Annotated in this window: 48 protein-coding genes (1 of these 48 running past the window's edge); 27 read left to right on the top strand and 21 right to left on the bottom strand. The window is 43.2% G+C overall.

The genetic code is table 11. The features are described from left to right. The 10 genes from fabB to purF all read left to right on the top strand — a co-directional run. On the top strand, positions 1 to 768 hold the 3' portion of the coding sequence (gene fabB, locus ACHUFI_RS18295) for a beta-ketoacyl-ACP synthase I (protein WP_394251736.1). The gene continues 444 nt to the left of window position 1, outside the view; 768 of the gene's 1,212 nt are visible here — the last part of the coding sequence; its start codon lies beyond the left edge, outside the window; it ends in the stop codon at positions 766 to 768. A gap of 256 nt (positions 769 to 1,024) precedes the next feature. Then, a complete protein-coding gene (locus ACHUFI_RS18290) occupies positions 1,025 to 2,158 on the top strand; it encodes a 4-phosphoerythronate dehydrogenase (protein ID WP_394251734.1) in 1,134 nt (377 codons plus the stop codon). 12 nt (positions 2,159 to 2,170) lie between these two features. Further along, positions 2,171 to 3,184: an aspartate-semialdehyde dehydrogenase gene (locus ACHUFI_RS18285; RefSeq protein WP_137357661.1), complete on the top strand. Its 1,014-nt coding sequence runs from the start codon at positions 2,171 to 2,173 to the stop codon at positions 3,182 to 3,184. Between the two features lie 210 nt (positions 3,185 to 3,394). After that, positions 3,395 to 9,466, top strand: a complete 6,072-nt coding sequence (locus tag ACHUFI_RS18280; RefSeq protein WP_394251731.1) for a FimV/HubP family polar landmark protein — start codon at positions 3,395 to 3,397, stop codon at positions 9,464 to 9,466. 104 nt (positions 9,467 to 9,570) lie between these two features. Then, positions 9,571 to 10,365, top strand: a complete 795-nt coding sequence (truA, locus tag ACHUFI_RS18275; protein WP_394251729.1) for a tRNA pseudouridine(38-40) synthase TruA — start codon at positions 9,571 to 9,573, stop codon at positions 10,363 to 10,365. 173 nt (positions 10,366 to 10,538) lie between these two features. Continuing rightward, complete coding sequence (gene accD, locus ACHUFI_RS18270; RefSeq protein WP_394251727.1) at positions 10,539 to 11,465, top strand: acetyl-CoA carboxylase, carboxyltransferase subunit beta; 927 nt, start codon at positions 10,539 to 10,541, stop codon at positions 11,463 to 11,465. Positions 11,466 to 11,507: 42 nt separating this feature from the next. Continuing rightward, a complete protein-coding gene (folC, locus tag ACHUFI_RS18265; RefSeq protein WP_394251725.1) occupies positions 11,508 to 12,770 on the top strand; it encodes a bifunctional tetrahydrofolate synthase/dihydrofolate synthase in 1,263 nt (420 codons plus the stop codon). Further along, positions 12,771 to 13,319 carry an SPOR domain-containing protein gene (locus ACHUFI_RS18260; protein WP_394251723.1) on the top strand — a complete coding sequence of 183 codons (549 nt, stop codon included), beginning with the start codon at positions 12,771 to 12,773 and terminating at the stop codon, positions 13,317 to 13,319. 61 nt (positions 13,320 to 13,380) lie between these two features. Continuing rightward, complete coding sequence (locus tag ACHUFI_RS18255; protein WP_394251721.1) at positions 13,381 to 13,872, top strand: CvpA family protein; 492 nt, start codon at positions 13,381 to 13,383, stop codon at positions 13,870 to 13,872. Positions 13,873 to 13,905: 33 nt separating this feature from the next. Further along, positions 13,906 to 15,420, top strand: a complete 1,515-nt coding sequence (gene purF, locus ACHUFI_RS18250; protein WP_394251719.1) for an amidophosphoribosyltransferase — start codon at positions 13,906 to 13,908, stop codon at positions 15,418 to 15,420. Between the two features lie 81 nt (positions 15,421 to 15,501). On the opposite strand, the gene ACHUFI_RS18245 is transcribed toward purF, so the two are convergent. Further along, a complete protein-coding gene (locus tag ACHUFI_RS18245) occupies positions 15,502 to 16,377 on the bottom strand; it encodes a LysR family transcriptional regulator (protein WP_394251717.1) in 876 nt (291 codons plus the stop codon). Positions 16,378 to 16,608: 231 nt separating this feature from the next. On the opposite strand from ACHUFI_RS18245, the gene ACHUFI_RS18240 reads away from it, so the two are divergent. The 7 genes from ACHUFI_RS18240 to recR all read left to right on the top strand — a co-directional run bounded on the left by ACHUFI_RS18240 (position 16,609) and on the right by recR (position 22,297). Continuing rightward, the gene (locus ACHUFI_RS18240) at positions 16,609 to 17,712 is read left to right on the top strand and encodes a response regulator (RefSeq protein WP_394251715.1); all 1,104 of its coding nucleotides are present in this window, start codon (positions 16,609 to 16,611) and stop codon (positions 17,710 to 17,712) included. Positions 17,713 to 17,853: 141 nt separating this feature from the next. Then, on the top strand, positions 17,854 to 17,991 hold the full coding sequence (locus tag ACHUFI_RS18235) for a hypothetical protein (protein WP_394251713.1): 138 nt from the start codon (positions 17,854 to 17,856) through the stop codon (positions 17,989 to 17,991). A 15-nt stretch (positions 17,992 to 18,006) separates the two neighbouring features. Beyond that, a complete protein-coding gene (locus ACHUFI_RS18230) occupies positions 18,007 to 18,402 on the top strand; it encodes a YbaN family protein (RefSeq protein WP_394251851.1) in 396 nt (131 codons plus the stop codon). A gap of 150 nt (positions 18,403 to 18,552) precedes the next feature. Further along, positions 18,553 to 19,098 carry an adenine phosphoribosyltransferase gene (gene apt / locus ACHUFI_RS18225; protein WP_394251711.1) on the top strand — a complete coding sequence of 182 codons (546 nt, stop codon included), beginning with the start codon at positions 18,553 to 18,555 and terminating at the stop codon, positions 19,096 to 19,098. Between the two features lie 18 nt (positions 19,099 to 19,116). Then, entirely contained in the window at positions 19,117 to 21,237 is a 2,121-nt protein-coding gene (gene dnaX / locus ACHUFI_RS18220) for a DNA polymerase III subunit gamma/tau (RefSeq protein ID WP_394251709.1), read from the top strand. Between the two features lie 92 nt (positions 21,238 to 21,329). Then, entirely contained in the window at positions 21,330 to 21,659 is a 330-nt protein-coding gene (locus tag ACHUFI_RS18215; protein ID WP_137357674.1) for a YbaB/EbfC family nucleoid-associated protein, read from the top strand. Between the two features lie 35 nt (positions 21,660 to 21,694). Then, positions 21,695 to 22,297: a recombination mediator RecR gene (gene recR / locus ACHUFI_RS18210; protein ID WP_394251707.1), complete on the top strand. Its 603-nt coding sequence runs from the start codon at positions 21,695 to 21,697 to the stop codon at positions 22,295 to 22,297. A 152-nt stretch (positions 22,298 to 22,449) separates the two neighbouring features. On the opposite strand, the gene ACHUFI_RS18205 is transcribed toward recR, so the two are convergent. Next, positions 22,450 to 22,701 carry a YkgJ family cysteine cluster protein gene (locus tag ACHUFI_RS18205; RefSeq protein WP_394251705.1) on the bottom strand — a complete coding sequence of 84 codons (252 nt, stop codon included), beginning with the start codon at positions 22,699 to 22,701 and terminating at the stop codon, positions 22,450 to 22,452. Positions 22,702 to 22,846: 145 nt separating this feature from the next. Between ACHUFI_RS18205 and ACHUFI_RS18200 the strand changes: the two genes are divergently transcribed. Continuing rightward, positions 22,847 to 23,284 carry a YcgN family cysteine cluster protein gene (locus ACHUFI_RS18200; protein WP_394251703.1) on the top strand — a complete coding sequence of 146 codons (438 nt, stop codon included), beginning with the start codon at positions 22,847 to 22,849 and terminating at the stop codon, positions 23,282 to 23,284. A 69-nt stretch (positions 23,285 to 23,353) separates the two neighbouring features. Here ACHUFI_RS18200 and ACHUFI_RS18195 read toward each other — a convergent pair whose 3' ends face one another. The 8 genes from ACHUFI_RS18195 to gap form a co-directional block, all read right to left on the bottom strand. Further along, positions 23,354 to 24,931 carry an alkaline phosphatase gene (locus tag ACHUFI_RS18195; protein ID WP_394251701.1) on the bottom strand — a complete coding sequence of 526 codons (1,578 nt, stop codon included), beginning with the start codon at positions 24,929 to 24,931 and terminating at the stop codon, positions 23,354 to 23,356. A 159-nt stretch (positions 24,932 to 25,090) separates the two neighbouring features. Next, the gene (locus ACHUFI_RS18190; protein ID WP_394251699.1) at positions 25,091 to 26,995 is read right to left on the bottom strand and encodes a BCCT family transporter; all 1,905 of its coding nucleotides are present in this window, start codon (positions 26,993 to 26,995) and stop codon (positions 25,091 to 25,093) included. 126 nt (positions 26,996 to 27,121) lie between these two features. Beyond that, the gene (locus ACHUFI_RS18185) at positions 27,122 to 27,478 is read right to left on the bottom strand and encodes a hypothetical protein (protein ID WP_394251697.1); all 357 of its coding nucleotides are present in this window, start codon (positions 27,476 to 27,478) and stop codon (positions 27,122 to 27,124) included. Positions 27,479 to 27,615: 137 nt separating this feature from the next. Continuing rightward, positions 27,616 to 28,551, bottom strand: a complete 936-nt coding sequence (locus ACHUFI_RS18180) for a ChaN family lipoprotein (RefSeq protein WP_394251695.1) — start codon at positions 28,549 to 28,551, stop codon at positions 27,616 to 27,618. Positions 28,552 to 28,639: 88 nt separating this feature from the next. Beyond that, positions 28,640 to 29,452 (bottom strand): 23S rRNA (guanine(745)-N(1))-methyltransferase, encoded by an 813-nt coding sequence (rlmA, locus tag ACHUFI_RS18175; RefSeq protein ID WP_394251693.1) that lies wholly within the window; start codon positions 29,450 to 29,452, stop codon positions 28,640 to 28,642. Between the two features lie 131 nt (positions 29,453 to 29,583). After that, on the bottom strand, positions 29,584 to 31,620 hold the full coding sequence (locus tag ACHUFI_RS18170; RefSeq protein WP_394251691.1) for a methyl-accepting chemotaxis protein: 2,037 nt from the start codon (positions 31,618 to 31,620) through the stop codon (positions 29,584 to 29,586). 278 nt (positions 31,621 to 31,898) lie between these two features. Continuing rightward, on the bottom strand, positions 31,899 to 32,783 hold the full coding sequence (locus tag ACHUFI_RS18165; RefSeq protein ID WP_394251689.1) for a D-hexose-6-phosphate mutarotase: 885 nt from the start codon (positions 32,781 to 32,783) through the stop codon (positions 31,899 to 31,901). A 203-nt stretch (positions 32,784 to 32,986) separates the two neighbouring features. Continuing rightward, positions 32,987 to 33,982, bottom strand: a complete 996-nt coding sequence (gene gap, locus ACHUFI_RS18160; RefSeq protein ID WP_049846785.1) for a type I glyceraldehyde-3-phosphate dehydrogenase — start codon at positions 33,980 to 33,982, stop codon at positions 32,987 to 32,989. A gap of 320 nt (positions 33,983 to 34,302) precedes the next feature. Between gap and msrB the strand changes: the two genes are divergently transcribed. Continuing rightward, positions 34,303 to 34,740 (top strand): peptide-methionine (R)-S-oxide reductase MsrB, encoded by a 438-nt coding sequence (gene msrB / locus ACHUFI_RS18155; RefSeq protein WP_394251849.1) that lies wholly within the window; start codon positions 34,303 to 34,305, stop codon positions 34,738 to 34,740. Positions 34,741 to 34,782: 42 nt separating this feature from the next. Here the strand turns inward: msrB and ACHUFI_RS18150 are convergent, their stop codons facing one another. Further along, the gene (locus ACHUFI_RS18150; RefSeq protein WP_394251688.1) at positions 34,783 to 35,607 is read right to left on the bottom strand and encodes a DUF2989 domain-containing protein; all 825 of its coding nucleotides are present in this window, start codon (positions 35,605 to 35,607) and stop codon (positions 34,783 to 34,785) included. Positions 35,608 to 35,709: 102 nt separating this feature from the next. Between ACHUFI_RS18150 and ACHUFI_RS18145 the strand changes: the two genes are divergently transcribed. Further along, complete coding sequence (locus tag ACHUFI_RS18145; protein WP_394251686.1) at positions 35,710 to 35,991, top strand: YeaC family protein; 282 nt, start codon at positions 35,710 to 35,712, stop codon at positions 35,989 to 35,991. Between the two features lie 82 nt (positions 35,992 to 36,073). On the opposite strand, the gene ansA is transcribed toward ACHUFI_RS18145, so the two are convergent. Next, entirely contained in the window at positions 36,074 to 37,090 is a 1,017-nt protein-coding gene (ansA, locus tag ACHUFI_RS18140) for an asparaginase (protein ID WP_394251684.1), read from the bottom strand. Between the two features lie 228 nt (positions 37,091 to 37,318). After that, positions 37,319 to 39,169 carry a signal peptide peptidase SppA gene (sppA, locus tag ACHUFI_RS18135; protein WP_394251682.1) on the bottom strand — a complete coding sequence of 617 codons (1,851 nt, stop codon included), beginning with the start codon at positions 39,167 to 39,169 and terminating at the stop codon, positions 37,319 to 37,321. A 288-nt stretch (positions 39,170 to 39,457) separates the two neighbouring features. On the opposite strand from sppA, the gene ACHUFI_RS18130 reads away from it, so the two are divergent. The 3 genes from ACHUFI_RS18130 to ACHUFI_RS18120 all read left to right on the top strand — a co-directional run bounded on the left by ACHUFI_RS18130 (position 39,458) and on the right by ACHUFI_RS18120 (position 44,206). Continuing rightward, positions 39,458 to 41,470 carry an FAD-dependent oxidoreductase gene (locus ACHUFI_RS18130; protein WP_394251847.1) on the top strand — a complete coding sequence of 671 codons (2,013 nt, stop codon included), beginning with the start codon at positions 39,458 to 39,460 and terminating at the stop codon, positions 41,468 to 41,470. A 115-nt stretch (positions 41,471 to 41,585) separates the two neighbouring features. Further along, positions 41,586 to 42,134 carry an NAD(P)H nitroreductase gene (locus tag ACHUFI_RS18125; RefSeq protein WP_394251680.1) on the top strand — a complete coding sequence of 183 codons (549 nt, stop codon included), beginning with the start codon at positions 41,586 to 41,588 and terminating at the stop codon, positions 42,132 to 42,134. A gap of 92 nt (positions 42,135 to 42,226) precedes the next feature. Further along, positions 42,227 to 44,206, top strand: coding sequence for a DNA topoisomerase III (locus ACHUFI_RS18120; RefSeq protein WP_394251678.1), 1,980 nt, complete (start codon positions 42,227 to 42,229; stop codon positions 44,204 to 44,206). 17 nt (positions 44,207 to 44,223) lie between these two features. On the opposite strand, the gene ACHUFI_RS18115 is transcribed toward ACHUFI_RS18120, so the two are convergent. Both ACHUFI_RS18115 and ACHUFI_RS18110 read right to left on the bottom strand, forming a co-directional pair. After that, positions 44,224 to 45,225 carry a DUF3080 domain-containing protein gene (locus ACHUFI_RS18115; RefSeq protein ID WP_394251676.1) on the bottom strand — a complete coding sequence of 334 codons (1,002 nt, stop codon included), beginning with the start codon at positions 45,223 to 45,225 and terminating at the stop codon, positions 44,224 to 44,226. A gap of 6 nt (positions 45,226 to 45,231) precedes the next feature. Next, positions 45,232 to 45,918 (bottom strand): SDR family oxidoreductase, encoded by a 687-nt coding sequence (locus tag ACHUFI_RS18110; protein WP_394251674.1) that lies wholly within the window; start codon positions 45,916 to 45,918, stop codon positions 45,232 to 45,234. Positions 45,919 to 46,182: 264 nt separating this feature from the next. Between ACHUFI_RS18110 and ACHUFI_RS18105 the strand changes: the two genes are divergently transcribed. Then, entirely contained in the window at positions 46,183 to 47,100 is a 918-nt protein-coding gene (locus ACHUFI_RS18105) for a histone deacetylase family protein (protein WP_394251672.1), read from the top strand. A 542-nt stretch (positions 47,101 to 47,642) separates the two neighbouring features. On the opposite strand, the gene ACHUFI_RS18100 is transcribed toward ACHUFI_RS18105, so the two are convergent. The 6 genes from ACHUFI_RS18100 to ACHUFI_RS18075 all read right to left on the bottom strand — a co-directional run bounded on the left by ACHUFI_RS18100 (position 47,643) and on the right by ACHUFI_RS18075 (position 53,535). Continuing rightward, on the bottom strand, positions 47,643 to 48,047 hold the full coding sequence (locus ACHUFI_RS18100; protein WP_394251670.1) for a hypothetical protein: 405 nt from the start codon (positions 48,045 to 48,047) through the stop codon (positions 47,643 to 47,645). Positions 48,048 to 48,456: 409 nt separating this feature from the next. Continuing rightward, on the bottom strand, positions 48,457 to 49,026 hold the full coding sequence (locus ACHUFI_RS18095) for an AAA family ATPase (RefSeq protein ID WP_394251668.1): 570 nt from the start codon (positions 49,024 to 49,026) through the stop codon (positions 48,457 to 48,459). Beyond that, complete coding sequence (locus tag ACHUFI_RS18090; RefSeq protein ID WP_394251666.1) at positions 49,026 to 49,628, bottom strand: 3'-5' exonuclease; 603 nt, start codon at positions 49,626 to 49,628, stop codon at positions 49,026 to 49,028. Before ACHUFI_RS18090 ends, ACHUFI_RS18095 begins: the two co-directional genes overlap by 1 nt. Beyond that, positions 49,625 to 51,007, bottom strand: coding sequence for a radical SAM protein (locus ACHUFI_RS18085; protein ID WP_394251664.1), 1,383 nt, complete (start codon positions 51,005 to 51,007; stop codon positions 49,625 to 49,627). The genes ACHUFI_RS18090 and ACHUFI_RS18085 overlap by 4 nt, the downstream gene beginning before the upstream one ends. Positions 51,008 to 51,597: 590 nt before the next feature. After that, complete coding sequence (locus ACHUFI_RS18080; protein WP_394251662.1) at positions 51,598 to 52,302, bottom strand: deoxycytidylate deaminase; 705 nt, start codon at positions 52,300 to 52,302, stop codon at positions 51,598 to 51,600. Between the two features lie 423 nt (positions 52,303 to 52,725). Further along, positions 52,726 to 53,535: a hypothetical protein gene (locus ACHUFI_RS18075; RefSeq protein ID WP_050643177.1), complete on the bottom strand. Its 810-nt coding sequence runs from the start codon at positions 53,533 to 53,535 to the stop codon at positions 52,726 to 52,728. Between the two features lie 754 nt (positions 53,536 to 54,289). Between ACHUFI_RS18075 and ACHUFI_RS18070 the strand changes: the two genes are divergently transcribed. The 3 genes from ACHUFI_RS18070 (at position 54,290) to ACHUFI_RS18060 (ending at position 57,432) form a co-directional block, all read left to right on the top strand. Further along, positions 54,290 to 54,691 (top strand): hypothetical protein, encoded by a 402-nt coding sequence (locus tag ACHUFI_RS18070; RefSeq protein ID WP_394251660.1) that lies wholly within the window; start codon positions 54,290 to 54,292, stop codon positions 54,689 to 54,691. A gap of 627 nt (positions 54,692 to 55,318) precedes the next feature. Beyond that, on the top strand, positions 55,319 to 56,194 hold the full coding sequence (locus ACHUFI_RS18065) for a hypothetical protein (RefSeq protein WP_394251658.1): 876 nt from the start codon (positions 55,319 to 55,321) through the stop codon (positions 56,192 to 56,194). A 5-nt stretch (positions 56,195 to 56,199) separates the two neighbouring features. Then, on the top strand, positions 56,200 to 57,432 hold the full coding sequence (locus ACHUFI_RS18060; protein WP_394251656.1) for a hypothetical protein: 1,233 nt from the start codon (positions 56,200 to 56,202) through the stop codon (positions 57,430 to 57,432). Positions 57,433 to 57,671: the final 239 nt, after the last annotated feature.

Genomic DNA, 57,671 nt, shown 5'->3' with positions numbered 1-57,671 from the left:
AAAATCCGCGGCGTAAACTACTCAATGAGTTCTGCATGTGCAACTTCTGCACACTGTATTGGCCACGCGATGGAGCTTATCCAACTAGGTAAACAAGACGTTGTATTCGCTGGCGGTGGTGAAGAACTAGATTGGTCACTGACTATGATGTTCGACGCAATGGGCGCTCTATCTACTAAGTACAACGACACTCCAGATCAAGCATCTCGTACTTATGATGCTGACCGTGACGGTTTCGTAATCTCTGGAGGCGGCGGCATGCTAGTTATCGAAGAACTTGAGCACGCTAAAGCACGTGGCGCGAAAATTTACGGTGAAATCGTAGGTTACGGTGCGACTTCAGATGGTTACGACATGGTAGCTCCATCAGGTGAAGGCGCAGTTCGTTGTATGAAGATGGCGATGCAAAACGTTGAAGGCGTGGACTACGTGAACACTCACGGTACTTCTACTCCAGTAGGTGATGTAAAAGAGCTTGGCGCGATTCAAGAAGTATTCGGTGGCAACAGCCCTGCAATTTCTGCAACGAAAGCAATGACAGGTCACGCACTAGGTGCAGCTGGCGTTCATGAAGCTATTTATTCAACGCTAATGCTAGACAATGGTTTCATTGCACCAAGCATTAACGTTGCTAACCTTGACGAAGCTGCTGCTGGTCTTGATATCGTGACTGAAGCACGTGAGCAAGAGTTAACCACGGTTATGTCTAACAGCTTTGGTTTCGGTGGTACGAACGCAACTTTGGTTATCAAGAAGTACCAAGACTAAACCTCGATTTAAATTGAAGGTTTCCAGAGCTTGATCGGCGCTCGTTTTTATTAACGGCTGATCGAACAGACGCAGACTCTGTCTCCTGGAGAGCGAGACAGGATCCTTTTGTTCTGGATATTTGCCCGGTTGTGTATTCAACCGGGCATTTTTCTATCTAAAGCTTTCTAAGTGCAATGGATTAGCACTCGACACGCCTAGTCATTTTCTGCACAATCATTTCAACGCTAAAACTAGCCCCTCTATTGAAAGCATTATGAAAATTCTTATTGATGAAAACATGCCTTACGCTGAGCAATTGTTTAGCCAGTTAGGTGAAGTAGAACTGAAGTCAGGGCGCACTCTGACCGCTGATGACCTTGTTGATGTTGATGCATTGATGATTCGTTCAGTCACTAAAGTGAATGAACAGCTGATTAGTAAAGCGAATAAACTTAAGTTTGTTGGTACAGCCACAGCGGGTATTGACCATGTGGATCAGGCGCTGCTTAAAGAACGCGGGATTTTTTTTACTGCCGCTCCAGGTTGTAACAAGGTCGGCGTCGCTGAATATGCGTTCAGCGCGATGATGATTTTAGCTCAACAACACGGCTTCTCGGTATTTGATAAGACCATCGGTATTGTTGGCGCAGGCCAAGTTGGCAGCTACTTAGCGAAGTGTTTAGAAGGCATCGGCATCAAAGTATTGCTGAATGATCCATTAAAGCAAGCTGAAGGGGACACTCGCGAGTTCACCGAGTTACCGGTACTTTTGAAAGAAGCCGATATCATCACGCTTCACACCCCAATCACCAAAGATGGCGAGCACCCAACTCATCATTTGATTAATGCGGATGTTTTAGAAAGCTTACGTTCTGAGCAAATTCTGATTAACGCCGCCCGTGGACCTATCGTTGATAATGAAGCCTTGAAGCAGCGTTTATTGAAAGATGACGGTTTTATCGCTGCACTTGATGTTTTTGAATTTGAGCCAGAAGTGGATATGGAACTGCTGCCATTACTTGCCTTCGCTACACCGCACGTTGCGGGTTACGGTCTTGAAGGTAAAGCTCGTGGCACCACCATGATTTTTAACAGCTATTGTGAATTTTTAGGTGACGATAAGCGTGCGCAAGCAAGTGAATTATTGCCTATCGCGCCTGTGCCTCAAGTGAAATTAGATAGAGCTTGGGACGAAGCAACACTGCACAATTTGACTCAGTTGATCTATGATGTGCGCAAAGACGATGCGTTGTTCCGCCGTAATATCGCGACTCCGGGTTCATTTGACAAGATGCGCAAAGAATACTGGGATCGTCGTGAGTACAGCGCTATCGAGTTATCAGGCGATGAAAGCTGTAATTTAGCGCCATTAGCTAAACTCGGTTTTATGGTAAAGCCAACTTTATAAAAGAGAGAAACAATGAGCCAAGAATTTAATATTGCTATTTTGGGTGCGACTGGTGCGGTTGGTGAAACCATTATCGAAGTACTTGAAGAGCGTAAATTCCCTGTCGGTGAACTGCACTTACTAGCAAGTGAACGTAGTGAAGGTAAAACGTACCGCTTCAATGGTAAGACGGTAAAAGTGCAGAATGTTGAAGACTTCGATTGGTCTCAAGTACATATTGCTCTTTTCTCTGCTGGTGGCGACCTTTCAGAGCGTTGGGCACCAATTGCAGCTGATGAAGGTGTAGTGGTAATCGATAACACTTCTAAATTCCGCTACGAGTACGATATTCCTTTGGTCGTACCGGAAGTAAACCCAGAAGCGATTGCTGAGTTCCGTAACCGCAATATCATTGCAAACCCAAATTGCTCAACAATCCAAATGCTTGTCGCACTTAAGCCTATTCATGATGAAGTTGGCCTAGAGCGTATTAATGTATCCACTTACCAGTCTGTATCAGGTGCAGGAAAATCTGGTATTGATGAGTTAGCGGGTCAAACGGCAAAATTGCTTAATGGTACTCCAGCTGAACCATCAGCATTTTCAAAGCAAATCGCATTCAACTGTATCCCTCAAATTGATGAATTTGCAGAAAATGGCTACACGCGTGAAGAAATGAAGATGGTTTGGGAAACTCAGAAAATCTTTAATGATTCATCTATTACAGTGAACCCAACGTGTGTTCGTGTACCTGTCTTTTACGGTCATGCTGAATCATTACATGTTGAAACTCGCTCTCCAATTGGTGCAGAGCAAGTGGCTCAATTACTCGAAAATACGGATGGTATTGAAGTCTTCCACGGTCAGGATTTCCCAACGCAAGTGGGCGATGCTGGTGGAAAAGACCACGTAATGGTCGGTCGTATTCGCAACGATATTAGTCACCATAGCGGTATCAATATGTGGGTTGTCGCAGACAATGTGCGTAAAGGTGCTGCAACGAATGCGGTTCAAATTGCCGAAGTATTGATTCGCGACTACTTTTAATTCGCGAAGTTTATAAAAATAAAGCCTCACATATATGTGAGGCTTTTTTAATCATCCTTTCAAAATCACAGCGATATAAGGGCTCATTGCCTGTAATAATGGTTGCTGTGACACATTTTTTGTCTTCATTCCTATAGTTTTGCGTCATTTATCCGATATATTTAATAGATCGTCACTTTTATTCGTACCAAGCACTTAACTGAGCCTTTTATGCGTCAAATTTTCAAGCGTTTGTTAATGCCATTAGCGTTAGTAGCCGCGACTCAGATTTCCATTGTTCGTGCAGATACCATTCGCGTTGTTGGACCGAATGGTCAGATTCAGACGTCTCCTACATTTTCTGAACCTGTTCAAAGAGCACCCCAACAAGAAGTAGCCACCACCGAACCTCAAACAACGCCCCAAACGGTTGTACAGCAAACTGAGCCGTCTCGCTTTTATGGGCCAACTAGAGGTGATGAAACATTATGGTCGATTGCTACCAAGTTAAGACCGTCGAACAATGTGTCAGTTCAGCAAACCTTGTTTGCTATCTATCGTTTAAATCCTCAAGCGTTCGAAAACCAAAATATTCATAGCTTACTACCTTCAAGTAATTTGCGAGTGCCTTCATTGGCGCAGGTAAGAAGCACTTCTACTGAACAGGCAGTAGCAGTTATGAATTCTCACTTGGCTAAGCTTAATACTCCTTCTGTTACGCGTCCTTCTGCGGCTCAGCCTCAACCTGTTCAACCTAAGCCAGCAACGACCAAGCCGCCAGTGGTGTCAACGGCTGAAAGTAAAACAAGCTCTGCTGTTCAACCCACTCCTAAGCCGATGATGCCTAAGCAAGGCGAAATGAATGCGTTAGAGGCCCAATTAGAAGTTTCTGAAACAGAATTGTTAGCACTTGAAGAGAAAAACCATCAGTTACGTTTGATGCTTTCAAATGTCCAGTCAGAAGTGGACGTGCTAAAAGATGAGCTTGGTGATCAAGATAGAATTCGGATCGAGGTCGAAAAACTTCTAGCTGAAGAGCGAGAGAAAAAAGCTGAAATTCAGCGAATGGCTCCAAGCCAGATGGATAGCCTGCTCTCAAATGGGTGGGTTGTTGCTGCGTTGGCAATCATTCCAGGGCTACTAATTGGCTTGATCGTCGTACTTCTATTGGGTCGTAAGTCGAACAACGAAGACGAAGTTGAGCAAACTCAACCACAAACCAAGCCGGAAACCGCAGATGATATGCCGCCTATCACACTCGATGGTGATATGGATGGTATTGATGATGATCTATCGCTCGATGATGAGCTATTCGGCGATGATACAGACGCAGAAGCGCTGTTTAGTGATGACTCTGAAAATGCAGAAGATGATGTTTTTGCAGGGCTAGATGATGCGGATCTTGACTTCAACCTTGATGGTGATGACGGCGAAGACCCATTTGCAGGTATAGGGGACGATGGTGATCTCGATGCGGGCTTCGAAGACTTAGATAGCGCAAATGGCATTAGCGTTAACGGTGACGATAAAGCACTCGGGCTTGAGGAAATGGAGCGCGCGCTTGATGAAACTGCTGCAGATTCATCTGACTCCGGAGACGGCGACTTTGATCTATCTGATGACAGTGCGATGTCGGCTGACGATATTGAAGCTCTACTTTCCGAAGATGCGCCATCCGAAGACCTTGGTGCCGATGCATTAGACCAATCTTTCTTGGATGACTTGCTTTCTGAAGGTGATGACGATGATGATGAATTTGATATTGATTCACTGATTTCAGAGGAACAAGAGCCGAAGTCAGAAGAAGCTTCAACGGATGACATTGACGATATCTTTGCTGAAGTCGCTGAAAATTTAGTAACGGGTGCCGAAGAGGATGAGCTTGATACTGATTTTGACTTGAGTAGTGAAACCTTCGATTCAGGAATGGCGTCTGATGACGATATTGACAGCATTCTTTCTCAGTTCGATGAAGCGTCGGACGAAGAAGAGGTCGATTATGTCGATGAAGCAGAACCCCCAGTAACGCCTGAAAGTACGGACTTACTTGACGAATTGCTAGAAGATGAGTCCATTGACTTAGCCGAGTCGACGGATCTTCTGGAGGACGTGGTCGATGAAGCTTCATCAGTTTCAGAAGAGGAACATGAAGAATTCGATCCATTGGCAGAGCTAGAAGAGATAGCAGGCTTAACTTCTGAAGACGATATTGAGATTGAAGAAGACAGCACGGCAACACTTGATGAGCTACTTAATGGTGATGAAAGTGAAGACCTTACATTAGCTGAAAGCAGTACCGATCTGTTGGATGAATTGTTACTTGATGAGACTAGTGACAACGATAAGCTCGACATCTCTTTGGACAGTGATGAAACATTAGATGAACTATTGGGTGAAGAACTGTCAGGTGACACTGACGTTTCAGAAAGTTTGGACCCATTTGATGAACTCTTAACTGAAGGCATTGAAGACGTTGGTTCGTTTGATGAGCAGCTAGAGTCGGCAATTGACTCTAATGAAAGCGTAGAACCCTCACTGGCACTTGAAGAAGAGGCGATTGAAGAGCTGTTGCAAGAGAGCGAGCCTCAAGAGCAAGCCTTCGATTTAGAAAGGGATTCTCGAGATCCCGAAGATTCTGAATTAGCTGAACAGCAGCCGGTTGAAGAAGAGGTAGAGTTTAACAGCGAAGACTTTATCGATGATTTGTTTGAGGTTGCCCCTGAAACTGATGCGCTCTTAGATGACGTTCTTGGAGAACCGGAAGGCATCGATACTGCTGTTCAGGATGTTCAGGATGTTCAGGATGTTCAGGATGTTCAGGATGTTCAGGATGTTCAGGATGTTCAGGATGTTCAGGATACGAGTGACCAAAGTTCTTCAGACATTACTAATGAGGCTTCACAGCCAGAATTCGCGCCTTCTGAGGAAACCGAAGAAACGCCTGTATTCGAAGATGCACAGGTTGGTGATCTTACGGAACAAAGCGTTGAAGAGCCCGAAGATGAATCTGTGGAGGACTGGCTGTCCGAAGCAATTGATGACGTTGAATCAACTCCAGACTTCTCTGCAGATTTTGACTTCACTCCTGAAATAGAGGGCTCAGAGAATATTGAGCTTGATGAAGAAGAATTAGAGCCTGTTGTAGATGTTACAGCAGAGCCAGAAGAGGTAACTGTAGAGCAGGAAGAGGTCGAAGAAGCACAGCAGCCTGAATTACAAGAAGATAAACCTGAGCCTGTTGCCAATGAGTTTGGGGTTCCTCAAGATGATGATTGGCTGATAGATGATGAACCTTCTGCAGAGCAAGAAGTGGGTTCGGACAATATAGCGTCTGAAATTGAAGAACCTGAAGTAGCGGAAGCTGCAGTTGAAGAAGCCCCTCATACTGAAGACGACTTCGCAATTGACGATTTAGAGCTCCCAGAGTTTAACGAAGAAGACGCTTTAGCTGAGTTTGACGCTCAACCAGAAGCGGTGGAAGAGCCTCCAGTTTCACAAGAACTTGAGAGTGAAACACTAGACGCTGACGAGTTAGCACCTGAAGTTGAAGTGCCAGAGGTTGATACTCCAGAAGTAGCGGAAGCTGCAGTTGAAGAAGCCCCTCAGGCAGAAGACGACTTCGCGATTGACGATTTAGAGCTTCCTGAGTTTAACGAAGAAGACGCATTAGCTGAGTTTGACGCTCAACCTGAAGCGGTAGAAGAGCCTCCTGTTTCACAAGAACTGGAGAGCGAAACACTAGAAGCTGAAGAGTTAGCTCCTGAAGTTGAAGTTCCAGAAATTGAAGCGCCAGAAGTAGCGGAAGCATTAGTTGAAGAAGCCCCTCAGGCTGAAGACGACTTCGCGATTGACTATTTAGAACTTCCTGAATTTAACGAAGAAGACGCTTTGGCTGAGTTTGACGCTCAACCTGAAGCGGTGGAAGAGCTTCCAGTCTCACAAGAGCTTGAGAGTGAACCACTAGAAGCTGAAGATTTAGCTCCTGAAGTTGAAGAAGCCCCTCAGGCAAAAGATGACTTTGCGATTGATGATTTAGAACTTCCAGAATTCAACGAAGAAGACGCATTAGCTGAGTTTGACGCTCAACCTGAAGCGGTAGAAGAGCCTCTGGTTTCACAAGAGCTTGAGAACGAAACGCTAGAAGCTGAAGAAGCCCCTCAGGCAGAAGGTGGCTTTGCGATAGATGATTTAGAACTTCCAGAATTCAACGAAGAAGACGCATTGGCTGAGTTTGACGCTCAACCAGAAGCGATGGAAGAGCCTCCTGTTTCACAAGAACTTGATAACGAAGCACTAGACGCTGAAGAGTTAGCTCCTGAAGTTGAAGTACCAGAAATTGACGCGCCAGAAGTAGCGGAAGCAGCAGTTGAAGAAGCCCTTCAGGCTGAAGACGACTTCGCGATTGACGACTTAGAACTTCCAGAGTTCAACGAAGAAGACGCTTTGGCGGAGTTTGACGTTCAACCTGAAGCGGTGGAAGAGCCTCCAGTTTCACAACAGCTTGAGAGCGAAACAGTAGACGCTGAAGATTTAGCACCTGAAGTTGAAGTGCCTGAAGTAGCGGAAGCTGCAGTTGAAGAAGTCCCTCAGGCTGAAGACGACTTCGCGATTGATGATTTAGAGCTTCCTGAGTTTAACGAAAAAGACGCTTTGGCGGACTTTGACGTTCAACCTGAAGCGGTGGAAGAACCTCCAGTTTCACAAGAGCTTGAGAGCGAAGCACTAGACGCTGAAGAGTTAGCTCCTGACGTTGAAGTACCAGAAATTGAGGTTCCAGAAGTAGCGGAAGCGGCAGCAGAAGAAGCCCCTCAGGCAGAAGGTGGCTTTGCGATAGATGATTTAGAACTTCCAGAATTCAACGAAGAAGACGCATTGGCTGAGTTTGACGCTCAACCAGAAGCGATGGAAGAGCCTCCTGTTTCACAAGAACTTGATAACGAAGCACTAGACGCTGAAGAGTTAGCTCCTGAAGTTGAAGTACCAGAAATTGACGCGCCAGAAGTAGCGGAAGCAGCAGTTGAAGAAGCCCCTCAGGCTGAAGAAGAATTCTCGATTGATGATTTAGAACTTCCTGAATTTAACGAAGAAGACGCTTTGGCTGAGTTTGACGCTCAACCAGAAGCAGTGGAAGAGCCTCCAGTTTCACAAGAGCTTGAGAGCGAAACACTAGACGTTGAAGAGTTAGCTCCTGAAGTTGAAGTGCCAGAAATTGAGGTTCTAGAAGTAACGGAAGCTGCAGTTGAAGAAGCTCCTCAGGCAGAAGATGACTTTGCGATAGATGATTTAGAACTTCCCGAGTTCAACGAAGAAGACGCATTGGCTGAAGTAGCCGAAGATGTTGATTTAGATTCATTGGAGCAAGATTTACCTGAAGAATCAGCGTCTATAGATTTCGATGAAATTGAGTTGCCGGAGTATAGCGAGGAGGATGCGTTAGCTGACTCGTCTTCATCAGAATTTATTGGGGACTCTGAAGAGCCTATTGCAGAAGAACCTAATGTAGAACTGACAGAAGATGAGTTGCCTGAGTATGGTGAAGAAGAAGCGCTATCTGACGCGTTTTCTGAACCAGAAAGCTCTGTAGAGCAGCCTGAAACGGAACAATCCGATCAGGATGCACTACATGACTTATTCGCTAGTTCAGAAGATATACTTGATGATCCTGAATCAGAAGAGTTCGGTAACTTTGATGAAGCAGCGCTAGCGGAGCTTTTATCTGAAGATGTTCAAGAGAATATAGATTCTATGTTTGAACAGCCTCTTGATAATACTTCAATCGATAGTGCTGGGCTTGATATAGAAGCCATGCTTGAGGTGGGTGGTGAAGATTGGAATGGCTTTAGTTTATCACCTGAACAGCAGTCAAGTGTTGGTCACGATGTGCCTGCTGAAGAGCAAGAAGTCTGGGAATCAGCTAAACAACAAACCGAGCCAAAGCTCCAGGATGAAAACTGGAGTCATCAAGAAAACTTAACCGAACCAACTCCGAAAGAGAATCAATTCATGACTATTGATGAATTAATGGCTCAGGTGGAAGGAGAAGGCGAGGAATTAAATCTGGATGATGAGGCTCTGCAGCTAGATGTTGGATTAAATGAATTTCCGGATGTGATTGGCGACATTGGTGAAGTTGATGTTGATAGCAATGCAGAAGCGGCCGGAAAACTTGATTTGGCCAAGATTTACATCGAAATGAGCGATCCTAAAGGTGCGATCAAATTGCTAGAGGAAGCAATTGTTGATGGCAGTGATGAAATTAGGCGAGAAGCCAAAAACCTCATTGATACTTTGAATGGTCGATAAATATAAAAGGGTAGCATTTGCTACCCTTTATTTTTTCGGTGAGCTAGCTCAATTAAGGCGTTTAAGTATATACTTCGAGCCCCATTTTCAAAGAGAACAGAAACATGAAAATCGCTTTAGGTATTGAATACAACGGTACCCACTATTTTGGTTGGCAGCGCCAGCGAGATGTAAAAAGTGTCCAAGAAGAATTGGAAAAGGCTTTGTCAGTTGTTGCGAACCACCCTGTTGAAGTGCAGTGTGCGGGAAGAACGGATGCTGGCGTTCATGGCACAGGTCAAGTTGTTCACTTTGAAACGAATGTAACCCGAAAAATGGTCGCTTGGACGATGGGTGCGAATGCGAATATGCCAAAAGATATTGCGGTGAGATGGGCGAAAGAAGTCCCAGAAGAGTTTCATGCTCGATTCACTGCGACGGCTCGTCGTTATCGTTATGTCATTTTTAATCACGCACTTCGCCCAGGAATTCTGAATTCTGGCGTCAGTCATTACCACGGAGAGCTTGATGAGAAAAAAATGCATGAAGCTGGTCAATATCTATTAGGTGAAAAAGATTTCACCTCTTTCAGAGCGGCGCATTGCCAGTCGAGAAGCCCTTGGCGAAATATTATGCATCTAAACGTGACTCGCCATGGTCATTACATCGTGATTGATATTAAAGCCAATGCGTTTGTCCACCATATGGTTCGTAACATAACAGGGAGCCTTATCGCGGTCGGTAAGGGCGAAAAAGATCCAAGTTGGATAGAGTGGTTACTAGACGCAAAAAATCGAAAATTAGCCGGAGCAACAGCGAAAGCAGAAGGTTTGTACCTTGTAGATGTCGATTATCCCGAACATTTTGAACTGCCAAGAGAGCCAATTGGCCCACTGTTCCTACCTGATAATTTGAACTAAATGTGGGACTTAGGTTCAAAAAAAATACTAGTTAGGCAAGTAATATAGGTAAAGAAAATAGGTACAACCAGTTTTTTATCTACACTCGCTGTTTTATGTGGTTTAATCCCCACGCATAATCCCAAATTTTATCTTTCGCAATCAAGCGGAAGAGTATAGAGAAAAGGTCTTCCATGAGTTGGCTTGAAAAGATTTTAGAAAAAAGCAACATCGTAACTTCACGCAAAGCTTCTATCCCAGAAGGCGTATGGACTAAATGTACTTCATGTGAGCAAGTGCTTTACCATGCTGAACTAGAGCGTAACCTAGAAGTATGTCCGAAATGTGACCATCACATGCGTATGAAAGCGCGTCGCCGTTTGGAAACATTTTTGGATGCTGGTGAGCGTGAAGAATTAGGCTCGGATCTTGAGCCAAAAGATAAACTGAAGTTTAAAGATTCAAAGCGTTACAAAGAGCGTATTTCTGCTGCACAAAAGAACAGTGGTGAAACAGACGCATTAGTCGTAATGAAAGGTGAACTATTAGGTCTTCCTATCGTTGCATGTGCTTTTGAATTTTCATTCATGGGCGGTTCAATGGGCTCTGTTGTAGGTGCTCGTTTCGTTCGTGCTGTGGATGCAGCAATTGAGAATAACTGTGGTTTAGTTTGTTTCTCTGCAAGTGGTGGTGCACGTATGCAAGAGGCTTTGATGTCTCTAATGCAAATGGCGAAAACCAGTGCTGCACTTGAGCGTTTATCTGCAAAAGGTTTACCGTTTATTTCTGTTATGACTGACCCAACAATGGGCGGTGTTTCAGCAAGTTTAGCGATGTTAGGTGATATCAATATTGGTGAGCCAAAAGCGTTAATCGGTTTCGCAGGTCGTCGTGTAATTGAGCAAACTGTTCGCGAAGATCTACCGGAAGGCTTCCAACGTAGTGAGTTCTTACTGGACCATGGTGCGATCGATATGATTGTCGACCGTCGTGAGATGCGTCAACGTGTTGCTAGCTTAGTAGCAAAAATGACCAATCAAAAATCTCCATTAGTAGTTTCTGTGAACGATTCACCAAATGAAGCTACTTATGAAGTACCAGAAGCGTCCGAAAAAGGGTAAAGTACTTTCTAACAAACCAACTTAATTATGGTTATTAGTTAGATGAGTCAACAACCTATTCCTCAAGCCACATCGTCACTAGAGATGTGGCTTGATTATTTAACCAACATCCACACAAGCGCAATTGATCTTGGGTTAGACCGTGTTCAAGCTGTCGCAACCAAAGCAAACCTAACCAAGCCTGCCAAGCATATTATTACCGTCGCCGGAACCAACGGCAAAGGGTCAACCTGTGCTTTAATGGAAGCTATCCTTCTAGATGCTGGCTACTCTGTAGGTGTTTATAGCTCTCCTCATTTAATTCGTTATAACGAACGTGTCCGTATCAATGGACAAGATCTCCCAGATGTAAAACACACTCAAGCTTTCGACTTCATCGAAAAAGAGCGTGGCGACATTAGCCTGAGTTTCTTTGAGTATGGAACACTAGCGGCTCTGCGTTTATTCCAAACTGAACAGGTTGACGTAGTTTTGCTTGAAGTCGGGTTGGGTGGACGCTTAGACGCGACCAATATCGTTGATCATGATGTTTCGGTTATCACTAGCTTAGCGGTCGACCATGTCGATTGGTTAGGAGATGACATTAATGTCATTGGTTTTGAGAAAGCAGGTATCTACCGCAGCGGTAAGCCAGCAATTTGTGGCCAGCCTAAGCCGCCTGCAACGGTCGCGGCGCATGCAGACGATATCAAAGCGGAATTCTATCAAGTTGGTATTCAATACACCTATGAAGTGACTGGTTCGAAATGGAATTGGAACAGTGGGGCATTTCAGCTCACTGATTTACCGTTACCTAACCTACCACTGCCAAACGCAGCGACTGCTTTAATGGCACTTGGGACTTCGGAACTGGATATCAGTGATGTGAATGTGGTTAATGGGCTTAAGAATGCATTCTTACCCGGTCGTATGCAGAAAATTAGTGAACGTCCAACCATAATTCTAGATGTTGCTCATAATCCTCATTCTGCTGAATACTTTGTAGAGCAGATTTCTGAGAAGTATTCAGGAAAAAGCGTTCACATGGTAATGGCGATGCTCCACGACAAAGACATTCCTGCGACTTTAGATGTACTGTTTCCGATTGCGACTCAGTGCTACCCAGCCTCACTAAGTGGCCCTAGAGCCGCTTCTGCTGAAGAATTAGTGAAGAGTTTGCCTGCAGACACTGAAAAGTATGCTAATCCAGTAGAGGCTTTTGAAGCTGCGTTAACAAATGCAAGTGATGAAGATGTCATTCTAGTGGTTGGCTCTTTCCATACGGTAGGGGAAGTGCTTGATCACTGGGAAGAGAAAGGAAAGTAGATGGCAAGTAAATTTCAAAGTAGGTTAGTTGGTACCATTATTTTGGTGGCTGTTGGGGTTATTGTTCTTCCTGATGTGTTGGATGGTAAGAAGCTGCACTACAAAGAAGAATTTGCCAGCATTCCCATTAAGCCTGAGCTAGAGAGCGAAGTTGAAGTCTTTGAAGTGCTTGAGCCTGTCGAAGATGATATTGCTCTACCTGATGCTCCGGTAGAACAAACTATCGGTAATGATGAAATCAACACGTCGAACACGCAGTCTGACGCTGTGCAAGTAGCCGTTAAAGAAGTCGAAGAAAAAAATCAGTACCAAGATAGCGCATGGATCATTCAATTGATGGCCCTTAAAAACGCGGACAATGCGAAGAATGTGGTTAAGGATCTACAGAAACGTGGATACCAAGCACATACCAAGCAAGAAAAGTCATTTACGCGAGTCATTATTGGCCCTGATGTATCCAAATCTAAACTTGAGCGACAGATTAAGGAATTGGAAAAAATTACCGGTTCAAAAGGTCAATTGCTCAAATTTAAACCACTAAACCCATAAGAAAACGTTTGCGTCAGCATTTTTTCTGTTAAAATGCGCGCCAACTTAAGATGAAGAATTCATGAATTGGTTAGATTTTGTCATTTTAGGAGTGATCAGCTTTTCAGCTTTGATCAGTTTAGTTCGCGGTTTTGCTAAAGAAGCATTGTCGTTAGTCATTTGGTTTGGCGCATTTTTTATTGCTAGCCAGTACTACGCGAAATTAGCAGTGTACTTCACCAATATTGAAGACGACATGTTCCGAAACGGAGCCGCCATTGCAGCATTATTTGTTGCAACACTTGTTGTCGGGGCATTAGTGAATTATGTCATTGGGCAACTGGTTCAAAAAACAGGGTTATCTGGAACGGACAGAATTCTTGGAGTCGTCTTTGGCGGTTTACGTGGTGTTCTCGTGGTTTCAGCGGTACTGTTTTTTATGGATGCGTTTACTGCATTCCCAAGTTCAGAATGGTGGAAGAGCTCGCAATTGGTTCCTGAATTTAGCCGAATCATTGCGCCGTTCTTTGAGCATTTACAAGCAACATCTAGTTTCTTATCTGGCGCAATTTAGCGCCAGTTACTGTCGCAAATCGAGGATTAGGACATGTGTGGTATTGTTGGAATCGTGGGTTCAACGCCTGTAAACCAGTCTATTTATGACGCATTAACGGTATTACAGCATCGTGGCCAAGATGCCGCTGGTATTTGTACCATTGAAAGCAATCGTTTTCGTCTGCGTAAGGCGAATGGTTTAGTTAAAGATGTCTTTGAAGCAAAGCATATGCAACGCTTGCAAGGTAACGTGGGTATTGGCCATGTTCGTTACCCAACTGCAGGTAGTTCTAGCGCTTCAGAAGCACAACCTTTTTACGTGAACTCACCATTTGGTATCACACTTGCTCATAATGGTAACTTAACGAATGCAAACGAAGTTCGTGAGAAGCTATTCGAGAAAGACCGCCGTCATGTCAACACTACTTCAGATTCAGAAGTACTACTTAACGTATTGGCTCATGAGATTGATACGGTTAAAGGTAACGTAACTTCTGAAGATGTTTTCCGTGCGGTCGCAAATGTACACCGCACTATTCGTGGTGCTTACGCAGTTGTTGCGATGATCATTGGCCACGGTATGATTGCTTTTCGTGACCCACATGGTATTCGCCCACTTTGCTTAGGTAAGCGTGAAATTAATGGTCGCACTGAGTACATGGTTGCTTCTGAATCAGTTGCACTTGACGCGGTAGGCTTTGATTTTGTTCGTGATGTTGCACCAGGTGAAGCGGTTTACGCTACATTTGATGGTGAGTTATACACTAAACAGTGCGCCGATAACCCACAACTAAACCCTTGTATCTTCGAATTCGTTTACTTTGCTCGTCCTGATTCATTCATCGATAAGATTTCGGTATACAGCGCACGCGTTGAAATGGGTGAAATGCTTGGTAAACGTATTAAAGAAGAGTATGCCGATTTAGATATTGATGTGGTTATTCCAATCCCTGAAACTTCGAACGATATTGCACTTCGCATCGCACAAGCGATTGATAAGCCATACCGCCAAGGTTTCGTGAAGAACCGCTACGTTGGCCGTACGTTCATCATGCCAGGTCAACAGCAACGTAAAAAATCTGTTCGTCGTAAGCTAAATGCTATTCGCTCTGAGTTTAAAGGCAAGAACGTTCTTCTGGTTGATGACTCTATTGTTCGTGGTACTACGTCAGAACAAATCATTGAGATGGCAAGAGACTCTGGCGCGAAGAAAGTCTTCATGGTTTCAGCGGCTCCAGAAGTGCGTTTCCCGAACGTTTATGGTATCGACATGCCAAGTGCCACAGAACTGATTGCTCACGGTCGTGATAACGAAACTATCTGTAAACAGATTGGTGCTGACGCTCTTATCTTCCAGAAGTTGGATGATCTTATTAGCGCTGTTGGTTTAGGTAATCAAGATATCGCTCGCTTTGATACTTCGGTATTCAATGGCGAATACGTAACTGGCGATATCGATCAGAAGTACTTAGACTTCTTGGATGCATTGCGTAATGACGACTCAAAAACTGAACGTGAAATTGCACAAGATCTAGCAAACTTAGAGATACATAACGAAGGCGCTTAATCGCGATTTGTATAAAGTAAAAAACCAGAGCTTAGGCTCTGGTTTTTTTATATGTCGGTAATCTACTTCACATCGTGGCTTTTAATGGATGTGATAAGCAATGACGAAGTCGATGAACAAGCGAACTTTCTCAGGAAGATGATCTTTGTGGTTGTAAAGCATATAGATATCACGTGGGTTCGCGCTCCAGTCTTCTAATACCTGAACTAAGCTACCATCTTCAATGTACTCGCGGATCATGACGTCAGGCATCAAAGTAATGCCTAACCCCTCAGAGCATGCCTGACGAACTACATTCAGTGCATTAGCATTAAAGCGTCCTTTTTCAGTATTGATGACCGACTCGTCGTTAGAGTTTGTCAGCTGCCACTTGATTAACGGTGCACCTTTAAGTAGATGATGGTTGGCCAGCTCCTCAGCATGGCAAGGGGCAGGGTGCTTATCTAAATAGTTAGGACTAGCCACGAGTATATCTTTGACCGAACTGATCTTACGAGCGATTAGGCTAGAGTCTCGTTGAGGCCCTACGCGGAAAATGACGTCCCACTCGGTTGGATCAAGCTGGTCAGCTTGGTTGTTCATTGTGAGCTCGATATTGATATCGGGGTAAAGGTTCATAAACTCACTGAACATCGGCATCATCATGCGCTTGGTTAAGTTAGATGGCGCTGAAATTTTAATTTTACCTGAGGCACCTTTGCACTCATCTGTTAGTTCTTCGGCAGTTGAAGCAAGCCTTTGCAATAGAGGAGAGCATTCGTTGAAAAAACGCTCACCGGCTTCTGTCAACGAAAGTTTACGAGCATGACGATTCAATAACCTTAGGTTTAGAGAGTCCTCCAAGGCTTGTATGCGTCTGGTAATTGTTGCAACGGGGATCATCGTCTTGCGTGAAGTTGCGGTGTAGCTCCCATTTTCAACAACCAATCTAAACAGGTTTAAATCATCTAATTTCATACTTCTGGACACATTTTCTTACTAATTTGGTTAATTTATACGTAACTCTGCGATCAAAGCTTGCGTCACATCAACATGTTGCATTATTTACAGGAATCCCACATCTAGTACGCAATCCCGTTTACAAGCGGATCATTTGTATAAATAGCATTTTATTACTAAGTTTTATATTAATGTCCGTAAACTGATAATAATAATAATTCTTTTAAATGCTTTGTGAGGCGCAAGCTTATGTATAAAACTCACAGTCAGCCAGCAACTACCTCGGCGCAAGAAATGTTGGCTCAAAAGCTGATTATGCTGGTTGATGACGATCCGATATTTCGTCGTATTACTGGTGCATACCTCGATGCTCAAGGGTATGACGTTATTGAAGCCGAAAACGGTTTAGACGCGCTGCGTAAGTTACGTACCGCTGAACCTGATTTAGTCATCTGTGACCTGTCAATGCCGGTGCTTGATGGAATCGAACTTGTCGAAGAACTGAGTTTGGAATACCCATCGTTGCCCCTAATCGTTGTTTCTGCAACCGATGAAATGTCTGATGTCGCGAAAGCGCTAAGGTTTGGTATTAAAGACTTTTTACCTAAGCCGATAGAAAACCACAGCTTTTTGTCGAGTGCGATAGAAAATACCTTGAAAGACTCTTTCGATCATTTAACTGACCAACGAGACTTCTCTAGTCAATGGTTTTGTGTAGATGGAGGAGGGGATATCCCTGAAGACCAAGAGTTACATTGGCATCTTGATTACTTAGAAGACAACCCAAGTGCCGCTAAGGACTTATTGCATGCTCTGCTCCCAGACAAAGATACTTCTCAGGGGAGTTGGAAATGTTCATATCGACTTTTGCAGTCAACCGATGTGATGCCATTGGTTTTTGATTATGCTTGGTTGATGAATGGCCAATTTGCGTTCTATTTAGTGGACTCATCGTCAACCGAAGAAGGTGGTGCTGCGACGACTTTGCTAGTGAGAGCATTGTTCCATGACTATTTAAGAAACTTGAAAAACTACAGTGCAGATCTAAAAGATATGGCTGAGATTTTGGAAAAAGGCATCAATTGCTCCAAATGTGCAGCTCCCGTTAATGCCTTTTTTGGAGTGGCGGACCTATCTGAAGGGACACTGTCGATACTCCCTGCAGGGTTAGATGCTCAATGGTCTAACGGATATGTGAATAAACATGTTGCGGCCGGTGAACAGCTGGGTAATAACTGCATTAAGAATTTCATTACGCAGGATCTAGAGGTTCGATCGGGTTGCCAAGTGTCTCTAAGTCGACTTGGGGCTTCGAGTTTTAGTCTTGATATACATCAAGGTTCAAGCAATTAACCTTGTTTTTCATCGGTTTTTGTTAACCTTTCTGTCAGGTATAGTTACCGAAAAGTGGTGGCTATACCGTCAATTTCACGTTTTGTTAACGTGAGATGGCTTGGTAGCCAGCAACAAACTACCAATAATGAGAAAGAGCAAATGTCATCTAGCAAAGACTTTAAAGACCCATTTAATATTTTTTACCTTCTTGGTTTTATTGCCGTATTATTAGCAGTGCCGCTTTTACCTGCGACGCTAACGGTAATCCGTGTTTTGAACGGGTATGCCACTTTTTAGAAAATCACGGAGGCTATCATCAGTATTCGTCAACTTTCCCTGAATTTTGTTGGTGGCCTTAGTCTAATTCTTGCCTTTCTAGGTATTGTTTTACCACTTCTTCCTACAACACCGTTTTTACTCTTATCTAGTGCCTGCTTTATGCGTAGTAGCCCTCGGTTTCATCGATGGATGCACGAACATAAAACATTGGGCCCCTTGCTTACGAACTGGCATGAAAATGGTGCGGTCACAAAACAAGTAAAAAACCGTGGTTTGTTTTTTATCCTATTGAGCTTTTCCTTTTCAATTTATTTTGCTCCAGTCCTTTGGGTTAAAGGCTTTTTAATCTTGGTCTTAGTCATTTTGTTGTCATGGTTTCTACGCTTACCCACTCATGAGTTAGTTGCTGAGAGCGAAGAAAATCACTAACATTGGTAGATGTGTGCCTGCTTTTGAAGTGGGCGTTTATTTTTTCAGCATTGCAACGCTCAAGCATGTAATGCGGAAAGTCATCAGCCCCTTTCCCTACTAATAACGATAACGACATAGGGCAAGCTGCCAATTTAAGTAATAAGTATTATGACTACAGCAACTATTTCTCAGATCAAAGCAAGTATTAAAAGTATTCCAGATTACCCTAAGCCAGGTATTTTATTCCGTGATGTCACAAGTTTGATGGAAGACGCTTCGGCTTACCAAGCAACGATTCGCGTTCTGGTTGAGAAGTATAAAGAGATGGGTTTTACCAAGATTGTGGGCACTGAAGCTCGCGGTTTTCTTTTTGGCGCTCCTTTAGCACTAGAGCTAGGCGTTGGCTTTGTCCCAGTTCGTAAGCCTGGCAAACTGCCACGTAACACGATTGCTCAATCTTATGAGTTAGAGTACGGCACAGATACATTAGAGATTCACACAGACGCTATTGTTGAAGGTGACAAAGTACTGATGGTTGACGATCTTCTCGCGACAGGCGGAACGATTGAAGCAACGACTAAGCTTATTCGTCAACTTGGCGGTAATGTTGAGCACGCTGCGTTTGTGATTAACCTACCTGAAATTGGTGGTGACAAGCGTCTAGAAGGTCTAGGCCTTGAAGTATTCAGCATCTGTGAATTTGACGGTCATTAATCCTTTTCGGAATTATCCATGAGTTATCTTGCGTTAGCGCGAAAATGGCGACCAACTAAGTTTAATGAAGTAGTTGGTCAAGCCCATGTCTTAACGGCTCTCGAAAACGCCTTAAGTCAGAACCGATTGCATCATGCTTATCTCTTTAGCGGAACTCGCGGTGTTGGTAAAACAACGATTGGTCGCTTGTTTGCTAAAGGGCTGAACTGTGAAACCGGTATTACCTCTACGCCCTGTGGTGAATGTTCTACCTGTAAAGAAATTGATGAAGGTCGCTTCGTTGATCTATTAGAAATTGATGCGGCGTCACGAACCAAAGTTGAAGATACTCGTGACCTTCTTGATAACGTTCAGTATAAACCTGCTCGCGGTCGGTTTAAGGTTTATTTAATCGATGAAGTGCACATGTTGTCTAGGCACAGTTTCAATGCGTTGTTAAAAACGCTAGAGGAACCGCCTGAATACGTGAAGTTCTTGCTCGCGACAACAGATCCACAAAAATTACCAGTGACCATTTTGTCACGCTGTTTACAGTTTCATTTGAAGCCTATCAGTGTTGATAATATCCATGAGCAACTTGATACGATCTTAGCGGAAGAGCAAGTGTCTTCCGAAGCTAGAGCCTTGGGAATGATCTCTCATGCTGCAGATGGTAGTATGCGTGATGCGTTGAGTCTTACTGATCAGGCAATTGCACTAGGGAATGGCACAATTGCATCCGACATGGTTGCTCATATGCTCGGTACTTTAGATACTGATCAAGCTATCCATTTGTTAGAAGCGATTAGTCAGAAACAGCCACAGGTTGCGATGGATACGATTCAACAACTTGCGGAAAATGGCATTGAGTGGGATGGCTTATTAAACCAACTTGCTACTCAATTGCACCGTTTAGCCATGTATCAAGCGCTTCCATCTAGCTTGGATAAAGCTCAGCCGGATGCTGAAAAAATTGAGTTGTTGAGCAAAGCTTTATCACCTCAAGATGTGCAGTTGTACTATCAAATCGTACTAAAAGGTCGTGAGGATTTGCCTCTAGCTCCTGCTGCAAAAGTTGGTGTCGAAATGGTTGTGCTAAGAATGCTGGCATTTAGGCCTAGCACTCAGCCCCAACCAAGTGCAATTAGTACAGACGCGGTCGCTCAGCCTGTTGTGCAAGCTCCTAGCACTCCAGTTTCACAGCCGGCACCCCAAGCTCCGGTTGCTCAGGCTCCAAGGCAGTCAGTGGCCCCAATCAATCAGGCTCCTGTGCCGCCACAAAGTATGGCGCCACCACCTAATTATAATGAGCCGGAATATACGCCGGATCAGTATGATTCTGCTCCGATGTATGATGATCGCCCGAGCTATGCTCCACCGGCGATGAACGAGCCTCCTGCTCAGCAGCCAAGTCGTACTCAGCCAACTCCGCCTCCGGCACAGCCTAGCGCTGCAACACCGGTTAGTGGTTTACGTCATCAGCTTCGCTCTCAGCGTCGCGGTAACCAACCTACGGATAAAGGCTCAGCGCCAAAAAAGGCTAAAGCGGCACCGACAAAATCATCAGTACTTGAACGTGTTGCGCAGCAACATGGTGGGTCTGAGTGGGTGTCGCCAGCTTCTCAAACACAAGCAGATACAGCGTCGGACAACGAGCCCTATCGATGGAAGCCGTCAAAGCCTGTAGTGAAAGAGAAGACGACAGAGCTAAGCCCGACTCAGATAAAAAAAGCCCTAGAGCATATAAAAACACCTGAAATGGTCGAAAAACTGTTGAAGGAGTCGATTGCTCAAGATGATTGGTCTGCAACAATCAACAAACTTGAAACTGCGAAATTAGTGGAACAATTGGCCCTAAACTCTGTCTTTAAAAAAGATGGAGCGTCTATTTCCTTAACGCTGCGTGCAAGCCAAGCGCACTTGAATACAGATCGTGCTCAAAGTGAACTGCTGCAAGCATTAAATAATGTGCTTGGTGAAGAGTGTCATTTGAATGTGGAAATCGGCGAGGGTGGAGAAACTCCACTAGAGTTAAGGGAAAGACTGTATCAGGCTAAATTGACACAAGCTTTTTCTAGTCTAGAGAATGACGCGCATGTTCAATTTATAGAGAGGCGCTTCGCGGCGGAAATTGACCGAGATAGCGTTCGCCCAATATAACGAGATTCATCCAATAAACGATAGGATAGGGTTGAATAGTTGACTATTGACCCCATCTAAAACTAATAACCAATTAAACCAGAGAGACTAACATGTTTGGTAAAGGCGGTATGGGTAACCTAATGAAGCAAGCCCAGCAAATGCAAGATCGCATGCAAAAGCTTCAAGAAGAAATCGCAAATATGGAAATTACAGGTGAGTCTGGTGCTGGCCTTGTTAAAGTTACGATTACTGGTAGTCACAGTGTACGTCGTGTAGAAATCGATGAAAGCCTAATGGAAGACGATAAAGAGATGCTTGAAGATCTTATCGCTGCTGCTTTTAACGATGCTGCACGTCGCGTAGAAGAAACTCAAAAAGAAAAAATGGCTGGCGTAACTGGCGGTATGCAATTACCACCAGGTATGAAAATGCCATTCTAAATCGCTTGTGATTTAACAATTAGAGCGATTTATTAATGCGTACCAGTCATATGCTGGAGCATTTGATGGAGGCCTTACGTTGTCTACCTGGGGTTGGTCCCAAGTCGGCACAGCGTATGGCCTTTCATTTGTTACAGCGGGATAGAAAAGGTGGTCTGCAGTTAGCAGAAGCACTGAGTCAGGCCATGACAGAAATTGGCCATTGTAATGAGTGTCGTACTTTTACGGAAGAAGACACTTGTCATATTTGTACTAACCCGAAGAGACAAGAGAACGGTCAAATCTGTGTTGTGGAAAGCCCTGCAGATATTGCAGCGGTTGAAGCAACAGGACAATACTCTGGACGCTACTTTGTTCTAATGGGACATTTGTCACCACTGGATGGTATTGGTCCCAGTGATATTGGTTTAGATGTTTTAGACTACCGACTCCGTCGAGGTGATATTACAGAAGTCATATTGGCGACAAACCCAACGGTAGAGGGTGAAGCAACGGCGCACTACATTGCTGAGTTGTGTCATGCTCATGAAGTAAGCGCGAGTCGCATTGCTCATGGTGTCCCGGTTGGGGGAGAGTTAGAGCTTGTTGATGGTACGACTTTGTCGCATTCCTTGTTGGGACGGCAAAAGTTAGGCTAGACAAATGTTGAAAAGCGGTGCCTTTAAGGCATCGCTTTTTTATTGGCACGTTTGAATAACCAACAGCTATCGTATTATTGGAAGCGGCGGTTTGACGGCATAGCTACCAAAGTCATGTTCGTGCAGCGATAAGTATTCTGGAAGCATGCTACTCATTGTGTGCAAGTTTCCAAGTCAGTAATGATATTGATCGCTTCCTGTGAAGAACTTCCGCAAACCCAAGCAGCCGCTTTGAAATCGTGGCACACAGCCGGGCGCTCTGGTTTACCAAAAAGTTTGCAAAGGTTATCGGTGTTCAGTTGTTTGCAGCGTTCACCTGCCTGCTTTCCATTTGGGTGTAAAGGAAAACTACTACTAATGCTTGGGGCGATACAACACGCGCCACAACCTAGACGACAATCCATCAAATTGACTCATTTGTTAACAAAGGGGCGCGATAGTAGCAAATAATTGCCAACCTGACAGTAGTCACGAGCAATTTTTATCCTTGAACTTTATATGGTCTAGCGGTATAACACGCTCCCAAGAAATCGACTAAGAAGTAATCCTATGAGTGCACCATTTTGGCAATCAAAAACATTAGAGCAAATGACAGAGAGCGAGTGGGAGTCTCTTTGTGATGGCTGCGGTAAATGTTGCCTACACAAATTAATGGATGAAGATTCTGATGAGGTTTACTATACCAACGTGGCGTGCAGTTGGCTCAATAGCAAAACGTGCTCTTGCAAAGATTACCCAAACCGTTTTACTTCAGGTGAAGAGTGTTTGAAGCTAACTCGCGATAAAATTGATGAGTTTCATTGGCTTCCAGATACTTGCGCTTATCGTTTATTGTCTGAAGATAAATCGATTCCTGAGTGGCATCCTTTGGTTACAGGAAGCAAGTCAGCCATGCATGCTGCCGGTGAAAGTGTTCGCAATAAAGTTGTGTATGAAATTGATGTTGTTGACTGGGAAGACCACATCATTAATCATCCGAACCGCTAGATTCGAATGTAAAGAGGCACTCATTGAGTGCCTCTTTCATTTTAAGCCATTTTTAATCGGTCCTTCCTACTAATTTACCTGCTGTTTTAAGAATTCCCCTAGTTCTGAATGATGCATAATTTTGGAAACAGGTAAGATAGTTTCCGCTGGTCCCCAAGCGAAGATATTGACTGGCGTATGAGTATGGGTACCTGTGCCCCAAACGGTATTTTGGCCAGTCGCGTGCTCTCTGGCGAGTAAGTTACCTCTATCGTTATATGGATAGAAAGCATCAAAGTCGTTAATGGCAGGTACCTCTTTTTCATCGAGGTATTTGTGTCCTGCTAAGCGATACGGATTAGGTTTACTCGCGAGCACATTAGCCGCTTGCCCTGACGTAATTGGGAATTCGCTGTTTTTATTGACGATTTCGGCAAATTTCGCAGCGGTTTGCTGATTTTCTTCTAGTTTTTGAAATTCACTGATCATGCCGTAATAGCTTTTCTTCTGGTTGTATAAGCCATCAAGAATATCGAATTTTCCAAAATTAAAGTTTGGTGCATAGTCACGATCATTGAACGCTTCGCCCGAACGAGGTTCAGGCTTTGGTAGGCTATCTGAAGAGTAGCTAAATCCGAACGAACCCGTTTCGTGGTCTGCGGTTACAATGATCAGAGTGTCGTCACGGCCTTGTGCCCATTCATAAACAGAATTCACGGCTTCATCAAATTTGATCATTTCATGCAGCATAGTGCCTGCGTCGTTACTGTGGCCCGCCCAATCAATCTGCCCGCCTTCAACCATTAGGAAAAAGCCGTCTTTGTCTTTGGATAATACCGAGAGTGCTTTGTCGGTCATTTCTTTCAAGGTTGGCTGGGTGCGTTTAGGGTCAAGCTTGCTTTGGCTATAGGCGATGCCATCATTCATGCCTGAATAAGAAAACAGCCCAAGTATTTTGTCTGATTGAGTGTCTGTCAGAGTTGCTTTGTTGAAAGCGAGCTCATAACCCTTGTTTTGAGCTTCTTCTAACAGGTTGCGATTGTCTTTTCGTTTTGATTTCAGATACACGTCCCCCTGAGTAAGCGACTTCAGCTCTTGGTAGGCTTTACCTTTGTCATTGGTCGATTTTGGAATCCAGTGACGCAACCCTCCGGAGAGCATGACATCGACATCGTTGTTCAGCATATCTACCGCAATGTCATTTTCGAGCGAGCGATGAGGCTGATGCGCCGCAAAAGAAGCTGGGGTGGCGTGTGTCAGTCGCGTGTCAGAAACCAAGCCCGTCGCTTTACCCATACGTTTGGCTTTTTCCAGTACGGTTTCGACATGGTTACCTTGTGAGTCGACGCCGATCACTTCCGAAGCGGTATAGATACCGGTGGCAAGCATCGTTGCCGAACAGGCAGAATCCACGACAATAGCGTCTTCTGGGTGAGTTAGAGAAGAACCTATCACGCCTTGTTGAGCCAATTTATATAAAGCAGTCGGCTCACCTTTGTAAATCGAGTTGGGTGCATTGTTGGCGTAGGTCTCTAACAGTCCGACTTGTTGTGGACCCATGCCATCACCAATCATCAAAATGACGTTTTTGATTTCTGTAGATAATACGTTGAAAGAGAGCGTTGAAGTCACTACTGCGGTCGCAATAGGTTTAATTAAGTGCTTCATAGTATATTCCTTTTTTATAAAAAGCGGCGAAATTAAAACACTGACTTATGACACTTTTGTTGCTGAAATATAATCTTCATAGAAGTGTCATCAGATGGAGGGAACTAGAAATAATAAAGCCCACCGAAGTGGGCTTGGTCGTAGCTGAGATGGAGAATCTCATGAGTTTACAGGTATGGCGGTGCTTTCAATGACAGCTTGGTTAAACTCGGTTCGCGCAAGTTGAGCCGCATCAGACATCGCCAATTTGTGTTCTTTGGTTTTTTGGACGGTCTCTAATCGCTCTTTAAGTGCGTTTTGTAATTCTTCAGGTAGTTGGTGATCGTCAAACTCCCCATCGTTACTATGTTCGAGGGCAAAGGCTCTAATTTGTTTACGTATCGTCATTAAATCGGATAACGCTTCGCGCTCTTGTTCGGCGGCTTCCTGAGCGGTGTCTCGGCTGCGTTCGAATCTCGCTAACGCCATGCCTTCATTAGACCAAGGATCCATTTCAGGTAAGTCTTCAATATTAATGGTCGGTTCGACGTAGTCTTCTTGATGGCGCAAGTCTAAGCTTGTTGCTCGAACTGCCGACACCATCAACATGATCGAGATACCAAGAAGGGGTAAGCCACCAACAATCGCTGCAGTTTGCAGTGTGCTTAATCCACCTAAGAACATGAGAACTGTTGGAAGGAAAGATAGAGTGAAAGCCCAGAACATGCGATTCCAGCGCATCGGTTCTTCGGTCACATTATTTTGCACAACAGACGCCAATATGTACGAGATAGAGTCAAACGTGGTAGCGGTAAAAATGACACAAAGCAAAGTGAAGACAGCAATGACTATCGTGTTGAATGGCAACTGTTCGAGCATTGAGAAAATAGCTTTGGTGGCGCCTTCCGTGTTTAAGATCGTGACGATATCAAGTTGTCCGGACAGCTGTAGGGACAGCCCGTAGTTACCCAAAATCATGAAGAACAAAAAACAGCCTAATGAGCCAAAGAAAATAGACCCTGAGACCATTTGCTTGATGGTTCGGCCTCTCGAAATTCTAGCGACAAACAAGCCCATACTCGGTGCAAAAACAAGCCACCATGCCCAATAAAAAATCGTCCAGTCTTGTGGGAAGTGGGTGTCGTCAAACGTGCCGTAACCACCAAAAGGTTCAGCCCACGTCGCCATGACAAAGAAATTGGAGAGCATTCGGCCGATCGAGTCTAAGCCTGTCTCAAGCATGAAAATTGTCGGGCCGGCGATTAATACAAAGGCTAATAGCCCCATTGCGCCCCAGAAGTTAATGTTACTTAAAATCTTAATGCCTTTTTCTAAACCAGCGTAAGACGAATAAGCGAAAATAGCCGTGCATATCAGCAATACGCTGATTTGTGTGAAATCGTTTTTAGGCAGTCCGAATAAGTGGTTTAAGCCTTCCGTGATCAGTGGGGCAGCTAAACCTAAAGTTGTTGCTGCGCCACCCAGTAGACCAAAAATAAATAGGACATCGACAACTTTACCTAAGGTGCCTTTGCTTCGAGTCTCGCCAATCACAGGCATTAGTGCACTCGACACCTTCAATACTGGCTGTTTTCTTACATAGAAAAAGTAAGCGATTGGTAGTGCGGGAATTAGGTAGATTGACCAAGCGATTGGTCCCCAGTGAAATAGACCATAAGTGGCGGCCCAGCGTACGGCTTCTTCACTTCCTGGCTCTAGCTGAAATGGCGGAGATTGATAGTAATAGGCCCATTCAATGCAGCCCCAGTACAGTATGCTAGCGCCAATACCGCCACAGAAAAGCATTGCAGCCCATGAGGCTGTTTTAAATTCTGGCGCTTCGTCAGCGTCGCCTAACTTGATTTGCCCCATATCACTGAATATGACGTAAATCATAAATCCGAATGCGCATAGGCCGAGAGCGAGGTAAAGGAAACCGAGTTTGTCGGTCATAAATGATTTAGCAATTGCGATCCATTCTGCGCCCTGGTTTGGGAACATGATCAATGGAATAGTAATCGTGACTAGGAGTGCGAGTGCACCAAAAAAAGTGGGTTTATCGATGAGCGAAAAGGATTTTTTCACGAGCGTGCTTCCATAATAGTTGAATCACTATTATTGAATGGGCTGTGAACCTTGAACAAATAGAGTATTTTGTCTTCAAGACAAAAATTATTAGCGCAGGCTCTATTTGTCTAATGTGGATCTATTTTAAATGAGGGCGAGTAGGATACCACCAACGGTTGCCGCAGCGGATAGATATTGCCCCGCAGAATATGAACCGTCTTCTTCGTCTTTAATTTTATCTGGGTGGTCGATACCTAAAGCGCCGTGAGCAAAGGATTCTACCTTGTCGCCTACAGTGGCATTCTCCGCTGCCGCTTTTTTATTATCTTTTTCAATTTCTTGTAATGCAGCAAGCAACGCCTTGCCTTCATCCGACAACGTGACCTTGTTTTGCTCCATCTTTAAAGGTGTCGCACTTTCTGTGGTAGCTGCTGGTTTTGCTTGAGGTTTTACCTGCTGGGCAGAATAGAGCTGTGCTCCGCTCGTTCCTACTGGTGTCATATTGCTCTCCTTAACATACCCTCAACTAACAGTATCGGCAGTCATGTGAAAAACTTGTGTAAATAATCATCTCAATGTTTGATTTTTATACTAAGCAATTCCTATGCCTATGATTAAGGAGAGCAACACCTAAATGTCTATTTGCAGGTTAGGTCATTATTTCTTTTGCTTAGCGCATGATAGGCATTCATACGATTCTCTTTTTTAATGTATCGAGCTGGTGGGGCAAGTACTTTAAGTTGATAGTCTGTTGAGCTTGATGTGATTTCGTCTGTTGGAGTTACGATAACGATGTTTAGGTTTGGTGAACGGCGTAGAATCGATTGAGCGGTACCAAGTCCACCTTCGGTATGGAATTTACCGGCAACGTGAATGACTTGCGTATTAGGTTGTTGCTTTAGGTATTGAGTGATGGATTCCGCCATTGTTTCATCCCAAGTAATTTGAGCTTCAAACTGTTTTTTAGTTTGATCTGGTGAGCCATGGTGCATCGAAGCCATGAATTTTTCTTTATACGGGCTTGCGCTGGTATTAATGTCGTCTGCTAGCCACTCTCGCTCTTCTTTATTGATTCGGTCTAGATATTCGAGCCCGTTTCTTCCGATACAACGCACTAGTGGTTTCGGCGCATTACTCGCAATGATGTCTAACTGGTTGGCTTTAGCTAGCTCAACAAGAGGGCGGTAGTCACTTTCGTAGTTTGGCCATGCATCGGCTTCTTTCATCAGTGTTTGCTCGCCAATTTCATCACTTAAGTATTGATTCAGGATTGTTTGAGAGTGACGGGAAAATTGTTCCATAGATAGTGCGACAGATTGGCCGGATTGAATCGTGGCTTTTAGTAAGTCGGTTTGGAAACGGTGGATGCCGGAATGAGTGTGCCATTCGCCCACTAAAATAACGTCAGCATTTGCCAACTCAGCGGGTAGGGAATTTAGTGAAATGAAATCGCCTAAAGGGGACGCCAGCTGATAATCGTAGAAGCTAGTAACTTCGCTGTTATTAAGCTCTTTTGAGGTAGAAGAGCAACCGGAAAGGAATGCGATAAGGCTGAAAATAAAGAGTTTTTGCATGGTAATGCCTCCAAAAATGAACGCTGCATAATATAGGAGGCAAGATTAACTTTCAATGCAAATGAGAATTAATAGCAAATGGGTTGAGTTAGCTGTTTTTTCGATAAACTCTCAACATAAAATCTGCTTCACATTGGAAAAGTGGAAGAGATTGAAGCTTTTGCTTAAATTGCTCTGTTGCTTTCCAAGCAAAAGGTGTCATTTGCAATAAGTCATAGGCGTCGCCACCTGTTAAGTGCATCGTATAGTTTAGTTGCTCTTGATGCTCTAAGGTAAATCCAATGATCTCTTCCGCTGTCTCGTCATGCAGACGCACACCGTCATAGATTTCTTCTCTTAGCTGATATAAATGACGACCTGCTGGTGTCACGGTAATGATTACGCCATCGTCTTTGATTGTTCGTTGCAATTCTTCGGCTTTACAGGGCGCGTATATTCTTAATATTGCATCTAGGCTCTGTTCTGCAAAAGGTAAACGGTGACTTGACGCTACCGAGAAGTCACAATTTGGGTAGCGTTTGGCGGCGTATTTAACCGCAATTTTTGATATATCCAAACCAAATACTTGAGTGTTGCCTTTTGCTTTGAGTGCGACTTCATTGGTGTAATAGCCCTCACCACAACCGATATCGAGCAAGGTAGCGTTAGCTGCGGTTAAGTGTGAGTTGCAAAGTTGAGCTACAGCTTGGCGCATTGGCTCGTAGTGACCGTTTTCTAAAAAGCGGCGACGAGCTTGCATCATCTCTTTGTTATCACCTGGATCTTTAGAACGCTTATGATGTGCTGGCATCAAATTGACGTAGCCTTCTTTTGCTAAGTCGAATTGATGATTCTTTTCACATTTAAACGTTCGCTCAGTAAGTGATAGAGGTTGGTGACACAAAGGACATTGGTAAGACATGACGAGCTCAAGAGTGGAAATTCGAAGAGAAAAATTTTAACAGGAAGCGCCTACCCATGCTAGAGCAAAGGCACTGTGCGTAATACAGAAAAGGCCTGTAGATGACAGGCCTTTGATAGGTCGGCTTGCCTTTAGCTAAAGAAGTCGACTTGTTTTTTAAGCGATTCTGCTTGCTTTTGAAGCTCATCAGCGCTTTGCGAGGTTTGCGCGCTAGTCGCTCGACTTTGTTGATTCAAGTCGCTAATTGAGTGAGCGTTAGCCGCGATTTCCTGAGAAACTTGGGCCTGCTCTTCTGATGTGGCAGCGATGGTTTCCGCTTGTGTCGCAATCGACTGTACTTGAGCTGCAATTGCCTCTAGTGCGGTTCCGGCTTCTTGAGCTTTATCTAGCACTTGATTTGCGTTGTTTTGGCTTTGCGACATGAGCTCGACCGCATTACCGGTTGAGGACTTAAGCTTTTCAATGATATCCACTACATCCTTCACCGATGTTTGAGTTCTATGCGCTAAAGTTCGAACTTCATCGGCAACAACGGCAAACCCTCGGCCTTGCTCACCTGCACGTGCTGCTTCAATCGCAGCGTTTAACGCCAACAGGTTCGTTTGCTCAGCGATATCATCAATCATCTTGGTCACGGTTTGGATACTTTCACTGTCTACATTGACTTGCTCGATAGCCTCCGCAGATTTATCGAGCTGGTCATTCAGTTGGGCTACATCCACGCAAACATCTTCGACCACTTCTAACCCTTGTTGGCTATCATCATTTGCCAATCGAACGTTCTCAGCTATGCTGCCGACTTGCTGCGCAACTGACTCTGCCGATGTAGCCATTTCTTCTATTGCGGTAACGACTTGTTCGACTTGTTCTTGCTGGCGGTCAGATTGAACCAAGTTGTGGTTAGCATCCTGAGATACGCTGTTCGAGCGATTTTGAACTTCGTCGCTAGTGCTTCGAATTTCACCCACTAAGTTGTTGAGTTGGCACGCCATTTCTGCAACGCCTTTATTAAGGTTACTGATTTCATTTCTAGAATCAGTCGTCGAGTGTGGAATGTCCAAACTGACTTCGCCCTTCCCTAAACGCTTCATATAGTCGTTCAGAGTGGTTAATGGCTTCAAGGTGCGGTTTAAGAATACAGTCAGGATCATAACTGTAACTCCAGCAACAAGAGCTGCAATGATGGCAATGAGCTTAAGTAGCTCATCACTGCCTTTTGTGACTTCTTTGATGAAGGTGCCCCCAAGCAGTTTCCAATTCCAGCCAGGTACTTCGGTATACACCAGGTATTTTTCACCAACGGTTTGCTGGTAAGAATATGGGTAGCGTATTAAGCCAGATGCCTGTTCAAATATTTGATAGAAGGGCTTGTTTCCTTCGTAATCTTTCACATCAATGATAGAAGACTGCTTATCCGCTAGAGTAGGGTGAAGTAAGTACTGACCAAGGTTGTCTTGATCGTTATCGACTAAAATGGTGTAACCCGTATCTCCCCATGAAACTGAACGTAATGAATCAAAAAGGCTCTGAGTTGCGTCTTCGACTGGTAGTCCAATAAATGAAATACCATTTATTGAACCATCGGATCCCACTAAAGGAGCGTAATAAGTGATGTAATGTTCACCAAAAAGCTCCACTTGCGCGTAGTATGGTTGGCCTGATTTAATCTTTTGATATCCAGAGTGCGAGCTATCGAGCAGTGAACCAACCACTCGTTCACCTGCTGGGTTTGTTAGCGAGGTCGATACGCGAATAAAGTTATCGCCGTAAGGAGCAAATAGCGTTGCAACAGCACCGGTATCACGAGTAAAACTGTCTACCAACTTAGTATCATTGACTAAGCTTTCCCCGTATTGAGTCATGTTGATAACACTTTTACCATTTAGCTCGACTTCGTAGTCTTCAACATACACGCCTGCCAAGTAGCCATTTCGAAAGGTCGACTCGAGTACTTTCGCAGTATGAAGGTACGCGTCGAACTGGCCGGCAATCGTCATTGCCATCGCTTCGACCTTGGACTGGTGTTCACGGAGTGTGTTATCTAAAAGTACCTGAGAAGCGTTTCGATACACTAAAGTTCCTACAGACCCAAAAGATATGAGTAAGCAGAGCAAGATAACCAACTTGAGTTGAAAGCCTACGCTTTGATTTTTGTATTTTTCAAACATGAATAAACGATCCTGTCTTCAGAGCAAGTTACTGAATGTAATTTATAAATCTGTAATTATTGTTTTGAGTATCATACAAACTAATAAAATCACTTAAATTGATAATAATTAATAAATCCATTGATAAGCGATACGGGTTAAACAAATAGGAAAGTGGAATAGGCGGAAAAATTTCATCATGTTGGTCGTTAATGCGGGAGAAGGTGGGGAGCAGGTTAAAAACAAATAATGCAGCGGGTAGGCTGCATTATTGGCGAAGTGGTACGTTGCTTTGGAAGCTAGTTTACTGATACAACCGTTGAAAGCTGGTGGCTTTCGCCTGGCTGGAGTGTTTTACCTTCTTCGATGCTAGGAGCATGAAGGGTTGATTCTACACACAGCATGGTTAGGTAACCGTCATCTTGCATATCACCCATACTTGCCGCACCCTCAGCCCATGGATTCCAAAGTACAGCAGAATTATGGCCTTGGTTCTCTATATTCAGAGTGCGAGCGAGTTTAGAATCAGTCACAGAAATGATGGACTGTGGCTGAGTGTATACGCGGTCAATGGTATCAGTAAGAACCAACTCATCTTGGCCTTGACAAACTTCGCCATCTTTTAGACCGTCAATGTATTCTTTGCCCATACCAGTTGTCACGGTTTGAGCAATGTCACCAACGTTTAAGTATGTATGAAGCGCGCCAGAGAAAGTCCAAGGCTGTTCATCAGTGTTGGTGACATCCAGTGTTACTTTCAAAGAATCAGCGATTTCTACGTTGAGAACGGCGGTAAATTGGAAAGGCCAAATTGCCAACGTTGTTTCTGATGGTTTTAGACCTAAGCTGATGATCACACCTTGCTCATTCTCTCGGTGCTCTAAGAGTTCCCATTCGCTTGAACGAGCAAAACCGTGTGCAGGAGCGGCAATTCGGCCAAACCATGGCCAGCATACTGGAATGCCACCACGCAGTGCGGTTTTACCATCAAAGATCGCTTCTTTACTCATCCAAATGAGATCTTCTTGCCCCTTCGACTTGAAGGAAACAACGTGGCCGCCATTTAGAGCGATACCAGCAGAAGCTTTATCGTGAATCACACGAACAATCTTTGTTTCACCTTGTTGAACAATGGTGACACTGTCTGAAAGAACACTAATTGCAGGTAGGGTGGATAAATCCATTACAAGATCCTCATTAGATAAAATCACATTCGAATAGTGAATTTAAGCGGCCTATACCTGTGTAGATATAAGAAGCTATAGAGCGAATTCAGTATTCAAATGAGTTTTACGACAAATTTTAGGTACTAAAAAGGCGACTCAAGAGCCGCCTTTTTTCAGTCTTTTCTCAAAGACGATCTAGCTAAACGCTGTCTAAGTAATAATTACTTAGAGATGTGTGCGATTAGGTCTAGAACTTTGTTTGAGTAACCGATTTCGTTGTCGTACCAAGATACAACTTTAACGAATTTGTCAGTTAGAGCAACACCAGCTTTAGCATCGAATACTGAAGTTTGAACTTCACCGATGAAGTCTTGAGAAACTACTTGGTCTTCAGTGTAACCTAGAACACCTTTTAGCTCGCCTTCAGAAGCTTCTTTCATTGCAGCACAGATTGCTTCGTAAGATGCAGCTTCTTTTAGGTTAACAGTTAGGTCAACTACAGAAACGTTAGCAGTTGGTACACGGAAAGCCATACCAGTTAGAAGGCCGTTTAGTTCTGGAAGAACAACGCCTACAGCTTTAGCAGCACCAGTTGAAGATGGGATGATGTTTTGAGAAGCACCACGGCCACCGCGCCAGTCTTTAGCAGAAGGACCATCTACAGTTTTTTGAGTTGCTGTAGTCGCGTGAACTGTAGTCATAAGACCAGATTCGATACCGAACTTGTCGTTAAGAACTTTAGCAACAGGTGCTAGACAGTTAGTAGTACAAGAAGCGTTAGAAACGATGTCTTGACCAGCGTAAGTTGAATCGTTTACGCCCATAACGAACATTGGAGTTGCGTCTTTAGAAGGACCAGTAAGAACAACTTTCTTAGCACCAGCAGTGATGTGCTTACGTGCAGTCTCGTCAGTTAGGAAAAGACCAGTTGCTTCAGCTACAACGTCTACGTCGATAGCATCCCATTTTAGGTCTTCTGGGTTACGCTCAGCAGTTACACGTACAGTTTTGCCGTTAACGATTAGGTTACCGCCTTCAACTTCAACAGTACCGTTGAAACGGCCGTGAGTTGAGTCGTACTTAAGCATGTAAGCCATGTATTCAACGTCGATAAGGTCGTTGATACCAACAACTTCGATGTCATTGCGCTCTTGCGCTGCACGGAATACGAAACGGCCGATACGGCCAAAACCATTAATACCTACTTTGATAGTCATTGTAGTTGCTCCACAACTTAATTTCTGATTAAAGATAACTGGTAGTAAAATTACAGAATCCAGTAAATTTCTGCAATAGATAATCCGACTTAACTTGTTTAATGTCAAAAAAAAGCGACGCTTTTCTTAACAATTACATGTAAATGGTCGTTTTTTATACATTGCGAGTGATTCTGTTCCCTTCCAGTTGGGGTAAAATAACTCGAAATGCCAAGTTACTTATGAATGTATATGTACAACGTATCTTGGTGAGAAAGTATGTGCTACAAAAGTGTACAGATGCAAGTTTTTGTGGAAAAAAGTAAATATAATAATAGAGAATAAAGGAAAATATTAACGTGAAACCAAAGGGTGAAGTTGTGAAGAAGTCTGAAGAATACTGGCGTGAGCACCTTTCTTATGAGGAATTTAAGGTGTGCCGAGAACGTGGTACGGAAGCGCCATTTACTGGCAAGTTACTGCATAACCGAGATACAGGCATATACAGCTGTACATGTTGCCAAACACCGCTGTTTATTTCAGAGAATAAATATGATTCAGGTTGTGGCTGGCCTAGTTTTGACGCGCCTATAAATGACCAAGCGATCCGCTATATTGAAGATCTAAGTCACGGAATGAAGCGGGTAGAGATACGCTGTTCAGCGTGTGATAGCCACTTAGGTCACGTTTTTCCTGATGGTCCTAAGACCACTGGGGAAAGGTTTTGCGTAAATTCAGTGTCGTTAATTTTCAACAAAAATGAAAAAAGCGGTGACTAATTCACCGCTCTTGTTAAAACTTTTCATTTTTAGACAAAATAGCTATTTATTGTACTGTTTGGGCATCATTCCTCGTTTGTACTGGCCATCTTCAATTGCATTTTCGATTGTGCTCGCGACGCTTTCAAGCTCCTCGTATTTTTCTGCAGAAAAGCCATACATTAAGCTGAGTTCACTTTTGGAAGCGATGGGTACTTCAAATTCCTTGGCTACCATAGCCCATATGTATGCTTTCTCTAGAAATCCAAGCCTGTGATTAATACTGGCAAGTGATTTGAAAATCTCGGGATTAATATTGGTAGAGTTGGATAGCTCAAGCGCACTGTTCAGTAGCACGATTGTTTTTTCTTCATCTCGTGTGGTGTAGAAGGTAGCAAGTGCGTACTGCATCTCTGCTGTTTGTAGTGCTTTTGTCCCTTCTAGCTGTAAGAAGCTTCGTCTTGCGTCATCGCTGCCGGTTTGTGACCATAAAAAATAGAGTGTTTCTGGCTTTGTCGAGTCAGTAAGCTCTTCCACGATACGTTCTGTTTCACTAATGCTATGGACTAAAGCACTAAAACGTTTCTCTTTCAGTGCAGATTGATCTATTGGGGCAATTTGGGAAGCAAGCTCTAAACATTTACGATAGGCCGCTACAAACTCGTATTCTTTAATTTTGTTGGCATCGGTTGGCATTTTCTTTACTTCAAAGCGATGCCAAATGAGATCGGTTCTTGGAAGGCGGCACTGTCCATCATTCATGTTCAGTTCTTCACAACGTAACTCTGGGTGATCAGCGCATAGCTCATCGGTGTTTTTATTGCCTTCAAAGCAACCTGCAAGCACCAATGGTAAAGAGGCGGCTAGAAGCCATTTATTTCTTCTCATATTCCTTCACTTGTGATCGATTACACTTATTTCTTTTTGTATCCTTGACTCAAAACGTCAACGGTTTATTTTCAGTTAAAATTGTTACGAATAAGGTTCATCATGAATGCAGAACAACTCCTTAGCGCAATGACTCCAGATGTATATGAGCGTTTAAACTACGCAGTGGAAACTGGTAAATGGCCAGAAGGCACACCACTGTCAAAAGAGCAACGCGATTCATGCATGCAAGCAGTTATGCTTTATCAATCTAAGCATAATGTAGATGCGCAACATATGACAGTCGCAGCGGGCGGAGAAATCAGCTTTAAATCAAAGTCTGAGCTGAAAAAACAGTTTCAAGCTGGTCAAGAAGATATTGTTCGTGTGAATCCTAACAAGTAGTCAGTTAATGATACTTGTATGAATCGATGATTAAAAAAGGGTGACTCCATGAGTCACCCTTTTTGTTTGTAATTTCTGAAGCTTATAGGCTCATTTCGCCGCGAAGTACCTTCTGCATTTCTTGTTTTACTTCTTCGTAAGACAGGTTTTGGCTCAGTAAGTAATGAAGCTTGGCGAGTGCTGCTTCAGGTGTCATGTCAAAGCCACTTATTACGCCAGATTCCGCTAGAGCACAACCGGTAGCGTAGCCTCCCATATTCACTTTACCTGCCAAGCATTGAGTCAGGTTCACCACAATAACACCACGCTCAGACGCATCTTTCAAGTGCGCTAGAAGCTCTGGGTTTTGCGGGGCATTGCCTACTCCAAACGTGAGTAAGATCATAGCATTAACCGGTTGAAGTAACGTGTTACGAATTACTTCATGCGAAATTCCTGGGTACATGGTGATTACACCGATTGGCTGAGGTGTAATTGTGTGTACTTTGAACTCGCCTGTTGGGCGCGTATCAACCGTGACATTATCACTGACTTGAATGTTGATTCCGGCTTCAAGTAGCGGCTGCAAGTTCGGTGAGGTAAAGGCGTTAAATCCGTCAGCATGGGATTTAGTACTGCGGTTACCGCGCATCAGCTTGTTGTTGAAGAACAATGTCACTTCGTTGATTGGGTAATTAGCGGCAATATGAAGCGCATTAAGTAAGTTCGCTTGCCCGTCAGAACGGAGTTCTGCCAATGGGATCTGAGAACCTGTAACAATGACAGGCTTGCCAAGGTTTTCCAACATGAACGATAACGCAGAGGCGGTATAAGCCATAGTATCTGTGCCATGAAGAATGACGAAACCATCGTATTTGTCGTAGTTTGCACGAATATCGTTAGCGATAGTCTGCCAATCTACAGGAGTCATATCCGATGAATCCATTAATGGCGAATACTCATGAATCGTGTATTCAGGCATTTCTGGGCGATGGAATTCAGGCATGCTCGCAAGTTGCTTATCCATAAAGCCTGCGACAGGCACATAGCCATGATCATCAGACTTCTGCATACCAATCGTACCGCCGGTATAAGCGATGTAGATATGTTTTCTTGGCATAGGTTAATACTTAGTATGGTGTAGGGAACAGGTGGGCGATTATAACGAAATGTAGACTAATAAAAAGAGGTGCGACTCACCTCTTTTTATTTGTATGAATAACCAAGCAAACCCTATTGACTCAGGGCGGAATGTAAGACGTTACGATTCTAAGTTATTCTGGATAAAGCAACGGTGTTTAAGATTGGGCTGAAGTCGGAACATCAGCCTAATCTGTGGCACTTTGCGTTATTGCACTTGGCAGTTTAAGCAGAATGCGTAACGGCCTTGTGGATCGTTAAAGCTATTGAGTAACTCAACATCTTGTGCGATCTGCTTCGAGATTGGCTGCAAAGATTGAGGAACCAGTGAGTTCAAATCTAACCCAAGTGATACTTGAACTTGGTTCATAAAATCTTGAATGATTTGCTCTGTCGGAGAAAGCGGCTCTTCAACCCAATACACATTGTAGTCTTCGAGTTCAGCAAGAGAAGCGGCGATAGCGACGGCGTCATCGAAGTCACCCATCTTATCAACCAATCCATATTGCATAGCATCTTGACCAGTCCATACTCGGCCTTGCGCGACTTTATCTACTTCCGCTAATGGAATCGCACGATTATCACTGACTAACCCAATAAAACGTTGGTAGCCCTGCTCAATACCCATTTGGAAGGCATCTTTAGCGCCTTGAGAGAGGCCAGTAGTGACACCAACGCCTGAGAACGGAGAAGTCCCGATACCATCGGTATACACTCCGTATTTATTGAGGCCTTTTTCGAAAGTAGTGATCACACTGAAAATACCGATTGAGCCGGTGAGTGTGGTTGGTTGCGCGATGATTTGGTCGGCACCCATAGAAATCCAGTAACCGCCAGATGCAGCAAGGCTCGACATTGATACTACAACAGGTTTTCCTGCAGCTTTAATGGCATCAATTTCGTTTCGAATAACCTCAGAAGCGAACGCACTGCCTCCAGGGCTATCCACACGTAATACAACCGCTTTTACTTTATCGTCGTTGCGCGCTTGTCGTAGTAATGATGATGTTGTGTCGCCACCGATAGTCCCGCGAGGTTGTCGGCCGTCCATTATCGCACCGCTTGCGATGATTACTGCCACATCGCTCTCTGCTGTTTGTGCTTCAGGTCGCTTTGTAGTTTGGTACTCGTAGTAGCCCATGGCATTGTAACTATCTTCACCATCACTACCGAAGACCTCAGCAAGTTCGATACGGACTTGCTGTCTTGTGGCCAGAGTGTCTACCAATCCTAACTTTTGAGATAACTTAGCGATGTCGCCATTCACAGATTTCAACTCCGCTAAGAATGTGTCCATCTTAGGGCTAAGAACAGATGCATCTATCTGACGGTTGGTTGTAACGTCATCAGCATACGCTCCCCATAATTGACCTAACCAACGAGCAGCAGACTGCTTTGCATCTGTAGACATGTCATCTCTAATGAAAGGCTCAATAGCGGATTTGTAAGTACCCACTCTGAATACGTGAGTGTTGACGTCGAGGTTTTCTAAGAACGTTTTATAGTAAAGCGTGTACGCACTGTAACCCTTAATCATTACACCACCATCTGGTGCCATGTAGATCTTGTTGGCATAGCTTGCGAGGTAGTATTGGCTCTGATTGTAAAAATCGCCAATTGCATAAATAGGTTTACCTGACGCTTTAAATTCGTTTAGTGCTTTAGCGATATAACGCAACTTTGTTAGGTTCGTTTCAGGTAAGTCACGCAGTGCGAGTACGATACCTGAGATGTTTTCATCATCTTTGGCGTAGCGAATAGTTTCAACAATATCGAATAGGACATTTTCTTTTGGAAGATCTTTGCCAAATAGCGAACCAGTTAAAGAGTCCATTGGGTTAATGTAGCGGCTTTGCTCGACAATCGGACCAGACAAATTAAGCACAAGCGCTGATTGTTGTGGGACAGTCGGTTGCGTTGGTGTTGCGCTGGTAAAAAGAAAATAAATAACGGCAATACTGGCTAGAAAAAGTAAATTGGCGAGGGCTAAACGAACAAAAGAGATCAGTTTCCAAATCCCTTTGAAGATCATGCCAATAAATTTGAATAGTTTTTTCATTCTGTCTCCACAGCGAAATTCATGTAATAGCGAGTAACTGTTACAGAGTAATCTCAATAATATTAACTGTTTAGTATCCTACGTTAATTCCCCTTTGCAGACCACTGCCTGATTTGTTAACTGATATATATTCTCAATTACTTGCTTATAACAGTGTAGTTAGACTTCATAAAGACAGCATGAAATTTCACTCAGGTGATCGGTGTTACAGAAATGTAAACGGTTGTTTGATTTTTTGCTTTTCTAGTAATAGTGTGGTCAGACCACAAGGATAAATTAATATAAGTGATGTTAGCCATGTACCCACATTTGCTCAAACCGTTAGATCTTGGATTTACACAATTACGTAATCGCGTATTAATGGGCTCTATGCATACCGGCCTTGAAGAAAATAAAGAAGGTTTACATAAGCTTGCTGCTTTCTATGAAGAAAGGGCAAAAGGCGGTGTGGGCCTAATAGTTACTGGCGGCTTCTCTCCAAACTTACGCGGTCGCTTGCATCCTTTCAGTGCTGAATTCAGCAAAGTAAAACACGCTAAAGCGCATAAAGTTGTCACGGAAGCTGTGCATAAGCATGGCGGAAAAATAGCACTACAAATTCTTCATGCTGGTCGCTATGCAATGCATCCATTCGCACAAAGTGCTTCCGGCATTAAAGCACCAATTGCAAAATTCGCTCCTAGCGAAATGAGCCCTCGTCAGATTAAAAAAACCATTAACTCATTTGCGAACAGTGCCGAGCTCGCTCAACTGGGGGGTTATGATGGTGTAGAGATTATGGGTTCCGAGGGCTATCTCATTAACCAGTTCATTTGTAAGCGCACTAACATGCGTTATGACGAATGGGGTGGCAGCTACGAGAAAAGAATGCGTTTCCCGCTTGAAATCGTTCGTTCGATTCGCGAGTCCGTTGGGAAAGACTTCATCATCATTTTCCGTTTATCGATGCTTGATTTAGTTGAGCAAGGCAGCACATTTGAGGATGTCGTATTACTTGCGCAAAAACTGGAAGAGGCGGGTGTCACCATTATCAATACTGGCATCGGTTGGCATGAGGCAAGAGTTCCGACTATCGCTACTCAAGTACCAAGAGGCGCGTTCACTTGGGTGACTGAAAAGGTGAAACCGTACGTCAATATTCCCGTTGTTACGTGTAACCGAATTAATACGCCAGAAGAGGCAGAAAAAATATTGAGTTCAGGTCAAGCCGATATGGTTTCTATGGCTAGGCCATTCCTTGCAGATCCTGAATTTGTCATTAAAGCTGAGCAAGAACAGTCACATAATATCAATACATGTATCGGTTGTAATCAAGCCTGCCTTGATAACGTATTTAAGGGTAAGCGAGCTAGCTGTTTGGTAAACCCACGAGCTTGTCATGAAACGGAAATCGTAGTTCAGCCAGCAACTAAGAAGAAGAAAATTGCAGTCGTCGGAGCTGGGCCTGCTGGATTAGCGTGCGCCACCACTTTAGCGCAGCGTGGACATGATGTTGACCTGTTAGAGAAGAATGATCGTATCGGTGGCCAGTTTAGGCTTGCGATGCAAATTCCGGGTAAAGAAGAATTTAGAGAAACCATTCGATATTTCGCCAATCAAATTGATGAAACTGGCGTGAACTTGCGATTAGATACCGAAGCATCATTTGAAATGCTTCTCGATTACGACGAAGTTGTAATGGCGGCGGGTGTAGAGCCTAGAAAGCTAAATATCGACGGAATCGATAATGAAGAAAAAGTTGTGGATTACCAAACTCTTATCCGCGATAAAACACCGGTTGGACAGAAGATAGCGATCGTTGGTGCGGGTGGTATCGGCGTTGATGTCGCGACGATGTTGACAGAACCAGCATCTCATAGCTTGGACGACTGGCTACATGAATGGGGCATTGATAAAAATATTGAGCACCCAGGAGGTTTGTATCCTTACCCTGATTCGCTAAGTGATAAAACTGTGTGGGTAATGCAGCGCAAACAAGGCCGTGTGGGTAAAGGCCCAGGAAAGACAACCGGCTGGATTCATAAGCGCACACTAGAGAAACGAGGCGTGAATTTACTTGGTGGAGTGACTTACGACAAAATCGATGACCAAGGACTACATATTCATGTGGGTGAGAAAGAACAATTGCTAGACGCGGATAAAGTGATCATCTGTGCAGGGCAGGTTTCAGTAAGACCATTTGAAGATATGTGGCAAGAGTTTGGTGGGAAGCTTCATGTTATTGGTGGCGCTGATTATGCCGGAGAGCTTGATGCGGTCAGAGCGATTCGCCAAGGTGTGAAACTGGCGGTTAAGCTGTAATTTTGTTTTAGGTTGAGCAATTGAACAAAAGTATTTATTGCGATTTATTATCATTTGTCTTCTGTGCTAAAGTTCAGAAATACAAAGATAAAAATAAGCTGTAAAGGACTGAAAAATGGATGCATTAGATTTATTGCTCAACCGCCGTTCAATCGCAAAATTAGCTGACCCTGCACCAGAAGGCGTTGCGCTTGAAAATATTATCAAGGCAGGCCTAAGAGCCCCGGATCATGCAGCCTTAACGCCTTGGCGTTTTGTTATTGCTCAAGGTGAAGGTTTGCAAAAATTATCGGATATCTTAGTCAAGGCAGCGGTTGCGGATAACAGTGAAGATGCAGTAGTCGAAAAGGTGAAGAAAGCACCATTTCGCGCTCCAATGGTTATTACTGTGATCGCCAAAGTGACCGAACATGACAAAGTGCCGGCATTAGAACAGCACCTTTCTGCGGGCTGCGCGGTACAAGCGATGCAAATGGCCGCGGTTGCTCAAGGTTTTCAAGGCTTCTGGCGTTCAGGTAAGTGGATGTTCCACCCTGAAGTACATCAGGCATTCGGTTTAGAAGGTGAGGACGAAATCGTAGGGTTTTTATACTTGGGCACACCGGGCTGTACTCCAATGAAAGCTCCTGAACGTGAATTGTCTAAATTTGTCGAATTCCTATAATCGTTAAGACTGTTTAAATATACAGTTTTTCTTGATTTATTAGAGCCACATTAGATAATGTGGCTCTAATTTTTTGTCGTATTTGGAAAAATATGTCTCGCCTCATTATTGCTGAAAAACCAAGCCTAGGCCGTGCTATTGCAGCTGCGCTACCCAACCCACAGAAGAAAGACCAAGGGTTTATTAAGTGCGGTAATGGCGATGTAGTGACTTGGTGTATTGGACATTTATTGGAGCAGGTTGACCCCGACGCTTACGACGACCGATATAAGAAATGGAACTTAGCCGATCTACCTATCGTACCAGAGCAATGGCAATTAAGGCCGAGAAAGACTTCAAGCAAACAGCTTACGGTGATCCGAAAGCTATTAAAGGACGCCACTCAAATCGTTCACGCCGGAGACCCGGATAGAGAAGGGCAGCTACTTGTCGATGAAGTAATTGATTACTGTAAGGTTTCCAAGGTCAAGAAAGAGTCTGTGGAAAGGCTATTGATCAGTGATTTGAACTTACCCGCCGTAAAGCGCGCGCTTTCTCAAATGCGCAGCAACCGTGATTTTATTCCTCTGTCTGTTTCTGCATTGGCGCGCTCAAGAGCCGACTGGTTGTATGGTATGAATATGACTCGTGCTTATACTTTGCTTGGTCAAAAAGCTGGTTATCAAGGCGTATTATCGGTAGGGCGAGTACAAACCCCGGTACTTGGCTTAGTTGTGAGGCGTGATGAGGAGATAGAGAACTTCATTCCTAAAGATTACTTTACTTTACATGCGTTGATCCCTTACCAAAATAACGGCCAGAGCTTTGATATTCGTGCGCGCTGGAAACCAAGTGAAGCGTGCAAGCCATGGCAAGATGAGGAAGGGCGCGTGCTTAATCGAAAGCTGGTTGAGAACGTTGCGCAGCGAATTGCTAACCAGCCTGCAACGGTAACGGAATCTGAGCAGAAACAAAGTAAGCAATCAGCACCACTTCCATATTCGCTCTCATCTTTACAGATTGACGCTTCTAAGCGTTTTGGGATGAGTGCTCAGCAAGTGCTCGACACTTGTCAATCTTTGTACGAGAAGCACAAACTTATTACTTACCCTCGCTCTGACAGTCGATACTTGCCTAAAGATCATTACTCACAACGTGAGTCGGTAGTAGATGCTATCGCCAATAATGCGAAAGAGCTACAAAGTGGCGCTCATGGTGCCGACCTTTCCCTTAAATCCAAAGCATGGAACGACAGTAAAGTAGATGCTCACCATGCGATTATTCCAACCCCGAAGAAATCGTCGGTGAATGGGTTGTCTGCTAATGAGATGAAAATCTATCAGCAAATTGCACGTCAATATCTAATGCAGTTCTACCCACCTGCGGTATTTGCAGATGCTAAGTTAGTTTTTGATATCGCTGGTGGCGTGTTTATCGCGAAAGGGCGTCAGCTTATCAACCCTGGTTGGAAAGTCTTGATGGGTAAAACGGACACTGAAGAGAAAGGGGACGGTACGGATACGGTTCCACCATTAGATAAAGGGACTGTGCTGACGTGCCGCGAAGGTGTGATTGGCGATAAGAAAACCGAGCCACCAAAACACTTTACGGAAGCAACATTGCTTCAAGCGATGACCGGCATCGCCCGATTTGTTGCTAACAAGGATCTGAAAGCCATCTTGAAAGAGACAGATGGCCTAGGAACGGAGGCAACCCGTGCGGGCATTCTCGATACTTTGTTCAAAAGACAGCTCTTAACGCGTCAAGGGAAAAGTATTCATAGTAGTCCTGCAGGACGAGGCTTGATTCATGCCTTACCTGAGGATTCAACTTTCCCTGATATGACAGCACACTGGGAACACCAGTTGCAGGGGATGGCCGAGCGAAACCAAGCTTATCAACCTTTCATGCAAGCATTAGAAAGCAAGATCGATGGTTTGATGAGTAAGGTAAAAACGGGAGAAGTGCCTGAGTCACTGCGTCACCTTCCTAAAGTTGAACGACCTGCTTTTAAGCGCCGTAAAGGCGGTGGCACGAAGAAAAAAACTTATGCTAAGAAAGGTACTTACGTGAAGAAAGCGGGGAAAAGCTAGTTGCTTCGCGATTTAGGTTAACGACCAACCTTGCGGCCGCAGCGTTTAAATAGCTTTTTCCAGTAGTTAACATGTTCTCGAGTTGATTCGCGAAAGGCTTGATGCGCATCTTGGATAGGAAAGTAATAGCTGTGTAGTTCAGGTTGTGCCTCAAACAAGACGAGTTGCGGGGCGAGTTGTTGATAGTAGCCATCCAACAGCGCCATGTACGGCTGAACCTTGTCTATATATTGCTGTTCGAACACATTGTTGAGATAACGAAACTTAGTCGTGTCGCGTTGCTTGCCGCAGATGATTTTAGAATCAAAGGTGGTGAGTTGTTTGGTGATGGTATCGAGTTCAACTGAAGCGTGAGCGAGCGAGTAGTATAAATCACCAAGGGTCGAACTTTTCTCTAAGACTTCTTGAACCTCGATGGTTTTTCCCGAAACGAGCGGTGTACTTAGTGCTTGGTTGAGCTGTTCCAGAGCGTCACTGACCTTACGCACTTGTTCACCTATATCAGCAGGTAACCATTGGCTGCCGCGCATCTGTGACTGCATTGCGTCACTCGCATAGATAAGATTCCATTGGTGAAGTGGGAATTGTGAGAGCTTCTGTCGTTCGATTTCCATCAATAGTGTAATGATCTGTGGGTCTAATTCATTACTGGATAAGCAGTTACCAACGCCTTCTAGTAGAGCAACTTGATAGTCGTAATTACGAAACTCGTCTGCGACTTTTCCAAGTACGGAGTTTCTTTCAGCAATCAGGTTGAACAAGCCACACTGCCTTAACTGGTAACTGTCAATAAGCCCAATGGACAACGAGGGTACGTTGAGTAACAGTTCTCGCTTTCTTGGTAGTCCCTCAAACTCCCACTCCACTTTTATTTTGTCCGCATCTTGAACACTGACTATTTTGGCTTGATAGTCGTTAAACAAGTCCTCAGGACCTTCGTTAAAACATCCAGTGAGCATCACGGCTATACAAAGCAGTGATGAATGTTTCAGCAGGAGGTGGGGGAAGCCAACTTTCATGGGGTGCTACCAGTTAATTTCGCTACCATCATAATTAAAGAAGTGACCACTTACTTCAATATTGGAAGATTTGATAACTTTGATAAGACCAAGGGCAGAGGTGTCGGTGTCAATAAGGGCATTTGGTCCTCCCATTTCGGTTTGTACCCATCCAGGGTGCAGAGCCAGCACAGTAAACCCTTGAGATGAAAGGTCATTGCTCAAGCTTTTTACCACTGAGTTTAGGGCAGCTTTGGAAGATCGATAGATGTAGCCCCCTCCAGAAGTATTTTCAGTCATACTGCCGACTTTTGAAGATAGACAGGCAATTTTTTTGACGGGACTGGAAGCCATTAATGGGAGGATGGCTTCTACTAATTTTAATGGTGCGATTGTGTTGATCTCGAATACATTACGCCATTCCTCGACGTCAACATTACCTAAGCCATATCCTTTAGGGCCATAATAGCCAGCGTTATTAATGAGTATGTCGATGGTGCCAAGCTTGGAGACCAACGAAGAAACGGACTGGTAATCTGTTATTTCTAGCTCAAGGCATGTGAGGTTAGGGTTTGCTTGCTTAAGTGAAAGTAGTGACTGAGCATTAGCTTTATTTCGGTACGTTGCGTAAACCGTATTTCCCTCTTGTAAGTAACGTTTGACAAGGCTGAGCCCAATTCCTCGGTTGGCGCCTGTAATAAATATAGTGCTCATCGGTATCTTTCCATTAAGTTAGGTAAGAGTAGTGTGATTGCTTAAGATGAGAAAATCAATTACCCACCAACTTACGAAGGTAAGGCTCAGAAAAACAGCTAGTGCACCGATGGAACCGGCGATAACCCCGAAAAAAACGAAAATTGATTTGTTCATGGAAATAGGCCAAAAGTTAATGTAATGATAATTATTATCATTTGTTTGTTTTGTTAGCAAATTGATTTTTGGTATTATCCCTAACACGCTTCACTACCAGTTATCACTATGACCCCGCTAATCTACCACCCTGTTTATTCACAATTACCTCTACCGGAGGGGCATCGTTACCCAATCAGTAAGTATCGATTGCTGTTTGAAGCGATCAATGAGGAGTTCGTTAACGGGCAGTTATTAGAGCAGCCGTTTGAAATCGTTCAGCCTAATCCTTTGAATGTCAGTGATGTAAAGCAGGTCCATTGCCCCCATTACGTGGATGCGCTTGTAAATGGAGAGATACCTGCAGTAAAGATGAGAAGAATAGGTTTCCCTTGGAGTGCGGAATTAATAGAGAGGACACTATATTCAGCGGGAGGAACCTGTGCGACCGCTGAATTAGCGTTGGAAAGTGGGCTCGCTATTCATTTAAGTGGAGGCTACCACCACGCTCATTATGATTATGGGAGCGGTTTCTGCTTATTTAATGACTTGGTACTCGCCGCGAAGCACTCTTTGTCTTTTGAACATGTGGACAAGGTATTAATAGTTGATAGTGATGTTCATCATGGCGATGGTACGGCAACGTTATGTCAAGACGACCCCGATATTGTCACTGTGTCTTTTCATTGCGATAAAAATTTCCCCGCGCGCAAGCCATGCTCTGATTACGATATGCCTTTTTCTCGGCATACCGGTGATGATGAGTTTCTGCTTGGGTTTGAACAAGTGGTATCGATGGCGATAGCACATCATCAGCCGGATATCATTATTTATGATGCGGGTGTAGACATTCATGAAGAGGATGAATTGGGTTATTTGAACGTTACGACTTCTGGTATTTTTGAAAGGGATAAAAGAATGTTTAAGCTGGCGAAGGATAATCAAGTGCCAATTGCTTGTGTAGTCGGTGGGGGATACCGAAGTCAACACTCAGATTTAGTACCTGTTCATATGCAGCTTATAAAAGCGGCTATGCAATTTAGATAGAGGTAGGAAGGGCCGTTTACTCAGTCAGTCACGTAGTGGGTGATTACTGAGGAAATGGCGGATGAAATGTAATACCCAGAAACGACGAAGGCCTAGCATAAATGCTAGGCCTTCTAAATGTGGCGGGGCGAATGGGATGGTAATGGGAACTGGGAATTCTTAGTATTAGTCGATTGATTTATATATAAAAATTCAAATTCATGCAATCCAACTTTCTAGCCCTAACTTCATATATTTATGCTTCTAATTGGTATTACGCACTTGCGTCAAAGAAGCATAAATACACTCAAACGGATAAGAATCAGTCAATGTAGGAGTCAGAAAAAAGTGTCTCCAAACCAACTACAGTCTCTTTAGCAAAAATAGATAGGCCCTTCAGAGCCACACTTCTGGACTATAGTGTTTACTTTAATTCATCTTGGGCACAGACATGCTAGTACTGATCACACAATATATTCTGCACACGTCAAGAAATCACAACCACTAAGGGCAAGACTGGTGAGTTGAAGTGCATGTCCAAGTATGGAACATAATTGCCAGAGTCAGGAAAATACTCTATTCGCATGCCAAACGGCAGACCTGAACTTATCGCCAACATTTAAGCGCCTGCCATTTAATAAAAATGGCGCTATAACAACGTCATAAGACAGTTGTTCTGATGTGTTTAGAGAAATGAACCCTTGCTTAACGAGAGCTTGCCTAAGGTCATGGAACTGCGGAGGGTCGAATGTGTAGCAGCCTCCGTGGTAGTAAAAGCCTTGGCAGCTCACCACACCATTTTCTGAATTTGCTAACCGCAGATATCGTTGACTGATAGTGAATGAATCGGCACCCATTTGGTCTAATTGGTAATTGTAATCAGTCGATAATGGTTGGTATTCAATTTGATTTCGTCGATCTTTTATTGACTTCATCAGTTCAGCAACATTGCTATATAAGTCCGCCATGTCCAACTCTACTCAACTGTTCCCTTTACTGAGTTTAACATAAACACCGAAATTGTTCATGTTAGTGGCTCTGCTACTGGCATAGAAACATCTGGAGAGGCCTATGTTGGGATTCGTAGTTTACACAGCTAAAATCGATCTGGGGCAGTGAATAAATCTTCGTTACTTGAGTCTGTCTGTGCTGAGCTATTTCGATCGCACCGCTGGACAGAACCTTGTCAGTAGCTTTCTCAAATTGGCATATCACGGATAATTTCAGGTATTGTAAACCTCCAATCAAGTGGCCAAATTCACTCAGCTATTACAACCTTCCCACTTAAGCTTTGAAACAACTCTGACAAGAACCGCATACAACTCCACTCCTTATGTTATATAGAAAATAGCACCGACTACCCAAAGATCACAAAACCTACTCACGAGTTTTAATTGCCTCCAAAATATGCTCCTCAGCAGTCTTAGCAGCTTCACTTTGTGCTGGGATATATTGTATTTTAAGGTCACTAAATGCGGTACTAATATTTACAGCAGCTAACTTTCTAAACTTCATATTTTCAGGGCGACCTTCCCCAAGTTCGATAGTTTCGTCAAGCTCTGTCTGCAAAATTAGGTCATATCTCTTTGAATGGAACTTCACCAAAGACTCTAGATACTCTCTCTCATCCAAGGTTATCTCTCGACCTTGTATTTCAAGAGCTGCATTTAAATAACCAATCGCATCAACTACTGGCCTATCTACCAACACTAAATCTGCATTGATACCAGCTTCTATTTCTGATTTTATTACTGATGCTATAATCCACAATGTGCTTTCGAATGTATGATTCTCTAAGATAGGCAAACCAGAATTCCTGCAATCGGTCGCAAAGTCGCCTACACGAACGGCTTTAATCCCCATATCCTCAGCTCGCTTTATCAACTCATTAAAGTAGGTGGTCTTCCCCGTTGAATGAGTCCCTGCAATTCCAATATAACTCGTCATTAAAATAAATCCCCTTGTTGATCTTCTAAAAATGGGTTATCAGCACTCCCAGCTATCTGAGATAAGGTCAAAACATCCCTTTGTGTACTTTTTAATTTAGATAAAAGTATGTTGAATAACTGAGCTGTGGCTCTTGCGTCACCAGCAGCACGATGTCGTTCAGATGCAGCTATATCTAAAGCAAATTCATTAATCATCTCATCCAATGAATAACTCTGTAGGTTAGGACAGACATATTTAGCAAGTTTGATTGTATCGATTATGGCAAGTGGGCCCCACTCTCCAAACTGTTTACGTATGAGCCTAGTATCCACACTGACATTGTGACCCACAACGATTCCTTTACCCAGAGCCTTAAACACCTCACTCCTAATCTCCTCTGTAGTACTGCTAAACTCTAAATCCTCATTAGTAATTCCGTGAAATCGCATTGCTTGCTCAGTCACAGGTGCAACAGGGCGAATCAACCATGACGATATATCTAATGTGGTATTTTGATGCGATGAAACAACAGCCAATTCGATTATCTCTTGCTGCGCCTGACCATTACCCTCAACATCTACAGCAATGAAATCCAATACTTCTCCAGAATGATTACTCAAAGTATTTTCACCTCAATTAAGTTCCCCATAACTCTGGTTGGCTCAGATTCCTCTTGATCATTGGCATACTGAGACCTTTCAGCTAATCTAATCCTCTTAATAATATCGTCAGACACACTTGCTTCAACTGAAGTCAACGACTCTCTCATATCATTGCATTTCATTTCTGCCACAACTCCAGTTAAGCGCTTAACCCGATCGTCAATGGTCTCTGGAGATAACTGTTCATCCATCTCATAAGCAGGGGTCCCCTCACGTGCAGAAAAAGGAATAACCACATTAATATGAAAATTCAAGCTCCTTACAAGTGATACTGTTTCATCAAATTCCTTTTCTGACTCACTAGGGAAACCAATAAGCCAGTTTCCATACAAAACCACAGATGTAGAGCTTCGAATATGGGCTAACTGTTTATTTAAGCGGTCTAGCTTATAACCCCTCTTCATCTTCCTTAGTACATTATGAGAACCGCTCTGAACTGATAGATATAACAACCTTATCCTCCCGTCAGAACTCCAACTCATAATATTGCTGTAGTACTTTTGGAACGGCTTAGGCTCTATATATCTAATTGATAATTCAACCCTTGGACTTAAACTTAAAATGCTCTCTATTAGAATTGGAAAATCAGCGTCACCATCAGGGGATCTGTAGTTTCCAACCTCATCACCAAGTAAAACAATGTGATATTTGCCTTGCTCAACCGCTTCCCGAGCTTTAGAGAGAACCGAACTTAATGCTACAGAAGTAAACTCTCCACGCCCCTTGGGTATACTGCAAAAAGTACATTTATAAGGGCAGCTCCTAGTTACCGTAATGCGCTCAAAAGGATCCTGCTCGTTATAAAAAACAAAACCTTTTGTTGTTCTACGATATCGTTCCTCTGAAGAGGATTGATACGTCCTATCAATCTCCTGTAATGAGGCTACGATTGATGCCTTCTCTTCACCGACACGTAATCTCAAATTCTGAAGTCCAACTGGTGAGTCACTCTTAAGCTCTACGTTATAATCTTGAACGTGAGTGTTATCCACATCTGAAAACCTAAGTTCAGCCTTATCCATTAAAATCTGAGGTATTGCCTTAAAAGAAAGATTTGTTGTGGATGTACCGTTTCGCACTTTATCCATACTCGTGTTCGCTACGCATCCAGTTATGCTTATTTCAGCATTAGGTGCACGACGAGCAACTTCATTTATCTGACTAATAGCATCTTCAACCCACTTCCCCCTTACAGAACAGCCAGAATATATAACTTCATCTGCATCCTCAGGTTGTGAAACTAACTCGTATCCCTTTTGAACTAACCCAGCTTGCAGTACGTTCAAATCATATGAAGAATTTAAACACGTATTATGAGCTAAATATAATTTCTTCATCTACTGAGTAACTCCCTAATATCACAGATATATATATCAAATAATCAATTACAACCTAAGCACAGTGCGTATAAGTGCACATGAACCATCATATTTTCGATACCATAATTTATCAACAAAAGACGGAGTTTCAGAGCTGCATGTGAGAGATCAATAACTTATTCGCGCATATAGCGCACCTCAATTAAATATAAATCAATTTGTTCCCCCCAAAACCTTGAATCATAAAATCTCAATACATTTGGATGAACAGCGAAACAATACCCGAGCTTCATTTAATTTATAATAAGCGACTAGATTACGAAATAAGTCAGGTTGTGTTGGGTTAGTAAATTTGGCCACATTGTTAGATGAGGAGAAGTGAGTCAATTGATACTCTGGTTAAGTGTGTGTTGAATCAGTCGAAACAAGGAACGGTGGAACAAATCAGTTTCGAAGAATCGAACATCAGTAATACATGAGTAACTGAAAACATGGAAAGTCATATAACTTAGTGTCCAGTTTTGATTGTGGGGAACAGAGCTGTTGCTTAACTAAATACCGATGACCAACAAGGCTCCGTTAGGAGCCTTGATTATTCAAATAATACTCTAAGAAAAATCACTATATTCGTAGCCATCTGATGTTTTAGTGAAGAAAATACATTCAACACCAGCTTCTTTTAACATTGTGATTGCGAGGTTACCAATCTCATGCCAGTCAGTTGCATTCTTATCTGTTGGTGGTTCATATTCTCCTTTTTGTAGTGGCTTTTCTGCAAATACCCGTTTAATACCAGACTGAATAATAGGGCCAGCACACCTTGCACAAATAGGTTTTCCCGCAACGTAAAGGTGTCCATCAGCGGCTCGTGCACCAGCCGCGATTATTGCGTTAACTTCTGCATGCACTATGATGTTGAGCTTTTGCTTCTTTTCGTCATAACGATCGGGACAATCCTTAACTCCAAAGGGAAATCCGTTATACCCTAACGTGATATCACCACCTTTCTTAGAAACTAGAACAGCTCCTACCTTTGACTTATCGCGCGACCAAACAGAAACATGTTTCGCGAGTTCGATCATTCTATTACGCCATTTTATCTTTGATTGTATTTCTTCTTCGTAAAGCTTGAGAATAACTTCTTCGTAGTAAACATTCTCTTCTGATGTGAAGTTTGAAGCACTACCTCCTGATAAGATAAGCTCATTGATAACCCGCCTAGTTTCACTAGGCTCCAAATTTTTGGCTTTTGAGCTCTCATCGAGGATGTAGTTTTTTTCAAAGATCTCTGTAAGCACACCGATATTCATCATATGTTCCATTTTGAATTGTTCTTGATTGCTAATGACATCTTTTAATGAAGGAATAAGGAGACTAATGTCGCTTCAAATCTCGTTCAAACAATTGTTAAAAGATTTTTGCTTTCCCAAATCAACATTGTACCGCTGCATTCAGAAACGCTCGATTATCATCATACCAAATCTCAATAATATAAATAAGTTACATGTATGAATAATGAATCATTGAAGTCTAGCCGTGTTTCCATCGAACCGTTGAGGCATTATGGAATTTACCCCTTAATACACCACGGATTTCACAGCTAAGAGTTCTAGAAAATACCACGGGTAAAAATTCACCCCATGAAGGTTTTGGACAAAAGCACGTTAGAGTATGGATTCTAACGTGCCAAAATTGGATTAGAAAAAGTATCTTGAAGCCTTAAAGGCTTGTTAGGTTTATTTTCGGCCGTAGTTTATTTTTACTATGTTGTCCATTGGCACTTCAACTACCCGACTTTCAGCATCTCTTAAGATGAGTGCTTTTGAGGTGCGCATCAATAGCTCATATTCGTGTAGCTCGTCACTTGATTTCAAAGTTAGGAGCACATCGATACCACCACCATAACGTAAATCTTGCAAGATATGTGCATAATTACTTGTATTGAACAACGCATAAGGCACCGTTACCACAGTTAGCAAGGACATTGAGAGAGCAAACCAGACTAACATTCGTTTGTTCCATATTAGGACTAGCAGCAACACCCCTAGGAAAACTGATCTTAATAATCGCCAAATATCAAAAGAGAAGGAATCCCGATACAGCTCTACAATAGAAAAAGCACCCCACAAGCTGAAACCTAAACCAGTGCCAATTAGAAAGATCGCCCAAATAGGAAGCTCTCTTACTTTTGAGTGATAACTTAAAAAGCCACCCTTTACATCAGTTCCTAACTGCCGCAAGAGCACCGAAAAAATGACTGCATAGTAAGTAAAGAAAAGCCCCATTAAATAAACTAGCGCGAAGACAACTGCAAATACTATGAATAGAAAGAAACTGATCGTGGAAATCGTCATTGCGAGATATGGGATGCCCTCAGCTGGAATACGAAAACCACTTTGCCATGCAAAGTAATAGGATGCGAACTCACTAATGATTCCTACATAACCTGCGCCAAACATCGCACTTAGTACACTCAAGATGAGATAGCGAGCTACCGCATGAAGCGCTAAGAAACTTGTGACTATTTTCTTTATTACCTTAAACACTGAACGTCCTTTAAAACCTAACGCTTATTAGTCGACAAACTGTCGTCTTTTTCTTCTATATAATGCACTCTTAATCATATTGGTTCAATTAACAATCAATAAGTTAAAGTAAGACAAGGGATACTAAGCTGCAAAATATCGCCTAAAAGCGGGAACAATAACTTCTCTACTCAAGTGGATAAGTTTGAGTAGGTCAAACTCAGATTAACAAGATATGAATGAGTAAAAAAATCTAACACTAAATGGAGCAGAAATGAGTTTGGCAACCGCGCCCCTAATCGATTCCAATCAGCAAAAAAACACAACTTCCATAAGAATTACGCTTTCTTTCAGTTTACCCTCACAACCTTAGATATTAACCATTAAGAAAGGCGTTACACTTTTAGGGACTAAAAACAGACTTTATTGGAATTTACAAACTTTTGTCTTCCGACATTTGGTACTGCCGATGAACTGCTAAGTAAAAACGATGTGCTGCTACTAAAAATAGGTAAACACACTTCTAAATAATGACCCTTCCTACGAACCAATGAACCGTAATCAGTGTCAGAAGACAAAATTTTTTGATCGGCAATGTGTAATAAAACTATAATTCTCGGTTTTTACTTTCAGACTAATCTTCCTTATCTAAACATCCCACAATCGCTAGTGGCGCATAATGGTAAGTACCTTCCCCTAAATTCCTTACAATCCACTCATCAAATACTTCCCCTCTAAGTCCCAGATTTAACGAACATAGACAGGAATACAGATCATGAAAAAATTAGTACTAGCGGCGGCACTAATCGCAGCTTCATTCACAGCATCGGCGGTTGATATGACAGAGCACGATGTTAAGACCCTAAACCAAGCTCTATCACAACTATCTGGAACGATGGCCGATGAGCTAACGCGTAATGACAGTGCTGTAATGATGCTTGTTGATACGACGCTGACCACCACTTATCAGCAGACGCTGCTTGCCCCGTTTGGAGATCTAACGCCAATGAACAGTATGAATGTGATTTACGCACCGACCGCTAACCTAGTTTGTAATAACATCACGGCGCAACTGAACGCCCAGAACGTGACCAACATCGAGCACGTCACGTTGCGTTACATCCTTAGCGACTCAAATGCATTCATCCGTGAATACACTCATAGATGCGAAATGTAACAACCGATAAGAACATCATACAACTAGCACAGGACGCATCATCATAAAAAAATTAATCACACTGGCGGCACTGGTCGCCCTGTTCTCTGCAACCTAGGCATACGCAACAACCGCCTACTTGCAAGACGAGCAAAAGGGAACCACAACGAAGTTATGCATATACGAAGTTCACAACGAGACGTATACGAAAACTATCGGCGTGACTGAGTTGTGCGAATTGTAGTGAACTAGCAGATTTGACCACATAGTTAGAGTTCTCTACATAAGGAAAAGTAAGTCAAATAGCAGGGTTTGAAATCAGGTTCAATTTAACTCTGGCTTACAATAGGGCATTTTCGAGCTAAAAAATGCCACGCGTAAAAATTCAGGTTGTGATGTTTTTGGACAAAAATGAGTCAGTTACTTAGCCAAGTTACATTAGATGAGGTATTGCAAACCTTGTTGCTCTCTAAAACTAACGGTTTTCGCTTAACTAAAGGTTGATTGTTCTCAAAGCAATATTTAGGGCTCCTAATTTCCTTGAGCTGGGTTACACATGATACTCACCAATCTGCACATCTATATTTACAGTGCATTGTAAGAAAATGATACAATTCCTCATCTTACATATATTGATAGGGTGACAGAGTGCCAGAGTGGATTCTAAAGCTTGTAACAGCAGTAACTTCGGTTAAGACAGCCTTAAAGCTATTTGTGTTTGTGCTGCTTCTAGTATTCTTTTGGAGCTTCACAAGTGCTTTCATGGCTTCGAAGAGGCTACCAAGTGAATACATCCCCTACATACTTATGCTGACCGCTTACAGCCTTTCCCACTTATCCATAGAGCTTTTGTATTGGCTGAAATCTTGGAACAAGCGTAGACAAGACAAAAATGAAGAGTCACTTCAACAAAAGCAAGCACAAGAGGCTGCAAGGAAAGAGGCAAAGTCTAAGGTATCGGCATTTAGACGAGAAGTTGAATCAACGCTACCTCACCTCGATAGAACAGAGTTTTCACTATTAAAAAGAATGCTATCCGAAAGCGTATCTTTAGAGCGAAATAGAGACCCTGCTCTTCACTTTCATAACATTGGTTACATCCGAGCCATAGGCCGCAAGAGCTTCTCTGAAAACGTCTACGAGTTGCATCCAATTGTTCGAGATTGTTTAACGAACTACCTCGAAGAAGAACGTAAAAAGACCTTGATAGCCTTTTCTAACGACCTAAAAGATGAAGAAAAAGAGTTTTTGCGAATCTTCTTTGAACAGGAAATCCCTTTTGGAGTACCAGAGCAAGAAGAGAAGATGCCCTCTAACGTGTTTAACGCAAAATACAATATGGTGAGGACTGAAATTATCAACGAAGAAGGTTACTCGTTTACCTTACCCGAAGATACGAAAGAGAGACTTATCGAAGATAATCACTTTGAAGTGTGCTATCGAAACCTTGCTGAACTGGATGGGCATTACATTCTAGCAGTCCAAGTGAGAGGTTCAGGAGCTATAGGTTCAATGAGAAGGTAGAACCAATGTCAGATAACAAAAAACTATCTCAAACAAAGCTATTCAAAGCAGCAATAGGAGTACCGATTTTAGGCTCATTTGCATTGGGTTACGTGCTCCACACCTATGAAGATGTACCCAAGCTACTAGCTGACTTCTGGACGACCTTCAAAATACCTATGACTATCGCCTCTTTGAGCATTCCTTTAGTTGCTTGGGTTACTGCTAACCACCGTTCAGAGCAGACTATGAAGGGTTTAGAGCTACAAAAGGACAAGCGTCTTTATGAAATGTATTACGAGCAACAAAAGCATTTTGAAAAAGTCATGGGAAGACGGGTAAAGAATGCGAAGTTCAAGTACATAACAGAGGAAGATTTACCTGTAATTTTCTCAGAATTGTACGAGTTCAACCGCATTCAAGAAAAAGGCGAAGTCACCTTAAAGCCGACTGCTGTATCGGAAGTGAATAGGTTTGTTATTCAGACAGGTGAAATCCTTTATAGCTTTTACGAGCATTTCTCGGAGCACAAAGAAAAGAACCCCGACCAAAAACGAGCTCTAGATGGTTTCATTCACCAGTTGTATACACATCTCCAAAACAACCTGCATAAGCTTAGTGATGACATAGGGGTTAGGTTCATAGACTTGTCAGATTCTAGTGTAGAGATATTCAGCAGAGCCTATTCAGAAGTCATTCATCTAGCGTATTACATGGGTGACGACTTTAAAGAGGTATGGGATGTGTCACCAGAAGAAGATGGAAGTTCTAGAGACCAGAACATATTAAATACCTTTAGTGCTATCGAAGAGGTTATACGTGGTCATATGGGTATAGTTGGTGAGGCTAGCTTTAGCAACCTAGAACATGACGTAGCATCTAGAGAAGTCATCAAGATGGCTAATGCGTCACCTTTACAGAACCTAGTAAAAAATTCTTGTCAGAAGTTACTGGAAGACCTAACCAATCGCTTTGAATTTGACGATATAGCCGTAATTGAAGGTAAATACGAAAAATTCCAGTTCCCTACGAGGGAAGAGCTACCAACACTTGAACTATGGTTCGATGAAATCTCAGATAGTGAGGGTGATTTAGTGCTAACTACCCCAGACAGCGAGTATAGAGCTAGATTCACTATCCTAGATGAAAAGGTTGAAGTTGATGGAAAAGAACAGACTAAATACACCATTGATGACGATATGGGTGAGAAGTTCATAAATCTATCTTTACAATCTCTTAGTTCTGTTTTTTGTAGTTAGGCAGACTAACTTTGATAAAACCTACAAACTTGTAGATGTTCTAGGGTTAGAAAAAGTAAGTTATTGCACCACTTTATCTGCACTATTAATAGATTTAACTAAAACGTTTTGGGGCATTTTCGAGCTAGAAAATGCCACGCGTAAAAATTCATGTTGTGACGTTTTTGTCGGATAGGCGACACCTGTTACCAGATGCCGCCCTCCTAAGAACCGTACGTGCAACTTTCACTGCATACGGC

Origin of the sequence: Vibrio profundi (assembly GCF_043642225.1) — a bacterium.
GTDB classification, from domain to species: Bacteria; Pseudomonadota; Gammaproteobacteria; order Enterobacterales; family Vibrionaceae; genus Vibrio; species Vibrio profundi_A.
Note: the sequence above shows the minus strand (reverse complement) of the source record. Positions and strands in the feature narration are given on the sequence as shown.

What these genes read in the sequence shown, in the direction of transcription:
- ACHUFI_RS18290 (WP_394251734.1), top strand. Translation starts at nt 1,025, where the DNA reads ATGAAAATTCTTATTGATGAAAACATGCCTTACGCTGAGCAATTGTTT.
- ACHUFI_RS18285 (WP_137357661.1), top strand. Translation starts at nt 2,171, where the DNA reads ATGAGCCAAGAATTTAATATTGCTATTTTGGGTGCGACTGGTGCGGTT.
- ACHUFI_RS18280 (WP_394251731.1), top strand. Translation starts at nt 3,395, where the DNA reads ATGCGTCAAATTTTCAAGCGTTTGTTAATGCCATTAGCGTTAGTAGCC.
- truA (WP_394251729.1), top strand. Translation starts at nt 9,571, where the DNA reads ATGAAAATCGCTTTAGGTATTGAATACAACGGTACCCACTATTTTGGT.
- accD (WP_394251727.1), top strand. Translation starts at nt 10,539, where the DNA reads ATGAGTTGGCTTGAAAAGATTTTAGAAAAAAGCAACATCGTAACTTCA.
- folC (WP_394251725.1), top strand. Translation starts at nt 11,508, where the DNA reads ATGAGTCAACAACCTATTCCTCAAGCCACATCGTCACTAGAGATGTGG.
- ACHUFI_RS18260 (WP_394251723.1), top strand. Translation starts at nt 12,771, where the DNA reads ATGGCAAGTAAATTTCAAAGTAGGTTAGTTGGTACCATTATTTTGGTG.
- ACHUFI_RS18255 (WP_394251721.1), top strand. Translation starts at nt 13,381, where the DNA reads ATGAATTGGTTAGATTTTGTCATTTTAGGAGTGATCAGCTTTTCAGCT.
- purF (WP_394251719.1), top strand. Translation starts at nt 13,906, where the DNA reads ATGTGTGGTATTGTTGGAATCGTGGGTTCAACGCCTGTAAACCAGTCT.
- ACHUFI_RS18245 (WP_394251717.1), bottom strand. Translation starts at nt 16,377, where the DNA reads ATGAAATTAGATGATTTAAACCTGTTTAGATTGGTTGTTGAAAATGGG.
- ACHUFI_RS18240 (WP_394251715.1), top strand. Translation starts at nt 16,609, where the DNA reads ATGTATAAAACTCACAGTCAGCCAGCAACTACCTCGGCGCAAGAAATG.
- ACHUFI_RS18235 (WP_394251713.1), top strand. Translation starts at nt 17,854, where the DNA reads ATGTCATCTAGCAAAGACTTTAAAGACCCATTTAATATTTTTTACCTT.
- apt (WP_394251711.1), top strand. Translation starts at nt 18,553, where the DNA reads ATGACTACAGCAACTATTTCTCAGATCAAAGCAAGTATTAAAAGTATT.
- dnaX (WP_394251709.1), top strand. Translation starts at nt 19,117, where the DNA reads ATGAGTTATCTTGCGTTAGCGCGAAAATGGCGACCAACTAAGTTTAAT.
- ACHUFI_RS18215 (WP_137357674.1), top strand. Translation starts at nt 21,330, where the DNA reads ATGTTTGGTAAAGGCGGTATGGGTAACCTAATGAAGCAAGCCCAGCAA.
- recR (WP_394251707.1), top strand. Translation starts at nt 21,695, where the DNA reads ATGCGTACCAGTCATATGCTGGAGCATTTGATGGAGGCCTTACGTTGT.
- ACHUFI_RS18205 (WP_394251705.1), bottom strand. Translation starts at nt 22,701, where the DNA reads ATGGATTGTCGTCTAGGTTGTGGCGCGTGTTGTATCGCCCCAAGCATT.
- ACHUFI_RS18200 (WP_394251703.1), top strand. Translation starts at nt 22,847, where the DNA reads ATGAGTGCACCATTTTGGCAATCAAAAACATTAGAGCAAATGACAGAG.
- ACHUFI_RS18195 (WP_394251701.1), bottom strand. Translation starts at nt 24,931, where the DNA reads ATGAAGCACTTAATTAAACCTATTGCGACCGCAGTAGTGACTTCAACG.
- ACHUFI_RS18185 (WP_394251697.1), bottom strand. Translation starts at nt 27,478, where the DNA reads ATGACACCAGTAGGAACGAGCGGAGCACAGCTCTATTCTGCCCAGCAG.
- ACHUFI_RS18180 (WP_394251695.1), bottom strand. Translation starts at nt 28,551, where the DNA reads ATGCAAAAACTCTTTATTTTCAGCCTTATCGCATTCCTTTCCGGTTGC.
- rlmA (WP_394251693.1), bottom strand. Translation starts at nt 29,452, where the DNA reads ATGTCTTACCAATGTCCTTTGTGTCACCAACCTCTATCACTTACTGAG.
- ACHUFI_RS18170 (WP_394251691.1), bottom strand. Translation starts at nt 31,620, where the DNA reads ATGTTTGAAAAATACAAAAATCAAAGCGTAGGCTTTCAACTCAAGTTG.
- ACHUFI_RS18165 (WP_394251689.1), bottom strand. Translation starts at nt 32,783, where the DNA reads ATGGATTTATCCACCCTACCTGCAATTAGTGTTCTTTCAGACAGTGTC.
- gap (WP_049846785.1), bottom strand. Translation starts at nt 33,982, where the DNA reads ATGACTATCAAAGTAGGTATTAATGGTTTTGGCCGTATCGGCCGTTTC.
- ACHUFI_RS18150 (WP_394251688.1), bottom strand. Translation starts at nt 35,607, where the DNA reads ATGAGAAGAAATAAATGGCTTCTAGCCGCCTCTTTACCATTGGTGCTT.
- ACHUFI_RS18145 (WP_394251686.1), top strand. Translation starts at nt 35,710, where the DNA reads ATGAATGCAGAACAACTCCTTAGCGCAATGACTCCAGATGTATATGAG.
- ansA (WP_394251684.1), bottom strand. Translation starts at nt 37,090, where the DNA reads ATGCCAAGAAAACATATCTACATCGCTTATACCGGCGGTACGATTGGT.
- sppA (WP_394251682.1), bottom strand. Translation starts at nt 39,169, where the DNA reads ATGAAAAAACTATTCAAATTTATTGGCATGATCTTCAAAGGGATTTGG.
- ACHUFI_RS18130 (WP_394251847.1), top strand. Translation starts at nt 39,458, where the DNA reads ATGTTAGCCATGTACCCACATTTGCTCAAACCGTTAGATCTTGGATTT.
- ACHUFI_RS18125 (WP_394251680.1), top strand. Translation starts at nt 41,586, where the DNA reads ATGGATGCATTAGATTTATTGCTCAACCGCCGTTCAATCGCAAAATTA.
- ACHUFI_RS18120 (WP_394251678.1), top strand. Translation starts at nt 42,227, where the DNA reads ATGTCTCGCCTCATTATTGCTGAAAAACCAAGCCTAGGCCGTGCTATT.
- ACHUFI_RS18115 (WP_394251676.1), bottom strand. Translation starts at nt 45,225, where the DNA reads ATGAAAGTTGGCTTCCCCCACCTCCTGCTGAAACATTCATCACTGCTT.
- ACHUFI_RS18110 (WP_394251674.1), bottom strand. Translation starts at nt 45,918, where the DNA reads ATGAGCACTATATTTATTACAGGCGCCAACCGAGGAATTGGGCTCAGC.
- ACHUFI_RS18105 (WP_394251672.1), top strand. Translation starts at nt 46,183, where the DNA reads ATGACCCCGCTAATCTACCACCCTGTTTATTCACAATTACCTCTACCG.
- ACHUFI_RS18100 (WP_394251670.1), bottom strand. Translation starts at nt 48,047, where the DNA reads ATGGCGGACTTATATAGCAATGTTGCTGAACTGATGAAGTCAATAAAA.
- ACHUFI_RS18095 (WP_394251668.1), bottom strand. Translation starts at nt 49,026, where the DNA reads ATGACGAGTTATATTGGAATTGCAGGGACTCATTCAACGGGGAAGACC.
- ACHUFI_RS18085 (WP_394251664.1), bottom strand. Translation starts at nt 51,007, where the DNA reads ATGAAGAAATTATATTTAGCTCATAATACGTGTTTAAATTCTTCATAT.
- ACHUFI_RS18080 (WP_394251662.1), bottom strand. Translation starts at nt 52,302, where the DNA reads ATGATGAATATCGGTGTGCTTACAGAGATCTTTGAAAAAAACTACATC.
- ACHUFI_RS18070 (WP_394251660.1), top strand. Translation starts at nt 54,290, where the DNA reads ATGAAAAAATTAGTACTAGCGGCGGCACTAATCGCAGCTTCATTCACA.
- ACHUFI_RS18060 (WP_394251656.1), top strand. Translation starts at nt 56,200, where the DNA reads ATGTCAGATAACAAAAAACTATCTCAAACAAAGCTATTCAAAGCAGCA.